Origin of the sequence: Colwellia sp. 75C3 (assembly GCF_002836255.1) — a bacterium.
In the GTDB taxonomy this organism is placed as follows: Bacteria; Pseudomonadota; Gammaproteobacteria; order Enterobacterales; family Alteromonadaceae; genus Colwellia.
In genome coordinates this window covers 1-57,671 of sequence record NZ_PJAU01000049.1, presented here as the reverse complement: position 1 = coordinate 57,671, position 57,671 = coordinate 1, and the positions used below count along the sequence as shown (strand labels likewise).

Annotated in this window: 38 protein-coding genes and 2 tRNA genes; 17 read left to right on the top strand and 23 right to left on the bottom strand. The window is 38.9% G+C overall.

All coding sequences use genetic code 11. The annotated features are described in order from the left end of the window. The first annotated feature begins 196 nt into the window (after positions 1 to 196). The 7 genes from CXF85_RS11285 to pbpC all read left to right on the top strand — a co-directional run bounded on the left by CXF85_RS11285 (position 197) and on the right by pbpC (position 22,663). Positions 197 to 1,861 (top strand): ABC transporter transmembrane domain-containing protein, encoded by a 1,665-nt coding sequence (locus CXF85_RS11285; protein ID WP_101228637.1) that lies wholly within the window; start codon positions 197 to 199, stop codon positions 1,859 to 1,861. Beyond that, entirely contained in the window at positions 1,854 to 3,911 is a 2,058-nt protein-coding gene (locus CXF85_RS11280) for a peptidase domain-containing ABC transporter (RefSeq protein WP_101228636.1), read from the top strand. The genes CXF85_RS11285 and CXF85_RS11280 overlap by 8 nt, the downstream gene beginning before the upstream one ends. Further along, a complete protein-coding gene (locus CXF85_RS11275; RefSeq protein ID WP_101228635.1) occupies positions 3,904 to 5,229 on the top strand; it encodes an HlyD family type I secretion periplasmic adaptor subunit in 1,326 nt (441 codons plus the stop codon). Before CXF85_RS11280 ends, CXF85_RS11275 begins: the two co-directional genes overlap by 8 nt. A 10-nt stretch (positions 5,230 to 5,239) precedes the next feature. Then, on the top strand, positions 5,240 to 13,990 hold the full coding sequence (locus CXF85_RS11270; protein ID WP_101228634.1) for a VCBS domain-containing protein: 8,751 nt from the start codon (positions 5,240 to 5,242) through the stop codon (positions 13,988 to 13,990). Between the two features lie 315 nt (positions 13,991 to 14,305). Beyond that, positions 14,306 to 14,779, top strand: a complete 474-nt coding sequence (locus CXF85_RS11265; RefSeq protein ID WP_101228633.1) for a tRNA-uridine aminocarboxypropyltransferase — start codon at positions 14,306 to 14,308, stop codon at positions 14,777 to 14,779. A gap of 524 nt (positions 14,780 to 15,303) precedes the next feature. Beyond that, positions 15,304 to 20,316 carry an alpha-2-macroglobulin family protein gene (locus tag CXF85_RS11260; RefSeq protein ID WP_101228632.1) on the top strand — a complete coding sequence of 1,671 codons (5,013 nt, stop codon included), beginning with the start codon at positions 15,304 to 15,306 and terminating at the stop codon, positions 20,314 to 20,316. Continuing rightward, positions 20,297 to 22,663 carry a penicillin-binding protein 1C gene (pbpC, locus tag CXF85_RS11255; protein ID WP_101228631.1) on the top strand — a complete coding sequence of 789 codons (2,367 nt, stop codon included), beginning with the start codon at positions 20,297 to 20,299 and terminating at the stop codon, positions 22,661 to 22,663. Before CXF85_RS11260 ends, pbpC begins: the two co-directional genes overlap by 20 nt. A 669-nt stretch (positions 22,664 to 23,332) precedes the next feature. Here the strand turns inward: pbpC and CXF85_RS11250 are convergent. Genes CXF85_RS11250 through CXF85_RS23100 form a run of 3 tightly spaced genes read right to left on the bottom strand, consistent with a single transcriptional unit; the run spans position 23,333 to position 25,274 of the window. Then, the gene (locus tag CXF85_RS11250; RefSeq protein WP_101228630.1) at positions 23,333 to 24,532 is read right to left on the bottom strand and encodes an IS91 family transposase; all 1,200 of its coding nucleotides are present in this window, start codon (positions 24,530 to 24,532) and stop codon (positions 23,333 to 23,335) included. A 9-nt stretch (positions 24,533 to 24,541) separates the two neighbouring features. After that, complete coding sequence (locus CXF85_RS23105; protein ID WP_232771164.1) at positions 24,542 to 24,817, bottom strand: tyrosine-type recombinase/integrase; 276 nt, start codon at positions 24,815 to 24,817, stop codon at positions 24,542 to 24,544. A 13-nt stretch (positions 24,818 to 24,830) separates the two neighbouring features. Next, positions 24,831 to 25,274, bottom strand: a complete 444-nt coding sequence (locus tag CXF85_RS23100; RefSeq protein ID WP_232771163.1) for a tyrosine-type recombinase/integrase — start codon at positions 25,272 to 25,274, stop codon at positions 24,831 to 24,833. A 631-nt stretch (positions 25,275 to 25,905) separates the two neighbouring features. Between CXF85_RS23100 and CXF85_RS11240 the strand changes: the two genes are divergently transcribed. Next, a complete protein-coding gene (locus CXF85_RS11240) occupies positions 25,906 to 27,192 on the top strand; it encodes a S8 family serine peptidase (RefSeq protein ID WP_101228629.1) in 1,287 nt (428 codons plus the stop codon). A 987-nt stretch (positions 27,193 to 28,179) separates the two neighbouring features. Here CXF85_RS11240 and CXF85_RS11235 read toward each other — a convergent pair. Continuing rightward, positions 28,180 to 29,586, bottom strand: coding sequence for a monooxygenase (locus tag CXF85_RS11235; RefSeq protein WP_101228628.1), 1,407 nt, complete (start codon positions 29,584 to 29,586; stop codon positions 28,180 to 28,182). Position 29,587: 1 nt separating this feature from the next. Then, positions 29,588 to 30,136, bottom strand: a complete 549-nt coding sequence (locus CXF85_RS11230; protein WP_101228627.1) for a TlpA family protein disulfide reductase — start codon at positions 30,134 to 30,136, stop codon at positions 29,588 to 29,590. A 390-nt stretch (positions 30,137 to 30,526) separates the two neighbouring features. Here CXF85_RS11230 and CXF85_RS11225 point away from each other — a divergent pair, with 390 nt between their 5' ends. Both CXF85_RS11225 and CXF85_RS11220 read left to right on the top strand, forming a co-directional pair. After that, entirely contained in the window at positions 30,527 to 30,916 is a 390-nt protein-coding gene (locus CXF85_RS11225) for a hypothetical protein (RefSeq protein WP_101228626.1), read from the top strand. Between the two features lie 16 nt (positions 30,917 to 30,932). Beyond that, positions 30,933 to 31,505, top strand: a complete 573-nt coding sequence (locus CXF85_RS11220) for a class I SAM-dependent methyltransferase (RefSeq protein ID WP_101228625.1) — start codon at positions 30,933 to 30,935, stop codon at positions 31,503 to 31,505. A 503-nt stretch (positions 31,506 to 32,008) separates the two neighbouring features. Here the strand turns inward: CXF85_RS11220 and CXF85_RS11215 are convergent. The 12 genes from CXF85_RS11215 to CXF85_RS11160 all read right to left on the bottom strand — a co-directional run bounded on the left by CXF85_RS11215 (position 32,009) and on the right by CXF85_RS11160 (position 43,398). After that, the gene (locus CXF85_RS11215; RefSeq protein ID WP_101228624.1) at positions 32,009 to 32,437 is read right to left on the bottom strand and encodes a diguanylate cyclase domain-containing protein; all 429 of its coding nucleotides are present in this window, start codon (positions 32,435 to 32,437) and stop codon (positions 32,009 to 32,011) included. A 284-nt stretch (positions 32,438 to 32,721) separates the two neighbouring features. Further along, entirely contained in the window at positions 32,722 to 33,207 is a 486-nt protein-coding gene (locus CXF85_RS11210) for a hypothetical protein (protein ID WP_101228623.1), read from the bottom strand. A 4-nt stretch (positions 33,208 to 33,211) separates the two neighbouring features. Then, positions 33,212 to 33,763: a hypothetical protein gene (locus CXF85_RS11205; protein WP_101228622.1), complete on the bottom strand. Its 552-nt coding sequence runs from the start codon at positions 33,761 to 33,763 to the stop codon at positions 33,212 to 33,214. After that, positions 33,756 to 34,466: an ATP-binding cassette domain-containing protein gene (locus tag CXF85_RS11200; RefSeq protein ID WP_101228621.1), complete on the bottom strand. Its 711-nt coding sequence runs from the start codon at positions 34,464 to 34,466 to the stop codon at positions 33,756 to 33,758. Before CXF85_RS11200 ends, CXF85_RS11205 begins: the two co-directional genes overlap by 8 nt. Continuing rightward, the gene (locus CXF85_RS11195; RefSeq protein ID WP_101228620.1) at positions 34,456 to 36,057 is read right to left on the bottom strand and encodes a hypothetical protein; all 1,602 of its coding nucleotides are present in this window, start codon (positions 36,055 to 36,057) and stop codon (positions 34,456 to 34,458) included. The genes CXF85_RS11200 and CXF85_RS11195 overlap by 11 nt, the downstream gene beginning before the upstream one ends. A 15-nt stretch (positions 36,058 to 36,072) precedes the next feature. Next, complete coding sequence (locus CXF85_RS11190) at positions 36,073 to 37,251, bottom strand: hypothetical protein (RefSeq protein WP_101228619.1); 1,179 nt, start codon at positions 37,249 to 37,251, stop codon at positions 36,073 to 36,075. 5 nt (positions 37,252 to 37,256) lie between these two features. Further along, entirely contained in the window at positions 37,257 to 37,973 is a 717-nt protein-coding gene (locus CXF85_RS11185; protein ID WP_101228618.1) for a hypothetical protein, read from the bottom strand. Beyond that, the gene (locus tag CXF85_RS11180; RefSeq protein ID WP_101228617.1) at positions 37,954 to 38,592 is read right to left on the bottom strand and encodes a hypothetical protein; all 639 of its coding nucleotides are present in this window, start codon (positions 38,590 to 38,592) and stop codon (positions 37,954 to 37,956) included. The genes CXF85_RS11185 and CXF85_RS11180 overlap by 20 nt, the downstream gene beginning before the upstream one ends. Positions 38,593 to 38,603: 11 nt before the next feature. Beyond that, positions 38,604 to 40,430: a hypothetical protein gene (locus CXF85_RS11175; RefSeq protein ID WP_101228616.1), complete on the bottom strand. Its 1,827-nt coding sequence runs from the start codon at positions 40,428 to 40,430 to the stop codon at positions 38,604 to 38,606. A gap of 22 nt (positions 40,431 to 40,452) precedes the next feature. Further along, positions 40,453 to 41,400, bottom strand: a complete 948-nt coding sequence (locus CXF85_RS11170) for a hypothetical protein (protein ID WP_101228615.1) — start codon at positions 41,398 to 41,400, stop codon at positions 40,453 to 40,455. Then, a complete protein-coding gene (locus CXF85_RS11165) occupies positions 41,393 to 42,013 on the bottom strand; it encodes a hypothetical protein (protein WP_101228614.1) in 621 nt (206 codons plus the stop codon). Before CXF85_RS11165 ends, CXF85_RS11170 begins: the two co-directional genes overlap by 8 nt. A 5-nt stretch (positions 42,014 to 42,018) precedes the next feature. Continuing rightward, positions 42,019 to 43,398, bottom strand: coding sequence for a hypothetical protein (locus CXF85_RS11160; protein WP_101228613.1), 1,380 nt, complete (start codon positions 43,396 to 43,398; stop codon positions 42,019 to 42,021). Between the two features lie 539 nt (positions 43,399 to 43,937). On the opposite strand from CXF85_RS11160, the gene CXF85_RS11155 reads away from it, so the two are divergent. Genes CXF85_RS11155 through CXF85_RS11145 form a run of 3 tightly spaced genes read left to right on the top strand, consistent with a single transcriptional unit; the run spans position 43,938 to position 47,217 of the window. Further along, the gene (locus CXF85_RS11155) at positions 43,938 to 44,855 is read left to right on the top strand and encodes a hypothetical protein (RefSeq protein ID WP_101228612.1); all 918 of its coding nucleotides are present in this window, start codon (positions 43,938 to 43,940) and stop codon (positions 44,853 to 44,855) included. A gap of 49 nt (positions 44,856 to 44,904) precedes the next feature. After that, positions 44,905 to 46,278 carry a S8 family peptidase gene (locus CXF85_RS11150; protein ID WP_101228611.1) on the top strand — a complete coding sequence of 458 codons (1,374 nt, stop codon included), beginning with the start codon at positions 44,905 to 44,907 and terminating at the stop codon, positions 46,276 to 46,278. A 39-nt stretch (positions 46,279 to 46,317) separates the two neighbouring features. Beyond that, positions 46,318 to 47,217 (top strand): hypothetical protein, encoded by a 900-nt coding sequence (locus tag CXF85_RS11145; RefSeq protein WP_101228610.1) that lies wholly within the window; start codon positions 46,318 to 46,320, stop codon positions 47,215 to 47,217. A 282-nt stretch (positions 47,218 to 47,499) separates the two neighbouring features. Here CXF85_RS11145 and CXF85_RS11140 read toward each other — a convergent pair whose 3' ends face one another. The 5 genes from CXF85_RS11140 to metG all read right to left on the bottom strand — a co-directional run bounded on the left by CXF85_RS11140 (position 47,500) and on the right by metG (position 53,902). Then, complete coding sequence (locus tag CXF85_RS11140; RefSeq protein WP_101228609.1) at positions 47,500 to 48,159, bottom strand: carbohydrate-binding family 9-like protein; 660 nt, start codon at positions 48,157 to 48,159, stop codon at positions 47,500 to 47,502. A gap of 42 nt (positions 48,160 to 48,201) precedes the next feature. Next, positions 48,202 to 48,948, bottom strand: coding sequence for a tRNA (N6-threonylcarbamoyladenosine(37)-N6)-methyltransferase TrmO (gene tsaA, locus CXF85_RS11135; RefSeq protein ID WP_101228608.1), 747 nt, complete (start codon positions 48,946 to 48,948; stop codon positions 48,202 to 48,204). A gap of 1 nt (position 48,949) precedes the next feature. After that, positions 48,950 to 49,393 (bottom strand): Rcs stress response system protein RcsF, encoded by a 444-nt coding sequence (rcsF, locus tag CXF85_RS11130; protein ID WP_232771162.1) that lies wholly within the window; start codon positions 49,391 to 49,393, stop codon positions 48,950 to 48,952. After that, positions 49,386 to 51,581 carry a cation:dicarboxylate symporter family transporter gene (locus CXF85_RS11125; protein WP_101228607.1) on the bottom strand — a complete coding sequence of 732 codons (2,196 nt, stop codon included), beginning with the start codon at positions 51,579 to 51,581 and terminating at the stop codon, positions 49,386 to 49,388. The genes rcsF and CXF85_RS11125 overlap by 8 nt, the downstream gene beginning before the upstream one ends. Before the next feature lie 185 nt (positions 51,582 to 51,766). After that, positions 51,767 to 53,902 carry a methionine--tRNA ligase gene (metG, locus tag CXF85_RS11120; RefSeq protein WP_101228606.1) on the bottom strand — a complete coding sequence of 712 codons (2,136 nt, stop codon included), beginning with the start codon at positions 53,900 to 53,902 and terminating at the stop codon, positions 51,767 to 51,769. Positions 53,903 to 54,030: 128 nt separating this feature from the next. On the opposite strand from metG, the gene apbC reads away from it, so the two are divergent. Both apbC and dcd read left to right on the top strand, forming a co-directional pair. Continuing rightward, positions 54,031 to 55,227 (top strand): iron-sulfur cluster carrier protein ApbC, encoded by a 1,197-nt coding sequence (apbC, locus tag CXF85_RS11115; RefSeq protein WP_101228605.1) that lies wholly within the window; start codon positions 54,031 to 54,033, stop codon positions 55,225 to 55,227. A 42-nt stretch (positions 55,228 to 55,269) separates the two neighbouring features. Beyond that, positions 55,270 to 55,860 (top strand): dCTP deaminase, encoded by a 591-nt coding sequence (gene dcd / locus CXF85_RS11110; RefSeq protein ID WP_101228604.1) that lies wholly within the window; start codon positions 55,270 to 55,272, stop codon positions 55,858 to 55,860. A 54-nt stretch (positions 55,861 to 55,914) separates the two neighbouring features. On the opposite strand, the gene CXF85_RS11105 is transcribed toward dcd, so the two are convergent. Further along, a complete protein-coding gene (locus tag CXF85_RS11105) occupies positions 55,915 to 56,829 on the bottom strand; it encodes a gluconeogenesis factor YvcK family protein (RefSeq protein WP_101228603.1) in 915 nt (304 codons plus the stop codon). Between the two features lie 421 nt (positions 56,830 to 57,250). Between CXF85_RS11105 and CXF85_RS11100 the strand changes: the two genes are divergently transcribed. Further along, positions 57,251 to 57,326: transfer RNA gene (locus tag CXF85_RS11100), tRNA-Ala, on the top strand. Positions 57,327 to 57,428: 102 nt separating this feature from the next. Next, positions 57,429 to 57,504, top strand: a tRNA-Glu gene (locus tag CXF85_RS11095). Positions 57,505 to 57,671: the final 167 nt, after the last annotated feature.

The following is a 57,671-nucleotide window of genomic DNA, read 5'->3' as shown; positions in this document are numbered from 1 at the left end:
GATAATTAATCGTAGTACATATTCTGTTTTTTAGTATCTTGATATAAAAATAGATTGATTTTTTATAAAAATGTACTAGAAGTTTTAAATTTATATAATCATTACTTATATTTTATTCCTAACACTTTGTTTTTTATCGACTACTATAAAGTGGTGACCAATAAAAATAATAAGTACGTCTAAGGAACCAAATGGCATGAAATCAACTTTTAACTTGTTGAATAATACAACAGCCTTAACTCAACTCTCGTTCTCATCAGTCTTTATCAATTTATTGTCGCTAGCGCTCCCTTTTACCATGCTACAAATCTACGATCGAATATTGCCAAACCAAAGTTATGGTACCGCAACTGTACTTGTTATTGGCGTTGCTATAGCAATATTACTCGAATTGTTTTTAAGGTATGCAAGAAGTTGGATGCTTGCTTCTTCTGCTGCTAACTTCGAATTACAAACCACGATAAATGTCGTGAACAGAATTATGGAAGCCGATCATCAGCCCCTTGATAAAATGGGTAGCGGAAGTCTATTTAATAGCTTGTCAGGTATCGCAACAATGAGGGACTTATATTCAGGGCAAGCTGCTGTTGCAATAATGGATTTCCCTTTTGTGTTAATTTTTCTAGGTTTAGTAGCTTATATTGGTGGACCTTTAGTGTTTATCCCCATCGTGGTTTGGTTTGTTGTTATTTCGTTGGTGTTACTGATAAGTAAAAACCTATCGAAAGTAACGGATGAATTATCGGTAACAGACAGCCAGCGTTCATCAATCTTACTTCATGTATTATCAGGCCTTACGACAGTAAAAGCGTTAGCACTAGAACAACGTTTATCGCGAGAATACCGCGAATTAAATTTTAAACGATTAGCAGAGCAAGAGAAAATAGATTGGTTGTCAGCCAAACTACAAGAATTAATTCAAGGTGCTTCCCAAGCAACAACGTTGATCTTAGTGTTACTAGGTTGTTTATCTGTATTAAATGGTGATTTAACAACGGGTGGTTTAGCAGCCTGTTCAATTTTAGCGGGTAGGGCTGTTGCTCCCCTAAGTGCTATTGTCAGTCTTCGTTCTCGAATCGCGATAGCCAAAGTGGCCATGGCAAATGTGGATGGATTATTGTCACTTCCCAAAGAAGCATTTACCAGTGCCAAAATTTATAACGAAAAACTACCATTAGGTCCAATACAGTTTAAGGCGGTTAATTTTGAACACATGGGCGCAAAACTAACCCAATTATCATTAACTATCCAAGCCGGTCAACTTTGTACCATTCAGTCAAACCCCCTGACGCACGCAAGCGCAGTACTGCAAACGTTAGGCTTATTTAAACATGTAAATGCTGGCAGTATTTCTATTGATGGCGTGGAGATAGTCGAACATGCAGTCAATGAATTTCGTCAATCGGTTTTGTATGTTCCTCCTTGGCCAACGTTATTTGCAGGAAGCTTATTAGAAAATATGACCATGTTTCAACCGCAATACGAAAGCTTAGCAATGCAATACGCTAACGTTTTAGGGTTAACAAATACCATCGCACAATTACCTGCAGGCTATTCAACACAGGTAACAGAAGACAACAATAAGATGATTGGGAAAGGCGCTATAAAGTTAATGGCGATAATACGCGCCATGGTGCAAAGTCCGTCTATTCTGTTGTTGGATGAACCCATGATTGCACTTGACTCTGACTCCCAGGCAAGGTTGTTAACCTTACTTCGATCACTTAAAGGTGAGATGACCATGTTAGCGGTTTCCTACTTTGATGAATTATCTGAAATTAGCGATGTCACAATGACCCTGACAAATGAGGGAGAGGAAAATACGGTATTGTCTGAAAAAAGAGGGTCAACTCATGAATAATCATAATGACCTTAACGTTGCATTAATCGCACTATTTAAACAGTTAGGCTTACATTCTCAAGCGAACAGCATTTTAGTAGATACGCGGCTAGATAAATTAGATACCACTGAACTCTTAGATGTTTTAAGAAAATACAGTCTTAATTTTCATGTGCGGCCAATGAACAAAAAGGATATAGATCATACGTTATTACCTTTTTTGGTTATTCCTCAAGAAGATGAGGCTTTTGTTTCTAGACGTAAAAACAATCAATATGAGCAGTTAACAACTGAACAGTCTTGGCAACGGGTTTCTTTTAGGAAAGGTTTTGAGCAGGCAAAAGTCATTATTATAGAAAACCTGCCAACTAAGAAATCTTCAAGTAAAACATTTTCACAACACTTATCAAAACAAAAAAAATGGTATAAACCAGTATTTTGGCTGAGTTTGTTATCAAGTTTAACGGGATTAGCGGTACCTTTATTTACTATGTCTGTTTATGACAGAGTCATTGGTGGACAAGCACCCGATGTATTACCTCAAATAGCCTTGGGCGCCTTTATCGCCTTAGCCATATTAATTGGCAGTCGTCTTATTAGAGCCAAAATAGTGGCCAGTGCGAGTAATAAATTTGCTCGTGACTTATCAGATATCACCTTCAGTAGACTATTAAGAATGCCGTTGATGGTATTGTCTCGCGTTGGTCTGTCAAATCACATCGCAAGAATGAGAAATGCGGAAAAGGTAAGAGGCATGGTTTCAGGACCCGGTGGTGCAGGGTTAATCGATTTACCCTTCACTATCATTGCTTTTTCTGCCATTGCCTTTTTAAGTGGCTGGTTAGTCTTAGTGCCTATTATCATGCTGTTTGTCTATTACTTAGTGATGAAGTTACTGAATCGCTATACCGCACGGGTAATACCCACCATAAACAGTGAATATCAAAACTCTATTAATGAGTTATCTAAAAATGTATTGCAACTTAAAGCCAGTGGACAAACTGAAGCTCGAAGAGTTGAGTTTTTTAGGCAGTGTAGAGAATCTTGTAGACAAAACTTCCTTTTCGCAAAACGTAACGGATTAAAAACTGCTACGGCTCATGCGTTGAGCATGCTTACGGCGTTAGCTACTGTATTTACGGGGATTTTCTTAGTCTTAAATCAAAGCATTACCGCTGGCGCTTTAATTGCCTGTGTGATGTTGATTTGGCGAATTACCGGACCTGCTCAATTAGCTTTTTCATCAGGGCAAAAATTCACCATGATGAGTGGAGCTATTCAACAGTTCGATCGGTTTATGGGGGCAAGCCCTGAACAAAATGAATACCGAATGGAGCAACCCGACAGAGAAACTGCGCCAACGATTAAAATAAATCAAATAACCTTGAGGTACAGTGCTAACCAAGAACCCGTGTTATCAGGTATCTCGGCTGATATTGAATCAGGTGACTGTGTCGCAGTGATTGGTCCCAACGCCTGCGGTAAAACATCATTATTACAGTCTTTACTTGGTGTGGTTGAACCTCAAGCGGGTTTTATTATGGTAAATAATAAAAACTTAAAACAATATGATCCCGAAACTTTCAGAGAATATGCAGGCTATTGTCCCGCAGAGCCAGATTTATTTCCTGGAACGTTAGCTGATAATTTACGTATTGCGAAACCTAACGCCACCGATGATGAATTAATTGCCTCGTTGAAACAGGCAGGAGCTGAATCGTTATTTGTTTCATTAAACTCCAATTTAAACGTCAAATTAGAAAATAACGCATCCAACATGCTTTCTGCAGTTGAGGGAAGTTATATAAATTTAGCGAGAGCTTTTCTTAAAAATTCTAACTTTATTATTTTAGATGAACCATTAGCGAACAGAAACCCTCAAGCGAGAGAAGTATTTAGCAACACGATCTTAGCTTTAAAAGGCAAGGCGACAATTGTCTTTAGTAGTCATGATCCAGCATTAATAAAACTCGCTGATAAAGTGATTGTTTTAGATAAAGGTAGTGTTGTTTATGCAGGGCCAATCCCTGAAAAAAATTCACAAAAAATGGAGTCATCAAATCATGAATAACCGCCAACTTGCGAACCGTCAATGGCCTGAGCATGAGTTTTCTGATGCTATTGAAGCGCCTATAGAGCGAAAAGTGATCAGAAATATCACCTATATGATTTTAGGCTCAATATTTTGTTTGTTAGTGTGGTCTATTTTTTCAAAAGTTGAGGAAATTGCTAAAGCACAGGGACAAGTTGTGCCAGTTGGTCATCGACAAGTTATTCAAAGCCAGTTAGGCGGAACAATTAACTCTATTGTTGTGGAAGAAGGCGATGTAGTAAAAAAAGGCGATATTTTGATTAACTTTATCGCCATTAATAGTCAATCAGCGAAAGAAGAATTAGCAAGTAAATATGCTAATTTAATAATGAAAAAGGAACGATTATCTGCTTTTCAAGAAAGACGAGAAGCGGACTTTAATGCTTACAACGAAACTTTTCCTCGATTAACGCTTCAGCAACGTCAAGCATTAGGAAGTATGAATAGTGAGTTAAGCGCAATAGAGTCATTATCAAAATCTGAGGTGGCTAAAACGCAAGCCGAATACCATGCGATAGAAAAAGAAATACCAGCATTAGAAGACCAGATTCTAGCTTCTGAAAAAACACTCATTATGATGAAAACGCTTGCAGAAACAGGGAGTGTTTCGCAGTTAAAGTTATTAGAAACCCAACAAAAACTGGATTCCTATAAACGTGAACTCAGCGTTTTAGAGGGAAAAGAACAAGTGCTTGCCAAAAATATTACAAATTTAGATGAACAACTTAACAGTAAAAAAGCGTCTCTTTTAAAACTCGTAGGTGAGACATTAACAGAAACTCAAGGTGAGATTCTTGCGATTGAAGCACGACAAAGATCATCAGATTCGGATGTTTCGCAAAATACCGTTGTTGCACCCGTTAATGGCATTATTCAGTCAATTCCCAGTAGTAGTGTTGGTAGTGTCATACCTCCAGGAGGAACAGTCGCGATTATTGTTCCTGTTACAGCAAAAGCCTTACTGGAAGCGAAATTATCTCCAAGGGATATTGGTTTTGTTTCTATCGGACAAAAGGCAAGAATTAAAATTGATGCTTTTGATTACAGTAGATATGGTGCTTTAGATGGCATAGTTAAGAAAATATCACCGAGTACGGATGCCGATGAAAGAGGTGGTGTTTTTTATAAGGTTCAAATTGCCATTGATAAACCCTATTTTGGTAAGAACCCTGGTGATTTAGAGTTGATACCCGGTATGACGGGGGAGGCTGATATTGTTACAGGTGATAAAACTATTTTTCAATACTTATGGAAACCGGTTTTTACTAACGTAACTAGTGCTTTTGGTGAGAGATAGAGGCTTTAATATGACAAACGATAAAGATAAATCACAGCCAAAAGATAAAGTCGCTAATGAAGAATCGAGTAAAACACGTAATTTAAGCGTATCGAAAGAAAAAGTACTTAAAGCGGATAAAGATGTAGAGCGACTCAAAGCTAAAGAATTCAAGGATATTAAAGACAATTTTGATAAATTGAATACTGACATAGTTGCAGATAAGTCAACGACTCATTTGGTTAATGAGCCTTTAGAACAGAGTAACCAGTTAGCAGTAACAAATGAAAATACAGCATTAGAAAATGATTCATTAATAGCTGAAAACGTAACAGAAAATATTTTAAATACGAGTGAAGAGAAGTTTTCTCTAAAAGGCGATTTACCAGCTGAACAAGTAGATTCAACAGAACCAGCGATTGATACAATCAACCCACCAAAGTTTCATAGAATAGGAAAAGGTGGAGCAGTCACAACACCTCAAGGTGCGACATTTAATCTTACTAATGGCGTAGAGAAAGGTTTTGTTTTGAATCATAACCCTTCCGTTTTAGGTGTTGATGGTTTAACTACAAGTAATATCTCACAAGTTCCACCAAACCCTCAAATAGGAGAATCCGTTACTACTGCTCATAGTCATCAGGTTACCCCCTCTATCGGTTCGAAATTACAGTCTGGTCAGGTACCAAACGCTATACCGAATCAAGTGCCAACACTGGCGCTAGGTCAAGTACCGACAGCGATACCCAATCAAGTGCCTACACTGGCGCCGGGTCAGATACCGACAGCGATACCCAATCAAGTGCCTACACTGGCGCCGGGTCAAGTTCTGACAGCCATACCGAATCAAGTGCCAACGCTGGCGCCGGGTCAAATACCGACAGCGATACCCAATCAAGTACCAATGCTGACACCGGGTCAAGTACCAAACGCTATACCTAATCAAGTGCCAACATTGACGCCAGGTCAGGTTCCAAGCGCGATACCCAATCAAGTACCAATGCTGACACCGGGTCAAGTACCGAACGCTATACCGAATCAAGTGCCAACATTGGCGCCAGGTCAAGTACCGAACGCTATACCCAATCAAGTGCCAACGCTGACGCCAGGTCAAGTTCCTAACGCTATACCCAATCAAGTGCCAACGTTGGCGCCGGGTCAAGTTCCGACAGCCATACCCAATCAAGTACCAATGCTGACACCGGGTCAGGTACCTACTGCTATACCTAATCAAGTGCCAACACTGGCGCCAGGTCAAGTTCCTAACGCTATACCCAATCAAGTGCCAACGCTAACGCCGGGTCAAGTACCTACGGCTATACCGAATCAAGTACCCACACTAACACCGGGTCAAGTACCGACGGCTATACCAAATCAAGTGCCAACATTAACACCGGGTCAAGTACCGACAGCCATACCGAATCAAGTGCCAACACTGGCGCCGAATCAAGTACCGAACGCTATACCGAATCAAGTGCCAACGCTGACGCCAGGTCAAGTACCGAACGCTATACCGAATCAAGTGCCAACACTGACGCCAGGTCAGGTTCCAAACGCTATACCCAATCAAGTGCCAATGCTGACACCGGGTCAGGTACCTACTGCTATATATAATCAAGTGCCAACACTGGCGCCAGGTCAAGTACCGAACCCTATACCGAATCAAGTGCCAACGCTAACACCGGGTCAAGTACCAAACGCTATACCGAATCAAATGCCAACCCTGACGCCAGGTCAAGTACCGAACGCTATACCGAATCAAGTGCCAACATTGGCGCCAGGTCAAGTTCCAAACGCTATACCGAATCAAGTACCTACACTAACACCGGGGCAGGTACCAAACGCTATACCCAATCAAGTGCCAACCCTGACGCCAGGTCAAGTACCGACAGCAATACCCAATCAAGTACCAACGCTGACGCCGGGTCAAATACCGACAGCGATACCCAATCAAGTACCCATGTCAGCAAGTATTTCTGTCAATGCGATTACTCCAGACAATATAATTAATGCGATAGAATCTAAAACTAATATTACTGTCACAGGTGATGTCTGTGGGAATGTAACTGATGGTGATTTAGTCACACTTGAAATAAATGGACATAATTTCAATGGAATGGTTTTATCAGGAAAATTCAGTATTTTAGTCCCGGGCAGTGACTTAGCGGTAGATACAAATGTTCATGCAATATTAGTAGCAACTAATTCTCTTGGGCATAATATGACTAAGACGGATGATCACAGCTATATTGTCGATACAAATGTCTCAGCTACAGATGATTCAAGTACAGCAATAGAAGGGCAGTCGAAGGCTGCAACAAGTGGTAATGTTTTAACTAATGATGATCATGATTGCACAAAAGTAATAACCACAGATGTCACTGGATCTTATGGTACTTATCACTTTAAAGTAGATGGAAGTTACACTTACCAGCTTGATAATACTAGCTCTCAAGCGCTAACAGCGGGTCAGGTTGAACATGACTATGCTACCTATGAAATCACCGATGCTGCGGGCAATAAAACCTCTGCAACCTTGACGACTACTATTACAGGCACTAATGATAACGCAGTAATAACAGGACAAGACATAAGTAGTGTAACTGAGGATGTTAACGCAACGGCTGTAAATACACTTAAAGGTCTTACACCTATCTATCAGGGAATCGCCACACATGGTCAGTTAACAATATCTGATCCTGACGCAGGTGAAGCTCATTTTGTTGGTCAACAAACAGCACAACCTCATGGAACCTTTATCTTAAGTGAAAAGGGTTATTGGAACTATACCGTTGATAATTCATCAAATGCTGTTCAATCCTTAGGTGCAGGGCAAAGTATTACCGATACTATTATTGTTACTTCAGCAGATGGAGCAACACATGATATTGTCGTAACAATTCACGGTAGCAACGATACTCCTCACTGTACCTCAGAAGTCCAATTAAGATCGGGTACAGAAGACACAACTATTAATCTTACAGCCGCTCAACTTTTAGCCAATAGCAGCGATATTGATGCGAATGATTTAGGTCAACTTCATATTGACTCAATAACTGCAAATCATGGTGTAGTTAATCAAAATTCAGATGGCTCATTTACTTTTACGCCAGATAAAGATTATAACGGTGCAGTCCATTTTAGTTATGACGTTAAAGATGCACATGGTGGGATGACGCATACAGGTGCTACAACTAATCTACAAGCCATAAATGACAATCCAGATGTAAAACCAATCACGGATAGTTTAACTGAAGACACCGATCAAAAGCACCAAGTTAACCTCCTTGGGAATGCCACCGATGTAGATGGTGATCCACTCTCAATCAGTCAAATTCAAATTACATTTGAAGGGAAAACAGGACCGTTACCAAAGGGTGTTAGTTTTGCAAGTGATGGACATACCCTCGTTGTTGATAGTCACAATCCTACTTTTCAGCACCTTAGTGCGGGACAAAAAGCCGATATAGTCGTCAACTATATGGTGGATGATAATCATGGCGGCCAAACAGCAGCTGTTGCGACAATTACGATGATAGGTAGTGATGATAAAGCACAGCTGCAATCTTCTACCATTGATATGACAGAAAGCGAAGCATTACATACCTATTATCAGATGGGCAGTAAAGTTGGTGGCACACTTAATTTAGTAGATCCAGATACTAACGACCACACTCAGTTTGCCTTCTCGGGTGATCAAGGAACTCAAGGTTATGGCGCGTTAACGATTTGGCCTGATGGGCATTATGAGTATGATCTAGATATGACGCGTAATCATCATGCAAATGACAAAGTCGCAGCGCTCAAAGCAGGTGAAACCTTAACTGATCAATATCAAATAAAAACCAGTGATGGTCAAACAAAAATTGTCACTGTTACCATTCATGGTGAAGATCATGACGCCCGAATCGAAGTCAGTATGCCACAAGCCTTGTCTGCTAATCAGAATGTCACTGAAGAACATTTTGTACCTGCGAGCCCTACGCATTTATATTCAGGTGGCATGCTAAACGTTATCGACCCAGATCATGGTGATGCGTATTTAAAACCTGAAATAGTAACGACAGCACATCATGGAGAGTTCAGAATCAGAGCCGATGGGGGCTGGAGTTATAAAATTGATAATGCGCTAGATACGGTTCAACATTTAGGCGCTGGAGAGTCTTTCACAGAATCACACACCGTCCATTCTAAAGATGGCACTGCTAGTCAAGTACTCTCTGTGACGGTTCATGGTACGAATGATGCGCCAATAGTGTCAGCTAAAGTACAGCTAGTCGCAGGCACTGAAGACACAGATATGCAACTGTCTACTGTTGAACTACTCGCTAACGCGACAGATATTGATCACAATGATATTGGGCAACTGAGCATTGCTAATTTAGTTTCTGATCATGGCGTTATTATTGACAATAAGGACGGTAGTTTTAGATTTATTCCCGAGAAAGACTACAACGGTGAGGTGCTTTTCAGTTATGACATCAAAGATGCCCATGGCGGCGTCACTCAAACAGTTGCAACGACCTTGTTAGCGGGAGTCCAAGATAACGCAGTCATTAGCGGACAAGACGATGGAAATGTAAAAGAAGATGTCAATGTCGGCCCTGTAGTAGCAGGCAATGCCAATATGATTGAAGCACATGGACAAATGCATATTAGTGATCCAGATGCCGGAGAGAATCACTTTGATTTTAAGAACTATGCTTTTATTCATGATGCAGGACACCCTGATTTTCATCCTATAGTAAGTGCTTTAGGCGGGTATCTTAGTATAGGTTCAGATGGTTTTTGGAATTATAGAATTGATACAAGAAAAGCGGTGGTACAAAACTTAGGCGCTGGTGAGACAGCGATTGATAAAGTAGTTGTCCACTCAATTGATGGCACTGCACATGAAATTCAAATAACCATCCACGGAACTAACGACGCACCTTATTGTAGCTCAGAAGTTCAATTAGCAGCGGGTAGCGAAGACACTGTTATTAACTTGTCTTCAGCGCAACTTTTAGCCAATGCCAGCGATATAGATATTAACGATTTAGGGCAACTGAGTATCGCCAATTTAGCTGCAGATCATGGCTGCATTGTTGATAACCACGATGGAACCTTTATCTTTACCCCTGCAAAAGACTATAACGGTCAAGTGCATTTCACTTATGACGTAAAAGATGCTCATGGTGGTGTTACGCATACGGGCGCAACAACTTCGTTAACAGCAGCCCAAGATAACGCAGTGATTACAGGGCAAGATTCAGGTAGTGTCACTGAAGACAGAAATGTTTCTCCTGTAGTTTCATGGTTTGGTAATATGATAGAGACTCAAGGGCAGTTGCATATCACTGATGCCGATTCAGGCGAAAACCATTTTGAATTTAGATCATTTATCAAAGATGCAATGCACCCACAATGGGCACCTTATAGCAGTGACCTTGGCGGCCATCTCAGCATTGGGCCTAATGGTTTATGGGAATACAAAATTGATACCAGCAAAACGGTTGTACAAAACTTAGGCGCTGGTGAAACAGCGATAGATAAGGTTGTAGTTCATTCAATTGATGGCACCGAACATGAAATTCAAGTAACCATCCACGGAACCAACGACGCACCTTATTGTAGTTCAGCAGTTCAATTAAGCTCTGGTATCGAAGACACGGTCATTAACCTTACATCAGCTGAGCTTTTAGCGAATGCCAGCGATATTGATGCGAATGATTTAGGTCAACTGAGTATCGCGAATTTAACCGCAGATCACGGCACTGTCGTTGATAACAAAGATGGTAGCTTTAGCTTTAGCTTTACCCCGGGAAAAGATTACAACGGTGATGTGCATTTTAGTTATGACGTAAAAGATGCTCATGGTGGTGTCACTCATACTAATGCAACGACAACACTTGCAGCAGTAAATGATAATCCAGATGTTTCACCATTAACGGATAGCGTTAAAGAGGGAGAACGTAATCATCATAGCTTAGACCTACTGTTAGGTGCGACTGATAAAGAAGGTGACTCATTAAGTATCAATCAACTCTCTTATTCTGTAGATGGTTCACCTAGTACGACACTCCTACCTGCTGGACTATCGTTGGCTGCCGATGGTCATAGTATCATTGTCGATGCGACTGACTCAGCCTATGAACATTTGCAAAATGGACAATCACTTAAAATAGTAATTTCTTATCTGGTCGAAGATGGTCATGGTGGCCAAAGCCAACAAACGGCAGATTTAACCATTCAAGGAACAGACGATAAAGCCACCCTCGTTTCTAACGTCATTCAGATGACTGAAACACAGGCGATTGATAGCCAACATAATACGTTCAGAGGAATACTTCAGCTTATCGACCCAGATAGTGGTGATAATACGCACTTTGAATCCAGCGGAACATATTTAGGTAATGGGTTCCCACCAGGCTCTCTTAGAGTTCAGCCTAATGGGTCTTATCAATTTACCTTACAGTACGCCAACAATCGCTATGCAGATGACCATATTGCTAGTTTGCGCACTGGTGAATCGACGGATATCCCTTACGAGATAAAAACCAGCGATGGGCAATCACTGACAATCATTGTGAAAGTTATTGGAGAGGATAACAAAGCAAGCATTGCTGTGGCCCCCTATTCAAGTTTCACTAATCACGCCTATGAAGATCGTACCTCGGCGAGCACACCGACTCAGATATGGAGTGGCGGAAATTTACATGTGATCGACCCCGATCATGATCAAGCAGGTTTTGTTGCACAAAATATCTCTACAGCTGAGGGAGGAAATTTCTTTATAAACTCACGCGGTGATTGGGCTTACACTATCGACAACGCAAAAGTTCAGCATTTGGGGCAAGGCGAATCTTACCAAAAAACATTCACCGTTGACTCTATTGATGGCAGTGCGCATCAAGATATTACCGTTACGGTTCATGGTACTAATGATGCCCCCATCATTACCAGTGCCATTTCGCTAGCTGCGGGTATTGAAGATACAGAAATTCACATCACCCAAGCGCAACTGCTGGCCAATGCTAGCGATGTTGATGATAACGACCTTCAGCAACTTCATGTTGATAGTATAAGTGTTGACCATGGCGCTATAACGAAAAATTCCGATGGCTCTTTTACCTTTAAACCAACGGCAAACTACACCGGCGCAGTGCACTTTAGTTATGATGTAAAAGATGCTCATAGTGGCGTGACACATACCAGCGCATCAACAACGCTTGCTGAAGTTCAAGATAAAGCAATCGTCAGCGGCGATATCACAGGTGATGTTATTGAAGAGAATGACATTATCACAGGTAATCATATTGAAGTGACGGGACACGTGTTTGTTGCCGATCCTGATGCTGGGCAACAAGGTTTTCAATATCGAAGAACGACCAGCGTGGATGATCCGTTTGGTGGTACTTTACACATAAGCTCAGGTGGCACTTGGACATATGACGTGGACAACACCAAACTTCAACACCTTGCAGCCAATGAAGAAGTGCTGGTTACCCATCGAGTTTATACTTTAGACGGGACAGCCCAAGACATTGTTATTAAAGTGACAGGCACCAATGACAAACCAGTCGTCACCGAAGTTCAGCAAGGTCCCCATAACATTACGGAAGATGGAGGTAATTCAACTTCCGGCCAAATTACGATTAGCGATGTTGATCATAGCGATCAACACTCGGTGACAGTCGAGCCTAACCATCAGCCGCAATATGGCTCAGTGAGTTATAACAGCACCACTCAAACTTGGATATATGCACTGAATAACAATGATTCCAACGTTGATACCTTAAACGATGGTGACCAATTGACCGATAAATTCTCATTACTGGTCGATGATAGTCATGGTGGAACCACAGTCCAAGAGGTCCAAATGACCATTAACGGTCACAGTGATGCTCCACCTATGCCAACACTGGTCGCGCCTGCAAGAATAACAGGTGGGGCAGGCCATCAAGACTTGCATGCTTCTATTGGTACGCCTCCAATTGTTCAGGGAACGGCAACATCATTAACAGGCTGGGGAATTTCCGATAACCATGGACACTCCCTTAGTTCACTGCACGGTCAATATGGCACCTTGCATATTAACCCCGCAACGGGTGAGCTAAATTATGATTATCAATCTTCATCGAGTGTTATTAAGAGTCATACTAGTGGCTCCTACGGAAGTGGCTCGGATCAAACTGATTCATTTTTATTAACACTAGGCGGTAATCAAAATTCACAAGTCGCAGTTCATTTACATTTACATTCACAATCAGTGCATGGAAATAGTGGTCATCATATTGACCAAACCACATTAACGGGCATGGATATATCGCCAATAACTCTAATGCCAGCACTGACTCCGAAAGTGTCAGATATGAATGATGATCCAGAAGCTGTAAGTATAATTGAAGATGTTCAAGAAATAAGTGTAACGGATATCAATAGTGTTGATGATAACGATATTTTTTCTGCTTCTCAGGACTTACTTTCAATTAAGCCGGTTGATCACTATCTTCAAATGCTAGGTATTAGTAATGAAGAAACATCAAAATTCGACATACCATCATCAGAAATTGAATCTGCTTTCATTGGTGGAAATCATTCTGAAAATTCAGATCCCCTAGTAGATAGTATGACAGTAGACGTTTTTGAAAATCCACTTGCAGATGAAGAACAGCAGGGTGTTCAAGCAGAAAATGTATTACTCGATAACGCTAATGACACTTCACATTTAGACAATTTAAACATTGATGACGACGATGACTTGAATCAAGCATTAAACGATATGCATTCACAATTCTAATATTAGATGAATATTAATAATCAACAAGGACATTCCCTGTATGGTGGCTAAACAACTTTGATTTATTTATTTATTTTTTTGTTTTGAATTTGATAATTACTATAGTTAAAAATCTACCTCACTAGCACATTCAAGGTATGTATAATATTCAGCTCTTTTATCGCTTACCCTAACCAATTATATTATAATCCACTGGATACCAATAGGGCTAACCTCCTTGTATTTTAAGCGCTTAATCTAGGTTTTAAGCTAACCATCATCAAACTTGGCGAACAAGCTTTATAACAATACTCTAAAGCGGAACAACATATAAAAATGAAAATATTTTTACTTACCCATGAGCGTGAATTACATAGAGGAACGAATACCGGCTCTCTTGCTTTAGAAAATTCTCAGAACATTGTTGAACGCATACTTTGGGAAAGGATAAATCCTAATAAAGAACTTATGAGATTAATAGAAAATAATGAAGCGGTATTATTATATTCGAAGGGCGAATCAATAGTAGAGGGCGATACATCACCTGCGGTCATTGAAGAATATGAAAACATTATAATTATTGATAGCACATGGCAAGAAGCAAAGAAAATGTTCAACCACAGCGCTTATTTAAAGAATGCGGCACTATTTACGTTGAAAACGGGAAATAATTCTTTATACAAACTTAGGGCCAATCAACCTGAAGGTGGTCTGTGCACCATCGAATGTATAATCGAAGTCTTAAAAATTAAAGGGCAAGATAAAATAGCATCGGAATTATTATTAAAATTTGACCAATTTAATGGCTAAAATTTAACAATAAGTTTCAACCGAAAATAGATAACAATACCGTAATGTTTACGTGTGTGAGATTGATTTAATGTTAAACGAACGTGCTACTTAATACTTTGAAAATTAACTATTTTGTTTTGTATTAGTGCCGCCGGATGATAATCACTAAAATACCAAAGCAGACATTTGTATAATTAGCTTTCCAGCGAAACAATGAGTTGTTATTATTCAGTCAAATATTGTTTAATTTCAGTGGTAAAATTAATGTTCAGCCACTTTAAAATAATAAAGAAGCGTGCCTATGCCTCAGGACAATATGCGTCAGGATAATATGCTCCTGCATTATCTAATAAGGTATATCCAGTACCGCCTACATTGTCTAATAAGTAGCATCCATGCTACGTTTCGATCAGAGACTTCGAACATGACGTTTACAGCAAGATCCTGAGTTAACTCATAAGCATGTAAAAAATTAAGCTTGCTCCGTCTGCATACGCCGACTACACAGCAAAAATATAGTATCTAACAAAGAGATAAAACACATGGTTAAAGGACTAACAACTTTAAAAGTAATATTGCCCTTACTCTTATTACTTAGCGCTTGCTCGGAACAACCCGAAAGTAATAGCACTCAAGCTGAAAATAAAACACAATCGACTATTGAAAAAGAGCAACAGCGGACGAAAAAACAACACAAAGATTTAGCACCTATAGCTGTAGAAGAGGCTGTTAAAAATCCAATCACTGTTGAATCCGCAGAGCTCAGTCAACGTGACAGACAAATTGAAGTATTAGATATTGCAGAGCGTAGTTTTGATGGCGGTAATGCCATAGCGGTTACTTTATCTGCGCCGTTAAATCCAGCATTGAAACATGACGACTATTTCTCACTGACAGAGAAATCTGGTGCAAAAGTAGATGACAGCATTGTATTATCTAAAAATAATAAAATCGTTTATTTTCCTTTTATTGAGCCATCTAACACCTACAAACTAACGGTGTACAAAAATTTAAGTGCGAAAAATGACTCTCAACTTAAAGAAGATGCTTTTAAAGAAATAACTACCCGTCCGATACTTGCCAGCTACAACTTTGCCAGTAAAGGTTCTTTTCTCCCGTTGAAGCAGCATAACGGCTTACCTATTGAATTAGTTAACATCAAAGAAGTTAATGTTAATTATTTTAAGGTACCTGAAGATCAAGTTGTAGAATTTCTAAGTAATAAAGATTCTTTTCAAAATAAGGTTTACCGCTATTACGCTCAACAAAGTATTAGCCGCACTGAGCTGGTTTATTCAGCACACTACCAGTTCAACGGGCAAAAAAATAAGCGCCGAACTTTTAATTTACCTATTCAAAATATTGAAGCTTTATCCACACCGGGTATTTATCTTGCGGTAATGACTCAGCCAAGTGATATTTACAATGACATTTCAATGACGCATTTTATGGTCACTGATATAGGCATGCACGTACGCGTTTATAAAGAGCAATTAGAAGTTGCTTTAAATAGCTTAACCGATCAAAAAGCACTGTCCGGAGTCGAAGTTACCTTATTAAATAATAAAGGTAAGCAAATAGATCAATTCAAAAGCTCCCCCGACGGCTTAGGTACACTCAGAACAAAAAATGATGCTAGATATATTGTTGCTCATTCAGGGGCGTCTTTTTCTGTGGTTCCACTTACCGGTCCAGCTTTAGATTTATCTGAATTTACTCCCGCTCATCGTCCCTTTTCTGCCCAGGAAGTTTTTGTTTATAGTGCACGTGATTTATATCGCCCCGGTGAAACAATTGATTTAAACGCGCTATTACGTGATCAAGATGGTCAACTAATTAAGACGACAAACCTGAAAGCGCGCATTAAAGATCCCAGTGGTCAAACGGCTAAAGAATTTACTTGGCGTAGCATCAGTGATGGTTATTTTTATCAGCAATTTACTATTCCAACAGATGCCAAAACAGGGACTTGGCTACTAGAAATCCGTAAATATAAAAAGGTTTTAACTACCTATAGATTTAAAGTGGAAGAATTTTTGCCAGAGCGTTTAAAGCTTACTTTTAACCAAGACGAAACAGCTAAACTTTATCAGCTTAAAGACAAACTAACCGTTAATGTCTTAGGTGAATACTTATATGGTGCACCAGCATCCGGCAATCGCTTTGAATCACGTATTGCCATTACACCACAGCGTCAGCCATTTAATACCTTAAGTGATACATTAAAAGGTTTTCAGTTTGGTAATAGTATTGAAAAAAATCTAAGCCAACAATATAAGTTAGCCGACGTAAAATTAGATGCTAAAGGCAAAGCAGCAATCACCATAGAAAACCGCTGGGCTAAAGTTAAATCCCCAGTACAAGTTACCTTACAAGCCAGTTTGTTTGAAACAGGTGGTAGAGCCATTTCAAGACGGCATCAAACAACGGTAATTTCGGGTAATAAACTCATTGGTATTAAACCTCACTTTAAGAATAACCCAGAGCCCAATAGCCGTGTCTCTTTTGATGTCGTGACTACCAATGCAAAAGGCGAATTAACTAAAAGCACCGCCTTAGACGTTAAATTAGTCAGAGAAGACCGTCGTTATTTTTGGGAGTTTAATAATAGTGAGGGGTGGCATTATCGTTGGTCCGACAGTGAATTTGTTGAATACAACAGCGCTGTCGATACTAACGCGGATAAAGCGAGTCAATTAGAAGTACCGGTTGAATACGGTCGATATCGCTTAGAAATTCTCGATGTAGCAAGTAAAACCATGACCAGTGTACGATTTTTTGCAGGTCATGACTGGTACAGTTCATGGCAGGATAATCAATCATCTTCGCAAGCTGCGCGCCCAGATAAAGTTTCTCTCGCCTGGGATAAAGAGTCGTATAATGCCGGTGATGTGGCGCAATTAAGTATTGTGCCACCTAAAGCTGGTGAAGCACTACTCTTAATAGAATCTAACAAGCTGCTCTATTCTCAGCGTATTACCATACCTGCAGAGGGGCTTAATGTGGCGATAAACATTGATGAAAAATGGCAGCGACATGATATTTATGCCTCAGTAGTACATTTACAATACGGCGATAATAAAAAACGTATTACACCTACCCGTGCCATTGGTTTAATTCACTTACCTCTTAACCGAGAGCCGCGTAAGCTTGAACTTGAGATAGAGTCTGCCGAGGAGATTTATCCTAACCAACGCTACCAAGTTAAAGTTAAAGTAAATGGCCTTAATACTCATCCTGAAAATCGCCCTAACAAACAACAAGCTAAATTGACCTTAGCTATGGTAGATGTTGGCGTGTTGAGCTTAACCAATTTTGAAACACCTGATGCGCACCAGTTCTTTTTTGAGCCAAGACGTTTTCAAGTAGACAGTAGAGATTTATATCAAAACTTAATTGAATTAAATGATGCCCCACTAGCGAAACAAAAATTTGGTGGCGATGCAGAATTAAGTCGCGGTGGTAAAAAAGCACAAGCTGAAGTACAAATACTGTCGCTATTTAGTGGTTTAGTCACTGTTGATAATAATGGCTATGCAACAGTGGCTTTTGATATTCCAGATTTTAACGGAAGAGTACGCTTAATGGCGGTTGCTTTTACTGATAATAAGTTTGGCTCAACTGAGAGTGAAATGACTATCGCTGCGCCTATTGTGAGTCAAATTGCTATGCCACGCTTTTTAGCGACGGATGACCAATCGACTTTTGCTCTTGATTTGCATAACTCCACCGACCAAAAGCAAACCTTAACCGTGGCGTTAACTACCTCTGATCCAGTTAGCCTTACCAACGCTGACAAAAGCAACAGCCAAGAAGTTACCTTAGCTGCTAAGGAAAAAACGACTTTGATCTACCCTGTGTCCGTGGGTAGTCTGGAAGGACGAGCGAAAGTATCACTCAGCGTACAAGGCGTTGAGGATTATCCTATCGAAAGAAACTGGCATATTGCCGTACGCTCAGCTTATCCAGCGCTCATTGAGTACAAAAATACCACGCTAACCAAAGATCAATCATTTAGTTTTAGCCCAAGTGATTACGCGCATTTGAAAGCAAATACCCTTGAAGCAGTATTATCGGTAAACAATATGGTTGAATTTAACAGCCGTGAACAAATGAAGCATTTACTGAAATATCCTTATGGCTGCTTAGAGCAATCAACCAGTTCAACCTACCCATGGTTATACGCGAATGATGATATTCTCGATTCGCTCAATTTAAAAAATGCGACAAATAAAAACCGATTGGAAAGTATCAACCATGGTTTATCACGTATTCAAGCCAAAGCATTAAAAAATGGTAGTTATGGTTTATGGAGCAATACCAGTCAAGAAGAACATTGGTTAACCGCTTATGTAGGGGATTTCTTAACAGATGCTAAAGAGCAGGGGATTGGTGTTAATCGTAAGCAATATCAAAAAACGATGGCTCGTTTAACCAGTTACTTAAAAAATCAAAATGGTAGTTATACCAATCGTTGGTCAGAATCGGTTAAACATTATGATTTTGCCTACCGTGCTTATGCGGGATATGTCTTATCTCGACACAATAAAGCCTCGTTATCTAAATTACGCGACCTAGCTAATCATAAAAGCAAAGATGCTGAAAGCCAGTTAGCCTTAGTTCACTTAGCACTCGCGCTTAAAAATCAAGGTGATGACGTTAACAGCCAAGCTATGTTTGCTAAAGCGATCACCCTTGAGCGTGGCACTAAATATTTAAGTGATTATGGCTCAGTTACTCGCGATAAAGCATTGATCATTCACTTACTCATTAAACATCAATATCAACTTGATTATGCCTTTGATACAGCACTGGTATTGTCAAAAACACTCGCGGATAAAAAATATTTAAGCACACAAGAGCGTAATGCACTGTTTCTTGCCAGTATATCTTTAGAGCAAAGCGAACAAAAAGATTGGCAAGCACAGTTGACCTTTAATCAAGCAAAATCAACGATCAAAAAAGCAGGTGCTTACGCTCAAAAACTATCGGCAACCGATTTACAGCAAGATTTAACCTTAACGAATAACGCTGATGATCGTCTTTATGTTAACTTTGCCTATCAAGGCATTAGTAAAATTAAACCTGAAGCAACAACGGGTGATTTGACTATTGAGCGAGATTATTACGACAGCAAAGGTCAGCAGATTGATGCAAGTAAATTAAAAGTAGGGGACATGGTCTTAGTCGCTATTCGTGTTTACTCAGAGCGTCGAAGCCCAGATTTATTAGTGGTTGATTTATTACCTGCAGGCTTAGAGCTAGAAAATCAAAATTTAGGCCATGCCATTAAACTCGACAGTATTATCTTTGATGGTAAGCCCGCCAGTGAATGGCAAAAGAAAACCAAGATATTACATCAAGAGTTTAGAGATGATCGTTATGTCGCGGCAATTGATGTTGGTTATCGAGGCACGAGTTACTTGTTTTATTTAGCGCGCGCGGTAACACCAGGAAAATACAAGGTACCAGCGCCGTTAGTTGAAAACATGTATCAACCCGATAAAAATGCAGTAGGCAATACGCTAGATACCATTGAAATTACTAACTTATAAAATAAAGCAGGCGGCAAGCACTAAGCGATTTTGGCTCACCGCCATTTTCGCTAGTATGCTGCTATTGTTTTACTGCTTGCACCTTGCTTATCCACTTAACATCCCCAAAGCGGAAAAAAGCTTTGCACAAGTGGTTTATGCTGATGACGGTCGTGCGTTACGTGCTTTTGCTGATAGTAATGGCATATGGCGTCAGCAAGCTGAATTGCACTCTGTTTCACCCCTTTATATTCAAGCGCTATTAACCTATGAAGACCAGTATTTTTGGTCTCATTTTGGCGTGAATCCAGTGGCATTATTACGTGCTTTATACTTAAATTGGCGTTGTGGTTGCATTGTTTCTGGTGGCTCTACGCTTAGTATGCAAGTTGCGCGAATTTTACATCCACACAGCCGGTCTATCCGCGGAAAATTGCTACAAATTCTACGTACACTACAATTAGAATTCAGCTTATCGAAAAAAGAAATTTTAACGCTCTATTTAAACTATGCACCTTTTGGCGGCACTGTTGAAGGGGTTGAAGCGGCAAGTCAGGCGTATTTAGGGAAATCAGCTAAGCAACTTAGTCATGCTGAGGCAGCGTTGCTGGCGGTATTACCCCAGAGCCCATCAAGAATACGTCCAGACCGTTATCCACAAAAAGCTGAAAAAGCACGTAACAAAGTACTAAAACGCTTAGCCAGCCAACAAGTATGGTCTGATGCACTGATAAAAAGTGCCCAGCAAGAACAAGTTTATGCTGCTAAGCCAAGTCGACCTAACTTCGCACCATTATTATCAAGAAAGTTAATTCAACAATTTCCACTGAAAAAACAGATTAACAGCACCATTGATTATGATTTACAGATAGGTCTTGAAGATCACTTAAAGAGTTTTATCAGTAGCCAGCCGGATAAAAGCTCGGCAGCAGTATTGGTGATCGATAATAAGAATGGCACGGTAAAAGCGTATATAGGCTCAGCTGATTTTAATGATAAATCTCGTTTTAGTAACGTTGATATGATCAGTGCTATTCGCTCTCCGGGATCAACCTTAAAACCGTTTATATATGCTAGCGCTATTGATAAAGGCTTAATTCATTCACATAGTTTATTAAACGATAGTCCGCGTTATTACTCTGATTACAAACCAGAGAACTTTACCGGTCAGTTCAGTGGACCTGTTACCGTACAAAGCGCATTACAACGATCCTTAAATGTACCCGCCGTTCAAGTACTTGAGCATTTAGGCGCGCAAAATTTTTATAACCAATTAGCGTCAGCGGGTATCAAATTAACGTTACCAAAATCTTCAAAACCTAATTTATCCATCGCCTTAGGTGGTACGGGTATTAGTTTATGGCAGTTAGTACAAGCGTATTCGAGTTTGAGTAATCAAGGAAAAGTATTATCACCTCGTTATATTGATGACTCAGTAACAGCGGCCCCACGTTATCTAATGAGTGAAAGTGCAGCTTGGATCACCTATAAAATGCTCATTGATAATCTTAGGCCTAATGCTCTGTTAAGTGAAAATATTCGTAGGACAACCAATGATATTGCTTGGAAAACAGGCACAAGTTATGGCTTTAGAGATGCATGGGCTATCGGCACAAGTGCAAAATATACCCTTGGTGTCTGGCTAGGACGCCCAGATGGTACGCCGCAGCCCGGTCACTATGGCGGGTTAACGGCCGCTCCATTATTATTTAATATATCTGATGTACTTCATCAAAATGATCATGTTTGGCTTAACAAACCTGAAAAGGTTAGCAAAACGGAAATCTGCTGGCCGTTAGGTAAAAATAAAAAACAGACCGCTAAAGATCTTTGTCATGTTTCACATGAGGCATATACACTGGCAGGTCTGACACCTAATTCTTTGCAAGCTATCAATCATGATAAATGGCAAATGAACCCACAACCTTATTGGCAAGAGACATCAACGGGATTATTAACTGACTTTGCATGCTCGGGTGTAAAAACCAAGCACTATATCGCATTGTGGCCAAAATCACTTGAACCTTGGTTACCCAAAAAATTTACTCGCGCTGCGATGTTACCGAAAAAAAGTCAACGCTGTCAAAAATTGACAACACCCAACTTTGGCAATATTAAAATAGTTGGCTTAGCAAAAAACACCGAAATTATAAGGCTCAACACCAATAAACCTCCACTCATTCCATTGTCAGTATTAGGTGCTATCGGTCTGCTTGATTGGTATCTTAATGGCAATTTTGTAAAAAGTTTAGCCAGTGACAAAATATTTTTTTATGCGGCTGATAGCGATGGTGAACAGCAAATAGCGGTAATAGATCAACATGGCAACAGTGACATGATTACCTTTCAAGTAAGCAACAGTAGATAAACGTATTCTTCATGACGACAATTCTAAAAGTCTTAAAAACAATGATTTAGGAGCTTATTTTTAGTTTGTTTCTATATGTTAACTTCTACTTACCGTTACCGTTGATTAAACGAGAGCCATAAATGTCAACTTTAGCGGTGAAGCAGAAGTCATGAACTTATCATCTCTAACTTCTCAAGGCGCACAAAGAAGGACATGGCCGCTGAACATCAAAAGGCTGGTTAAAGTCATAATATAAGGCTCACTAATGCCACTTAGAAGACGTTAACATTTGAGAACTTATACGAAAAAATCTTTGTACGTTTTGATCTACAGCGGACATGGTTGAACAACCACATTACGTTCACAGCTGTTTAGGTTTGTTAGATACCAGTCGCGACAAAACACCATAAGATCAACAAGCTTCACTCCTCAGGCTGGTGTCTAACAAACTCCAGAGAACGAAACCGCGTGAACCAAGTGCTTACTATGGGGAATGCTATATCGTGGTAGGATGTTTTACTGGGTAATTTTGAATTAGCGCTTGTTGTAGTTTGACTTTAGTTGGCATAAACGACTTATTAACGAGTAGAAACTCAATAAAGTATAGCGTCGTATTCGCTATTCCGGTGTTTTTGGCAAAACGATCCCTTATCAACATTCGATAATAGAGACACTTATTTCCATTTGCTAATTTACAAGCTTGATTGGTGGTGCACGAGGTTTTAACTGACAAATAAGAATACCTTTAATAATCATTGGCTCTCTACATTCTGGGCATGTAAATACAATACTTTTTGCAGCTGGAAGTGATTTATCCTTAACTAATTCCGGTGTGGTTACTTCAAGCACTTTTACATTGAGTAGACCCTTAATTTTAGTTAAATTCTTCTTACAAGTCGTATTGGCAATCAAGCCATAATGCCTGATACGTTGAAACCCTGAAGGTAAAGCATGCAATAAAAACCGTCGTATAAATTCACCATGGCTTAATGTCATCGTTCGGTACCGCTTTGACGCTTCAGCACGATAGTTTTTACAACGAAACGTGACGTCCTTTTCATCACTTTTAACCAAGCGACTATTGGATATCGCTACGCGGTGTGTATAACGAGAAAGGTAAGTGAAAACAGCTTTAGGCCCTGCAAAAGGTCTTTTAGCATAAACTACCCATTCTTTTTTTCGTAATGGCGTAAGCCATTTCCTAAACGACACCTCCTCTTCAAGCGACTTACTTTCACCAAAGAATATCAGTTGATTTTGTTGATAAGCTTCAGCTAATTTCTCAAGATATAAGCGACGAAAAAATCGAGATAACACACGAACAGGAAGGAAGAAGCCTGATTTACTCGATACCCACTTTTCCCCATCAAGTGATAAACCACCGCCTGGTACAATACCATGCACATGCGGATGATGTGTCATCGCAGAGCCCCATGTATGAAGGACAAAAGTAACCCCTAATTTAGCGCCAAGTCGCTTTTCATCAGCACCTATCGTTAGAAGCGTTTGTGCCGCCGTTTTCAGTAATAAGCCATACATTATCGACTTATTGTAATAGGCTATTTCTGCGATTTCTTTTGGTAAGGTAAAAACCAAATGATAATAATCGACAGGTAGCAGTTGCGCTTGTCTCGCTTCAAGCCATCTTTTTGCTGAGCTTGCTTGGCATTTTGGGCAATGCCTATTACGACATGAATTATAAGAAATATGAGTCTTATGACATGATTGGCAATAAAGTTGATGCCCACCTAAAACCTCTGTTCGACAATTTTCAATGGCTGACATGATTTTCAATTGACTGAGGTTAATATGTCCTTGATTGCGTTCACGCCATTGTTGACCGTGCTGTCGAAATATATCGGCGATTTCTAATTGAGGACGAGTCATGATAAATACTCACGACTTGTCCTTATTTTTAGTCTTATCCTTGTTTTCTAAAGCGTCAAGTGGACTGATAACTTCGCGTAATAAGTTTGTTGCGACCTGAGCATATAAAGCCGTGGTTCCTAATTTAGCATGCCCAAGCAATACCTGTATGACACGTATATCAAAATGCGCTTCAAGTAAATGTGTTGCAAAGCTGTGACGTAAGGTATGCATCGATACCTTTTTATTAATGCCAGCGTTCTTGGCCGTTGTTGTACAAATTCTAGCAAGCTGACGACTCGTCATATGATTAATCGGATTAAGCCCAGGAAACAACTTCGCTAACGCGAAGTCCTGCACCATAAGCAACAGAAAATGCAGCATGGTATTTAGGATGAGCAGCGGTTGTAAGGAACAGCTTTATCTCTTCTAGACTCAAAATAATGGGTAACTTACGGGCGACCGAAACAGTTATTAATTTGGTGAGTAACTGCGGTTTATCTAACGTGACATTATATAAAAACCTCAAACCAGAAAGGGTGCTATTAATCGTTGTTCCTGTTGCGCCGTCTTCAACTAAAAACAATTGGAACTCGCGCAAATTGTCACGGGTAGCGTTTTCAGGTGAATGTTTCAAATATTCACATAAACGATTTAGTGCTCGGACATAACCTATTTGTGTTTTAGCCGTAAGATTACGGATAACCATGTCTTCAGTGAAACGTTGGCTCAGCTCAGGATCAAAATAAGTAGAAAAAATCATGTTAAAACTCCTCGTTAATTGAGGAGAAATGCCTCAATACTAAGAGTAGAAAAGAATATGAAAGGATAAGGGATTTAAAGAATTAGCCAAGAGCTCCAATACCGCGGAGCGGTTTAGTTCATTTCCTGATAGCAGACGTTCCCCTATAGATTAAAATATGAGTCTTTTGATGATGACTTTTGTCAATGAGTCGTTCAGCCTGAATGTGAACTAAGCGCACTATCGAGACATGATCACTTTTACCACCAAGTGAACGCTAATGTTTTTCAGTATTGACAACTTATACATGAGCCTCAACTTGATGGTTCAAACTAATTTGAACCTTGTTGTTGGTGGTAAAAGGGGTACAAAAATCATCTTAATCACATGTTCAGCAATACCTGCACCATTATCATGTCTTAATGGGACCGAGTTATAATGATCAGTAAATCAGTTGCAGAACCACTAGTATTAACCAAGGCGACTAAGCTTCTATTATTTGTTAGTGCTATTTAAATTTTATTTTGTCGCTATTTTATTAATAATGGTCGCTTTTTTACTATATTTACCAGTCTTCCTAATTTAGTCTTATTGTAGATTTGCTATGTAGTAACTGCAAACGATTTAAACTAAACAATAATAAGGGTAAACAATGAAATTTAAATTAAAGTATGTTGCTGCAGCAACAATATTAGCATTGAGTACAACAGCTGCTCAAGCAGGTAACCCAACATCAAAGCTAGATGTAATCGTGAAGTTGAATGCTAACTTAGCAGTGTCTGGTCACGAGTCAAACAAAAGCAATGCCAAAAATATTGCCGCTGGTATGGGCGTAGGAGCAGTTAAATTTTCATATGGCTCGGCATTTTTTGGTTTTGCCGCTTCAGTGACTGAAGGTCGTTTGAACGCTTTGCGTAATAATCCTAATGTTGCCTCAGTTGAATTTGATGGTGAAAAAAGCATTAACAAAGGAAAGCCTGGTTCTGGTGGCGGTACTCCTTCCCCACAAGTGATGCCTTGGGGCATTTCGCGTACTGGCGCAGACTCCAATAGTAATAGCGGTGCTGGCGTGCATGTTTATGTACTAGATACAGGTCTTGATTCCGATCATGCAGACTTAGCTGGCAATATTGGCAACGGTATGGCTTTTGAAAACTGTAAAGGTAAAGACTGTAGTCAACCATGGGATGACGATCATGGTCACGGAACTCATGTTGGTGGAACGATAGGCGCAATTGATAACAGTCAAGATGTTGTAGGTATGGCTCCAGGTGTTACATTACATGCTGGTAAAATCTGTTCAAGCCGTGGCTCATGTCCTAATTCAAGTACAATTGCTGCGCTTGATTGGGTTACATCTGAAGTAACAGCACGTGGCGAAGCCGCTGTTGTTAATATGTCTATTGGTGGTGGCGGAAGTGTAACGGGTACCTGTACTAATAATGGTTTTACTGGTAATGATTCATATCATGAAGCGATTTGTAATGCTCGTAATGCTGGTGTTGTTGTAGTTGTTGCCGCTGGCAATGACAGTGATAATGCTAAAAATTACACTCCTGCTGGTTACGCTGATACTGTAGTAACAGTTAGTTCAGCCAAAGAAGGCGACGATTGGAATAGCTTCTCAAACTGGGGGAATCAAAGTGCAAGCTGGACTAGTAATAATTCTGCACCAGTAGCTATCGCGGCACCAGGTGGTAGCATTTTATCACTTCGTAAAGGCGGTGGAACAACAACAATGAGTGGAACGTCTATGGCATCTCCACATGTTGCAGGTGCGGCGGCTCTTTATTTAGCAAGCAACCCACAAGCAGCAAATGGCAGTGCTTTTGTAAATACGCGTGCTGCTTTATTACAATCAGCTGAAAGTACAAATGGCTTTAGCAATACTTCAGGCGACCCGCACACAGAAGATTTTCTAGATGCAAATAATCTATAATTGTTAGTTAGTTAACAAAGCTTACAGTAAAGTCCTAACGTTAACTCGTTAGGACTTTTTAATTTTTAGGGAGGCAGTCACTTAAAACGGTGACTTCAATATTGTAGCCAACTTTTTTCCTACAATCCGTGTTTTTTCATCAGTAGGAATAATTAAAGTTACATATGTTTTCCAACCTCAAGCTCAACTTCGAAAATTTAAATTATCAATAACCTTAAATAGACTGGTGACATGGTCTAATTGATACGACTAAGCACCAATCATAGAAATCGGTAGCTATACTCCTAAATTGGTACACACTACGTGAGGCGAAAAACAGGCTCATAGTTAACATTCAAAGAGATAATATTAACGGCAACTATGAGCTTGCAGCAGTTATAGAGATTTTTCTCATTATATAACTGTATTTTTCTTTTTTGATTATGAAACAAGTCTCAAAATCGATTTTTGTAACGTCCGCTTTTCTAATGATTTTCAATTCTGCTGTCGAATGTCTTAGGTCAACTAAATGGTCATGAGTTGACCTAGACAAACACTATCAATTTCAATTTTTTATTCCGCTTAGCGCACTTTTTTGACGTTAGCTTTTGGTGAGGACAAACTTACAAAAACTCATTCATCTAAGGTCATTAGCAAAAGTGACGATTAACTCAAATTCCCAAATCGGTTTAATTTTTAGCACTGATATTTATGAGTACTAATGTTCCTTTAGTGCGCTAACCGGAAGTCATGAATCAAAATCCCAGGATTTATTATAGTCTGGTGTAATACCTGATAACATACTTTAGTACACGCTGGTATCGCTGTCAGTATAGCGAAAGTATATCAGTTGGAATCAAAGCTAATGTTGTAGGTCAGGGGCGTTATCTGGTGCTGATAATTTGCCACAATGGGCTCGAAGATAGTAATCAAATTTTCCACTATCAAAGTACCCTGTAAGCGCTAAACCCAGAGTTATTTTGCGACACTCTTAACCTCCTTGATAAGTTATTCACCCGTAAGTTCCTTTGCCTTAAGTTCTAATGCAATATAGGAAAAGTTAAAGCACATTTCATCATCCGAACCATAACCTCCGTAAACTATTTCATCGCTATAATTTTTAAAGGTGCAATCGACAGACAGTTGGATTTGTTTAAATCGATTCTTCTCAAAACGCTTTGGTTCTGCCAGAGTAAAGTCTCTTTGCCAATCAATATCCCAGCGTGGGATCGATAAAAGCGTCTCTGTTTCGCCGTTTTCATACACTAGTGCCGTGCTTCCTGAAGCGCCAAAGGCGTGCATATGTACGTTAGCAGAATGAATTTCCACCGCATTAACACTTTCCATTTGTGTTTCTGTTATCCACGCAGTGTAGTTGGCAATGCGTTTCAGTGAAGCATTAACTGAGTAAGTATTCTGTTGTCCCGGATTGATTACCATGGATTGGTTTTTTTTGCTGTTAAGCCAACCGTTGTTGGTTAAAGGGTAATGAATTGCCGGTTTTTTTACGGAGTCGGCAAGGGTAAAACTCAGCTGACTTCCTGGATCTTTTTCTCCTGGAGCAAAAGCCGAATAATAGTGGACCTGCAAAATCAAAGCCGAACCTTTTTTGACTGGAACACCGGTATTCTTAGGAAAATGATAACCGTCCATTCCTGGGGCCCAGTGAGCTAGCCAATAATTATTTTGACTTAGTTTTTTTACTCCTTCAGGATGTTTTTTTTCAAACGAACGTCGTGTTTCGTCATCGCCCAGCCGATCAGGAACCGCGCCGCCGAAGCATTGATAACCAATGCCTTCTTCTTCGGCTGCTAACTCCTTAAACATGTCGGTGACTTCTGGTCTTGCAGCAAAAAGAACGATGTGATGAACTACTTTTGTATTACCGGGGATAGCTTTAAATCCAGTAACAAATTTATCTTTGGTTTCAGGCCAATCGACGATAAAACATCGATAGTCATCTTTTTGATTTTGTTTAGGCAAATAAGCTTGCTGTGCACTTTTCAGTGAAAGATCGGCATTAAAAGAGTTAGTTATCTTGTCTTGTTCAAGTTTGAACCCTGTTGTTTCCGTTGGTTTATTCCCCTTAGGATAACCCGCCTCAGCCCACTGTTCAAATTGTGTGAGTTGTCGATGGGACAAAGAGATATCATCCTTATAAATTTGATGACCATTTTCGGCTAGCCATGGGGGCATACGCCTTTGTTGCACTGCAGAATTTATTGCGGCGTGATACAGATAAGCTTGCTCGGGATCCTCGAAAGAAAATGAAATTCCTTTTGATGAATGACACCCCAAACAGTTTTGTTCAATGATTGGTCTGATATCTTGGTAATAATTTGGTGTGTTTTTTTCAGCCGCACTAATATTAGCAGTACTGATGAGTAGTAGCGTTAGCAAATAAATGGGCTTCATATCAATTCCGGTTGGTGAGCTGGTCGAGATTATTATTAGCTAACAATTGCTTGAGTTTAAACAAGTCGTCGCTATTAAGATGGCCGCTTGTGCGCCAAATGGGTTTCCCTTGGTGATCAATAATAACCACCGTTGGCACTGTAGTGATAGCGAGAGACTGTTTTAACTTACTTTGTTGATCAAACCAGAATCGATTTCTGTGTTTCTTATAGAGCGGATGTTTTGCCAAATAATTCTCTGCATCGATGAATTTGTCGTCTATGCTGATGGCGTAATAAGGAGATTGGGTCGCTGCACTGATCTTGTCTAAGTCGTACATAAAACCCGCACAGCTATGACACCAACTCGCCCAAAATTGAAGCAGCGTATATGTTTTTTCTGTCCGTTGGACTAGAGTTGGCTGAGGTGAAATTACCTGGCTAAACGTGCTAATTTTTTGATTTTTATCGAACGGCACAAGTGAGTCGTATAAGACGATACTATTAGCCGAAATGAAGTTACTTTGAGCTATTGCCAGAATGAACAAGGCTATTTTAAAAAATCTATCCATAGAAAAATTACTTGCTGATGCGCTGTAGGACCAACATATTCACCGAATTAGACTGCGATAGCAACTAAATGGTAACGGTCGACTAATTTTGGATACTTTATGAGAGATATTACTAATGCTTCAAGCGGGTCATAAATGAACTTACTCCAATTTGTACTGTTACAATGTTGAAAATAATAACTAACTTCAATCTCATTTAGTGATTGGTAATTTCAAACATGATGCGTAGCCACAACTAATTGTACTGTTGAATTTTCTCATGACGTGATTCGTTTCTCATCATTTATGAATATCCACACATCTAAAAAACACCATTCATTCTATTTCTCAACAAGTTATAATGAGTTATTGTTTGGTTTTAAATTTTTTTATTTATAGTGGGAAGTTCTTTTGTCTATTATCCCTAATTTTACCGGTAAACGCTGGTTAAAAATATCATTACGTACCGCCCACTTAGTTGGCTTTGCTGGGGTTTTTGCTTCGATCTTAACATCAAGTGAACAAGATGTTTATTGGGGCATTACTATTGTAAGTGGCTTAGGTTTATTAAGCTTAGAAGCATTATCTAACTTTGTCTGGTTTGTACAAATTAGGGCACTAGCTATGTACATTAAATTGATTCTACTCACCTGTGTTTTCTTTTTTAATGAATATGCTTGGCATTGTTTAGTTGCGATAATTATTATTTCAGGCATGATTTCTCATGCGCCAAGTTCGGTGCGTTATTATTCATTTGTTCATGGTCGAAAGATTACTTCATTAAACGACACTAAAGGTTAGAAAAGGTTAGCTTCAATTGAATCATTCCCCGTTATTAGAAAAAGCTATAGAGTTATTACGTGAGGTTAATAGTGAAGAGCCTGTGCTTGACCTTGCCTGCGGTAATGGTAGAAATGGCCTTTACCTTATAAATCAAAATATCGATGTGGTATTTTCGGATATAAAAGAGTCGGCTCTCGAACAAGTGAAAAGTACGCTAATAAGCCATCATGACGAGGACAAATCATCGGCGAAATTTTGGCAAGTTGATTTTGAGCAAGACAGTTTTGAGCAAGAGGAGTTAAAACCTTTAGCGGGTAAGTCCTTTTCAGCAATTATCGTTTTTCGTTATTTGCACCGATCTTTATTTGAACAAATCAAACAAGCTGTTACTGCTGGGGGTTATGTTGTTTATGAAACCTTTAGCGTAGATCAGCCCCAATTTGGTCGACCTAAAAACCCTGATTTTTTATTAAGACATGGTGAGTTGGCTGAACTATTCTCTGATTGGCAAATTATCCATAGTTTTGAAGGCATCATTGATGCAAAAAATGCTGATGCTGAATCTGGAAAACAAGCTATTGCCCAGATTATTGCAAGGAAACCTTAAACCTGATTGATAATAGAATTTAAGGTTTTTAGTAAGCTGGACTATTTAACTATCCAGAGTGCAGGTTAACTAGAGTTGCGGTTTACTCTTAGCCAATAAGTTAATTCTAGAAAAATAGTGCCTTCTGTAATGTCTGCAATCAAAATAACAGACACCCACTGATATGACAAAACTATGAACATTGAAGAGATTATGTAGCAGATAAACTATTATTTCTAGCTGATTTTTTTGCTATTGAAGTTTGTGCTTATGCAGTTATAAGTAATCACAATCATATAGTTGTATGCGTTAATGAAAAAGAGTTTAACTCATGGTCAATTCAATAAATATTTTAGCGTAGGCATAAACTTTTTAAAGGTACGATAATCACTCAGCGTTTTTTACGTGGTGAAACACTGATAGCACCATTACCAAAGATTGTTGAAGAGACAGCATAAGTATATAGGCAAAGGCTACCAGATTATTGTTTGCTGTTTCAGTAAAGGTTGTTAAGAAATTTTTTGTTACGCATTTTCTTTCGATTTATGAAGCTCTTTCGTTATATGGGTAATTAAATCATGCAAGTCTTCACCATTTGTTTGGGCAATTCCTGAACGGCATGAGATTTGTCTTTTTTTTGTCCATATTTTATTATTTATGTTTTTGCTAATTTTTGTTGCAAGGTTAATAGCATGTTCAAGGGGGATTATAGGGCAAACTAAGAGGAATTCTTTCATATCCCAACGTACAATTAGATCTTCAGAGCCGCATAGGCCAATACGGTTCAGCGTACCAGTTAACGTACAGAGCATTGTAGAAAACTCAATTTCGTTTGTGGGCTTCTCAGATATACCAACAAATTTTTGTGGAATTGAGTTTAAATAACTCAGGGTATTCCCCATTGTTTTATATAACCTTTTACTTCGACTTACATTATTCACTTCTGCTTCCATAGAAAAGTATCTCGCCAAGTGTTTAATAAATAGCTTAAAAGTTATGTTGACAGAGGTGGTGACTTGTTACAATTGATTAACATTTTGAGTGGTGAGTATTAGTTAATGATAAATAAAATCTTAATAAAAAAAAGCGCTAAGCAGTTTAACTGCTTAGCGCTTTTTTCCCGTCGTGCAAAACGACGTGAGAAGGCTTTTAGCCACTTTCTTTATGAGCTCATGAATAAGCTGGTAACATCAGAAAAGTAATATAATTGGTATAACTATATACGGTTGAATTTAGTCTATTTATAAACGCTCAGCACCTTACGCACTCTTTTTATTTCACCTTTTGGATCAATATAGGTGATGTCCCATACCAGCTCATTGTTGCCAGCAGCACCTGACATATCGGAAAGAATAGCAACTCCACCGGTGTAAACATCTTGGTTTCGGATATAAAAATCACCGCATACGCGCATAGGTACATATCCACGCATCAAACGCTGCTCAATCTCACCATTATGCTCAATGATCGATACAATATCGATTACTTGAGAAGGCAAAGTGATATTTACATTGAGGCGAACATCTTGCTGTTGGCTATTGATGTATAGGCTATTTTTTACTTCATTGATTTGAAAGTTTAGCTCGTAGTCTTTTGCTTGATTTGTATTACAGCTCCACTGAGTACGATAGGCATTATTACCTGAAGATCCGGTTGTTTTACAACCCGAAAGAACGACAATTGATGCCAATAATAAGGAGGTTACTAATTTATGGTTTAGCATAAGACTATTGCTCTACTTGCTGGTAAATGGGTTTTAATCCGGCACTCGGTTCGTTGAGTACTTCAAAAATAAGTTGTGTATAAACTTCAGTTAAAATAGCTAACTCTTTATAGTGAAACTTGCTCATTACCACTTTCCATTCTGTTTGCTTATCGCTATCGTAGCCATTAAGCGAGACAATCACTTGGTTTTCTAAATCATCAAATTCAAGTTGGCCAAATAAAATAAGATCTTTTGTGCCTTGTTTTGTTAACGTTGCCAAAAATACACCGCCATCAAGATCGTATTCTTGATAAAAATTTGAGCTTTTCAGCTCGCTAACCGTGGGTGCTACCGGATAATATCGAGGTAATTCATTGAGTACATTCTCAATAGCTGCGGCGAAGCTGCTGCTATTGACTTGCGCTAATTTAGCAACAGCTTTTTGTGGTGCTTCCGATTCATAGAGAAGCTCAGGCTCTAGGTAGTGAATACTTTGCCATGAATTTGCATGACTAGCTGTGGTGAATAGTAAACAAATCATCATAACATGTGATTTTTTAAGAAACTTAAACATTGGGAATAGCCCCCTTATCAATAATAATTTTTTTTGTAAAATCAGTGTCTTGAAGTAAATAGGTGTTATGTGTAATCAATAAAAATCCTATTTTGTATTCACGACAAATCTGTTTAATACTTTGCCAGGTTGTTTCTTGTAATTCAGGCTCCAAGGAATTTAAAATCTCATCGGCAAATATATATTTTGGTAAACTAATAATGGCTCGGATAATGGATATTCGTTGCATTTGACCACCTGAATACCGTGATACCTTCATATCGAGCAAAGCATCAAGTTCTTGCTGAGTCATTCCTTGACCGATAAATAAAGTATCAAGTAATTGCTTAATTAACGCCTTATTAAAGAGGTGCATACGGCCAGATAACTTAAGCGGTAATATTATATTCTCCCAACCCGATAGGTTTTTAGCGAGTCTTGGCTCTTGGAAAATAATGCTGATCCATTCAAGGCGGAGTTTATCTAATTTGTTAAAGTTGGCTTTAACATCATGGTGACCCCATTTTATCTCGCCAGCGCTTGCTGGTAATAACCCTGAAAGTAAATTTATAAAGGTTGTTTTACCGCCACCCGATGGGCCACTGATACATACTAAGTCAGTTCGCTGCATTTGAAATGGTCCTAAGTTATTTAGGATTTTTTTATCACCAATCTGATACGTTAAATTATTTACCGAGAGTGATTCCAATTTTTCAGTCTCCACGAGAGGCTCCTTGTTGCATAATACTTGAGTTAAGAGTGACAGTAAGCAAGCTCCATACAGCCATCCACGCGATAAAATTCAATGCTAATCCAGAGATTAATAGCTGGGTATCAAATACCATCAAGGGCACATTGAAATAGATAAGCACTGCGTGGTTCATATAGTGCAAGGTTAATTTACCCACTAAAATACACACTAGGCTACTGACGAAATAAATAAATAAACAGCTCAATATAAGCGCGAGGTGTGGCTTGCCCCCAAAAATTTTAATGAGGAATAATTCTTTAGATAAAACGCGTCTAAAGGGTAAGGCTAGGGCGAAAAACATAAGAGTTATCGTTAGTACAATTAACGCCAGTAGTAATCTTGCTGCCCACAATGAGGTGAGGTTAGTTTGACTTTCAACAAAACTTACTTGGTTAATACCAAGTAAAGATAATTGCTTTTCAAGGGCATTTTTCGCCGCCGTCAACTGGCCTAGATCTTTTAATAAAAACCGGTTAACGCCTCCATGGCTTAGTTTTGTATATCCTTGACTTAAAAACATCTGATTGGGGTTGTGCGTCAGATCGGTTTGATAGTCATAATGACCCCAGGCGGTAAATTCCTGATTGAAATTAAGTGTCTCGCTGCTACAGTCTATTTTAACTTTTTTATAATCGAAATTATGACCGAAAATTTTTCGAAATAAAGGATCTGATATCATGCCCTTAGCCCGTTCATTGTCACCATTAAATGACAATCCAGCTAATAATGTTGCGTTATTTACATTGCTCTGGCCGTTGGTATATTCAAAATCCGTTTCTGTCATTTGCTCAAATTGTACACCAGAAACAAATGGCATATTAGCGCGGTTAATTTCCAGAATAAGTTGGTTATGACTTAGCTTGGCTAGCGCTGAAATACCACTATCACTCTCTTCAAGTTCATCCTCGTCAACCAAATAAAAACGCGCGTCTTGTTCATCAAACACGTAAGGACCAATAAGTTGTTTTTGCATATTAATATGAGAGAAGAAGTAATGGTCGCCGTCTAAAAACTCATGTGCTGAATTTAACAAGGATACGCTTAAGGTTTCTTCTGAGATACTATTAAGCTCATAGTTACCGATGCTTTTACCCTGAAAAAAGGCAGACAATTGTATACGTGTCGCGTCGAGCAATAATTCATTGAGTTCAATATTATATTCACCACTTGGTACCCAACTGGCAACATGGCGATAACGTTTTATCACTTTGCCGTTCACAATTTTACTGACTTTTTTCCGTTCTGAAACGGAGACATAAAAGCGGCAACTTAAATCGACAGTGTTTGCAACAGGCACAACCAGTGCTTGGTACTTGCTGTTTATAGCTTGCGCTAACGCATTGGCTTTAGTTGCCGTTAAGTGACTAGACACGATCTCTAAGTACGCATCGGATACTAAGCCGCGACCAGCGAGTTCTTGTTTACTTGATTGTTGCTGTAAATATAAAATAAAGCTGAGTAACATACCCGTAGCGACAAGCAAACAGATAAACCCAGGCCACAGCTTTTTATGTGCATTTAATAGCAATCGAATTGCAGTGATCAAACTTAGCATATTATTCATTTGTTCCTAGTGGCTTTAATGTTGCGTGTCTTTCCAGCGCTGACTGAATTTTCGCGTGTAGAAATGACTAAGAATATAAACCAGTGGGAAAACCAGCGTACAGAGCAGGGTGATGATATAGGCGTACCAAGGAATACTTGCCAAAAAGCTAAATAGTTCGAAGCTATCATAGAGTGGCTTTGATATAACACTTAATACGGCATATGCACAAGCGAGTGCTGCGCTAAACATCAATAACCAAAATACAGATAACGCAATACCAGCATGACGTAGTAGGTGGGATTTGTTACTGCCATAAAAGCGCATCATGTAGAAACCTTCCTGCAAGCTTTTTTGCGTCATAAGATATAAATTAGTAATAAATGCTAACGACATAAGCGCTGTTAAGGTTAAGAAGATGAATGCACCTAACTGTAATTTTTTCAATATAAGCTTTAAGTGATAGGGTAGCTGCTCTATCCAATAAATCACCTTAGCGTGTGTATTAATCGCGTTGAAAACCTCACGTTCATTATGTGGCTTACTATAGAATACATCGACTTGTGCGAGTCGAATAGCCATGTTCAATGGCTCTACGTCTTGGTAACGAAGTACTAACCAACGCGCATTACTATGTAAAGGCAGTACCCCTAGAATAGGGTAGCTATTCATTTTAGCGTCACTTTGACAGGTTTTTAAATTGAAATAAGCACCGTTATTTTTATATAAATTGATGAGTTTTTTCGAATCTTGCAGGGCGTTATAAGGGCGACCAAAAATAACTTCGTAGAGCTCGTTGCTCAACCACACACCGGCCTGCTCACTTTGAGGATAGCGTATATTTTGCTCAGCCAGACTCTCAATTGCTAAAGAGCGTACGCCTGTTTCAATTGGTCTTACGCCAATACCTCTACTATCACCTATACAGACGGTCAGCCCTTCCATAAAGTGCTCTTCTCGACGATCAACATTTACTGGAATGAGTTGTTCATCGACTTCACCCGGGTGACTAAATATAGGCGGATAAATACCACGTAACTCATCGAAATAAGTTACTTTGTATTGAAAGGTCAGTATATTCACTAACCACAACGTGATTAATGATGTAAATATAAGTAGTAAAGAAAATACACCTAAACGGTTTTGGTAGGGTCTTAATACCCAACCAAAACCGTTTAATTGTTTAGCTTTTTGTAAAATATCACTATATTTCATTGCTGTTAATTGGCATCAAGGGTAATATGGTTAACTTTTATTTCCATTACGGCTAAACAGTCAGCAATTCTCTGGGTTGTTATATCAGTGGATGTTCTAGTACCTTGGTGCAGGTAACTGATAAGTTCATTGAGGTCTTTCATCACGGAATTTTTCGCATTATTGAAACCAAACTGACGTAATTCACGCTTGTGTTCAGCGTTAAGTGAAAATTTACCCAACTTCTTTGATTTAAAACTGAGGTCATTAATCATCAACTCATCATAGGTCTCTGTTGCTAATGCCTTCGTGCTCAAACCTATATTCATTCTGTAGTTAAGCTTATTAGCTTTAGATTGGTTGACTTGTACGTCAAGCATGTTGACGTGGGTGTCAAAGCTAACGTATTTGCGTTTTTTCAAATAATAACATTTAGAGGTATTATCCATTAAGTCATTTTCAAATTCATAAAGGTAACGGTTGCCACCCTTTTTTATTTCTCGTAACACAATGTGGCGTTTGTAAAAATTATCATCCCAGTCAGCACTTGAGGTAAGTGTATGGTCGAGGGTAAAACTGATACGAACAGGGCCTTTTTCACGTTTTTTAGCTTTGGTATAGTGCTTTGAATATTCAGCAGCTGTTGGCGTTGTCTCAGCAGACATAGCTTTAACACCTTCAACATTAAGACTCACTACCGCTAAACAGGTTAGTAAAGCTAATTTATTCAGATGCTTGATCAAAGATTTGCTCCTTAATATTTTTGATATCGTTAAAAATTTGGGTAGAAACGGTTTCTAATGCCTGTTTTCTACTTCTCATAGGTAACTCAAGTTCAATGAAAAAGGGAGTTTGCACTTCGTTATCCAAATCGTACACCGTATACATAACCTCTAAGGATCCTACTTCAAACCCTTCTTGCACATCTTCTTCCATTATCGAATCCCAAAAAATCAACATCGACATTTTATTGCCTTGCAATTCAAGTTGCTCCGATAAAAAGTCTTCACCTTCGCTATCAACATTGTCATAAAATTCAGTAACCAAATTAGGGATTTGATGGTTCTTCTTTTTTACAGGTTTGAGTGGCTTAGTTTCCCCGTCGTCGCTGCGATAACGAAAAGGCGTTGTTTCGATACAAGCATCTTTATACACTAAAGAGGCAAAGGCTTTATTTAAGCCATTCCATAATGCCATGGGTACCATACGAGTTTTACGCGTTTGCATAAAAGGTTCTTGATCTATGGTGATTTTACCTATTACTTTAACATTGAGTCCGCCGCCACAACTGGCATAGGAAAAGAAGCTAAAACAAGAGAAAATTACCACTAAGGCCAATTTTATAAGTTTATTAAACATCATGACTTACGAACCTATTTCCAAAGAGCTTGTTTAGTTAACGATGCAACACTACATTTAAGCTCAACCATAAGTGCTTGAGTTGTTGGTTTTACATCACTACATTTTTGACCAGACGCAGACAGTAATTTTTTAAATTCAACCAATGAACCAACGATCTTTTGTCGACTGTTGATGTAAAGATTCTTATCTGTTCTACTTTGTTTTAATTTATGTATTTTAATCAACTCTCTGCTGCTACTCGTGGCTTTATTAACAACCGTTTTTGCGACGATAAACTCATATTGATCATTTGTTTTATTGTATTTGAACGTATTAGCAGAGTTTCTTCCATTGCTAAGTAAGCGACTAACATTTATTTTTTTGTCTGCTTTAATCGCGTCAGCCGCTTTTGCAAGTTGCTGCTTAGATATAGGGTAAGATTGTTTAAATTTCACTTCAAAGCTATCACCGCTAAAGCTATCGTTGAGTGATAATTTAACCTGGTTTATATCTATCGAAGCAAGGCCTATATTGTTAAGTTTCATTTTTAATCGTTTACAAATAGATCCGCCATGTTTAGTTATTACGTAGCGAGTAGCTTGTGAACAGGTGAATGTTTTGGGCGCTTTTACTTTATCGTTGATTTCAAGAGAAATACGTTCTAATGATACCTGTATATCATCACTTTGAACCGTTAACTGAGAGCAACTCTTATTCAAGTTATACTTCAGGTGCTCTTTACTAGAGTCTTCAACGCGATCTTGTGCTTCTTTACAAACAAAACCCCTTGGCACTGATGCGTAGTACTGATTATTTTTATTTGATACTTTTATTTCATCATTTAATTCAGAGTATTTATCATTGAGGCTCGCTGCTATTGCCTTCTTCTTAGCTTTAGCATCAGTATTTAGTTTAAACACCTGTTTTTTCTCAAGTACTATTTTATTATTACGTTTGGTGACTATAATGTCAGCGCTTACAGTTGTTAGACTGTTGTGTTTTATTTGTTTTTCTTTAGCAAAATAAAGTTGCTCAAGCTTTGACTGTGACATTTTTTTTGCCACGTTAAAAACGTCTTTTTTAATGATACTTTCCACACCAACAAAATTTAAGCCTAACTTCCATTTACCTGATTGAGATGACAATTCAAGAGGGTAGCCCTTGCTATTAAAATAAATAGCATACATTGGTGTGGTAATATTTTTTCGTTTGTTAAACTGCGACACTTGCATTTTTTGCGCATCAATACTCGGGAAAGCATCTAATGTTGTATCATGTTTACCTTGCATTTCAACCACCATACGCTTGCTGCGTTTAGGCTCGAACCAATGTAAATTGTCAGACAAGCCCGCATTACCTGTTACAAGTTGCTTCAAAAGTAGTGACTCTACGCTGACTAATGAAATAGCTTTGTCTGATACGATACGTGCACGGGCCAGTTTTTTACCTTTGGCATTTTTAGTTTCGACGCGCGCTTTCACCTTTTTGTGCTTAAGGTCGTATGTTACTTGATGAGTACGAAGTACTAGTCCATCTTGGCTTTCAATGATCTTATTTACGGATAAATTCTTTGGATTAAAGAAGACTTCTTTTTTGATTAATTTACTTTGATCATCGCCACTTTTACCACCGCAAAAAGGGATGCTGGTAATTTTTTCCCCTTCACACCATGATGTTACGCTATTAGGCCAATTCGACATGTCTAGTGAGTAAGTCGCACTCGGCAGTCCCTGTTTACTCAAATCTACACTAAAAGAAAATACTTCATCCTGCTTGAATGTTTCAGCACTTGCTGGTGAGAAGCATATGCATGCTGCGATTGCAGCGGCGCTAAGTAGCAATTTTGTCTGGGTAAACATTTGATTATCCTTTGTAATTTGCTTATTGATGTTGAAATTCACATTGCAAAGCGGTGAATATTCGTTTCTTTCTTGGTAAGTCAGTGACTTTGACTGAACTTGTTCCTATAGTGCAAAGAGATAACTCACCTTTAAACATGCAAGGTGATTTTTGTCCTCTTTCATCAAAGGGCAAGCACAGTCTTAAATTATCCAGCGCATCGTAGCTTGGAATAGCTCCACCACATTGAGCGCATGATTTTTCAAAAAATTTAGCTGAAATAGTAGAGCCTTTTAAATTTTGACCTTGGCTCATTATTTCACTGCTGCAATTAGGTAAGCTTAATAATTGGGTAGCAGAATTTAGGCGGCATTTTTTTAATTGTTTAAATGCGCCAACAATGCGTTCCTTGGTAAATAAAGACGTACTTTCTTGGCACATGCGTTCACATTCACATTTTACTGGATTGGTGAAATATTTTACTGGCTTACCTTTAACAAGGTAATTCTCAACGAGCATGACTTTGCTGTCTTCGGTCCTAATCACTTTTAAGGTGAGTTTAGCGACTGGCTTACCTGAATCATGCAAGTAATGAGTGTTTATTTGTATGAAGATAACCAAGTCCACCAACCAGTCTTGTTCATTAAACTGAGCATCATCGGCATAAAAAGACAGCAGTTTTGCTTGCTCAAACGCTGGAAAGCGAAAGAGTGGTAATTTATTGAGTAAGCGACTGGTTAAGGCTTGCTCTAGCTCGATAGAGCCTTTTGACTGACAAGGTCGGTCGCTATCATCAGCAAGGGCAATTTTTATTGCCACTTGCGAATTTGCAGCAAGCTTTCTTTTTTTCACTAATCGTTTTACTTGCTTAACTGTGTCTGAAACCAAATTATCAAAGCTCAGCAACTCAAACGGTTGTTTCGCCTGTGAAGATGAGAGAGGTAATATCAGCAAGATAAAAAATGCAAAAACAAGGCTAAATTTAGTCATTGATACCAAAACCATGCTTTTCAGTTAATATGATCGTTATGGGTTCGATAATCGCTGTTGTTAACCGGATGTTCTTATGTGTTTTAGCATTAATATGGTCATAATTTTGTGATATTTCACGACTATTGCGATCATAGATAGTCAAATTTACATCGTCCAATTCTGTGCTGCCAGCATTTAAAATCTGGATAGACTTAGCTGATAACTTGCTCGGTAAGCTAAACGTCCGCAACCCCCATGAAGCAACTTTAGTGGTGTAACTGATCATTACCGCAGCTTTTGGTGAATGTTCACGCTTAATGTTTAATACCATCTGGTTAGGATAATAGCTCGCTGTGGCGGGACACTCCGATACTGAAATGTCGCTTATGTAGGCGGTACTGTTATCGATTAAACAAAGCTTGATATAGTCTGTTTCACCATCGTAAGGCAGTAATGCAATGGCTTGTTCTGCTTTGCTTTTTGCTTGTTGCCATTCGCCATCTTTTTGATGCTCGAGGGCTTCTTGGTAGATATTGAGGGTTTCGCAGGTATTTTCTGGAGAACTACACTCTTCGTTAGCGAAGAGTGTAGTTGAGAAAACAGCGAATACCATGATTAGGTATTTAGCCATAATATTTACCAGTTATAACGAAATGCAAATGATGTAAACGTTTCATCAAGTGATTGATTATCGCTCTCTTTATCACACCAACTGTCATTGTCACTATCAATACATACCATGGTATTTTTGAGGGTTCTCATTTCTTGGGCAAACTCGAGGGCTATGCCACCATCAAAAGCAACTTGCATACCCCATGATGTCGCATTGACATTAGGGTAAATCAAACCAGTAGGTAACTCTCTGCCTTGGTTTCTTTCTATAATTGCTGCGTTGTATATACTATCGGATTCACTTGAATAGCTACCGACGCGTAATTCAACTTGTTTTACTAGTGAGTCAATAGGTGCCCAGCGGATTGATGCACCGATTGAGCTACGTTCATAATTCATGTTGGTGACTACACTGTCAAATTGTGTTTCGCCAACCTGAAAAGATAACTCGGCTGAAAACAAACCATAGTGTACGCTTTGACCAAGTAATGTACTTGCGCTTAAGCCCATATCCCAACTGGTAGGTTTTTTGTTGAAAAAGTCATCACTATTTAAGGTAACGTCGTCCCTATTACGATCCATCATTTCTATATCAGAGCCTGAATCAAGCGATATAGCTTTTAGGCGGTATACAGCACCAAACTTAACTGTTGGTGAAAATACCTGTCTACTATCACCTTTATAAATAGTAGAAAGCACGCCTACTGAACCAGATAGTGCTTCGTTTGAGTCATCTAGATCAACGCGGTCAATGCCACCATTTGTGCTCATGCCATAAAAATCGATTTCAGATGAGCCATAGTCTGTCATTACGATTTCTAAAGTCAGACCATAATGTAAGCTTGAGAACCAGGCTTGCTCTGGAGTATTCCATACTACACTTGACCAACCCGCACCCAAGATACTGACTTCTTCTTCAATTTTACCCAGCACTTCAGATGCATCGTTAATTTTTGCAACGACAGGCATCGAGATGAAATAAGGAGAATAGTAATAGACGCTAAAGCCACTGTTTTGACCATCACCTTCATTATATGAAGCAAAAATAGATTGGTTGTCTGCGGCCATTTCACCCCAGCTAGTTGCATAAAACGTTTCTGTTGTTCCATCAGGCATGTCGATATTATTAAAGGTAACCAAGCTCTCTGCAGGATCGCTTGGGTGATCAAATGATGGAGCACCACTTACTTCAATGGTTACGTTGCTGCCATTCATTTGGTATAAACCAGCAGGGTTATGCCAAGCCGCAGATGGGTCATTGGCTATCGCTACAAAAGCATTACCCATAGCACGTGCTTTTGTACCTGGAGATACTGCCCATGGATCTGCACTTACAGAAGTTGCAACAGTTGCTAAACCTACAGAAATCAAGATTGATGAAATAATTTTATTCGTTTTAAACACTTTTTACTCCTAACTTTACACTCGGTGGTCATAGATCATGAATAGCTTGAGTGCTATTTAAATTCATTGTCTTATTGAGATGTTTTTATACTGGAACATACTACATTTGTACTATTTCAAGTGACGAGTAGAGTAGTTCTGTACTTAACGGGCGGCGAGTATAATCAACTATTTGTACAATTTCCACATAAAAATAACAAATACTTACAGTTTTCTGGTTATCAGACTTAAATTGGCTTTCATCCTTAGAGCCCCCTAAAAATAAGGGGCAGTGTAAATCTTTTCTAATGTGAAATTAGAAAAAATATTCTGTTTGTAAGTTTATGTAAGTAATAGTGATTAACCTAACTCGCTTTTTTATTGTTCAATCTAACTTTTATTAAAACTGTTTTTTCGTTATTTTTTACTATAGACTCGGCGGCCAAATTAATAATTTCGGCCAAATTACCATTTCAAAAAGGGAATATTAATTTTTTGATCTTACTGCCCATACTTGCAGTTAATGATTTTGCCAGCCCTAAATAAGAGAATAACTCGACATGAAATATCTATTAAACAGCCTTACTCTGTTTGCATTGGCAATCGGACTTTCTTTTAGTGTGCTCGCAGCAGACAATCCTAATCTACTCGTTATGGGAGAGGATGCAGATAAAGATACAATCCCCCGTGATAGCCGTGTTTTTAAACGGGTATTAGGTGCTTTAGCTAACCAGATGCATGAGCAAAATTTCAATGTGTTTGATGAAACGACGATCACGTTGGATAACTTTGCACAAGGACGTATTCGTCGTACTGATGCAGAAATCATTGATGTAGCGCGCTCGGTTAAGCGTCCACCAATTGATATAACCGTTATTTTTTCAATTTATGCCAGTGCCAAAGATAAGGGATATACCACTAAGGTTAATACTCGTATTGAAGGTAGGTTGTTAAATGTTAAAACGGGTCAGAAATTAGGTAACTTTGAGGTTGCAGCCCGTAATTACAGTGCACCTGCTAATTGTAATCGCGAATGTGTTTTGGGCGTTGTAGGCGACAAATCACGTATGCTTGGTAACGACTTAGGCGCAGTACTTGCAGAGAAACTAGCTTGGATGGTTGACGGTGGTCAGCAATTAACGGGTCAAAATCGTGCTGGCACAAATAAGATGATGACTAACTATAACTTAGTGTTTTCTGGTTTTACCGACCGTGAATTTTCAGAAATGGAAGAGTACCTCGTTATTTTCTCTGGTTACCATAGTCACCGCCCAACAGAAGCAAGTAAAACCCACACTGAAGTGTGGTATTCATCAGCTATCGGTTCGGCTAAGTTAAATCGTAATTTAAAACGCATGCTAGCAGAATTAAACCTGTCTGGTTACCCAAGTTTTGATCAAAACACGCAAACGTTTACCGTAAAAAAAGTGAGCCTTCGTGGTAAAACGCGTAAAGCTGATAACGATGGCAGTTGGTAAACAGATATAAATAAGGCCTGCTTAGTTGGCCTTATTTAGGTATAAAATTATGCGTATACAACTTATTGTTATATTTAGTTTTTTGTTTCTATCATTGCAGGTTTCGGGCAATGAATTACACCGCGCTTTTCAAGAACAAAGTTCGGTAAATGTGATACTGGCTTTGAAAACTAGGGCGGCTAGTCACTCTGAGTGGCGTAATTTAGAACAACATATTGACGTTATACAACAAAAACTAATAAATGAGATGGGATGGGTAAATATCAACCATCTTGTGCGTTATAAAAACGCACCTTTTATCGCTAAAGCAGTTGCAAGATCTGAGTATGATCGTTTAAGGCAATCTGAATTTGTTGACACCATTTATTTAGATAAATTTACCTTGTTGCGAGCACCAGAGGCATCACGGCAATTACCAAATCGTAAAACAGCTGACATTAATCCCAAAATTAAGCAGGTCAACGCTGTTGCAGTAATTGATTCTGGCATCGATTTTAATCATCCGTACCTGAAAAACAAAGTGGTTGCGGGCGCATGCTTTTCGGCGTCAGGGCATTGTCCTAATAAAGAAAAAAAGCAATTCGGTATCCAAGCAGGTAAACCTTGTTTATTTAATGGCTGTAATCATGGGACACATGTGGCGGGTATTTCTGTTGGAGAAAATGTACAGCATCGAGGGGTTGCACCTCAATCTCAATTAGTGAGCATTAACGCCATGTCCCATAATGGTTTTGGTGCTGGTTTCACTGATTCAGATATTTTACAAAGTTTGGATTGGGTGTTAACTAATCATAAAAAATATAATATTAGCGTTGTTAATATGAGCTTAGGTGGCGGCCGGTTTTATGATAACTGTGATACTGACTACCCTTATACTGCGCTGATAAACCAGTTGCGGGATAACAATATATTGACTGTGATTGCGTCTGGTAATGACTATTTAACGGACAGTATCGGAGCTCCGGCTTGTATTAGTAGTGCGGTGAGTGTTGGCTCTGTTAATTATGACGGTGAGGTATCTGATTTCTCTAATAGTTATAAGCGCATAACTATTATGGCACACGGCTCAAAAATACTGTCATCGGTTCCTGGCGGTCAATTGGAAGTGATGTCTGGTACTTCTATGGCGTCGCCTCAAGTTGCTGGTGCGGTTTCCTTATTAAAATCTGTTTACCCAAGTGCGACAGCAGAACAATTGTACCGGTCTATGTTAAGTGGAGATGATTTTTTGGATAGCCGAAATCAGGTTAAGACCAAGAAACTTAATGTTAAAAAATCATTAGCTTACTTAAAGCAGCAGTTTAAAAGAGCACCTGATAAAACTAAGCCTATAAAAGAAGATACCAATAATTGCAGTAACAAGATTGATGGTATTTTAATTGAAAAATCAAACACTGATTGTGGTAAAGCCATTAGATGGTAATACCATTTTCAAATACATTATATGAATAAAGGAAAGTAAATGCGTTTAGTTATAATCACTTTGATGTCGCTGTTGCTTACAGCTTGTAATTGTACACCTAATTATTCGGTAAATGCCGTGGTATTTATTGAAAGTAATAGTGAGTTTTCTCTAGCAAAGGATCATCGCGCTCTTAAACGACTGGAAAGAAAACTGACCAATGATCTTATTGCTCAAGGGATTAATGTTTATGACGATACAGTCATTAATCTAGATGATTTTAATTTAGACTTTAATAGCTACACTCGCCATGATTTGATTAATGCTGTGCGTAATTTGAATGGTATTGAAATTGATTATTTGTACATCATTTCTGCCGATGCGATGATTGTTGATAAAGGCCATCGTAAGCAGATAAGCACAGATGTCTATGCAACAAGTATCGATGTCAGCTCGGGTAGAATATTATTTAATGTAGAAGAAAGTGGTCGTGATATTAACGCAAGCAATGACTGCTTTAATACTTGTATAGCTGAGCATATTTCCACCTCGATGAAAGATGCCGCTAGTACATTGTCACATGCTTTATACACAAAACTACCCGTAGATCAGTGTAATGAGGTAAAACCACAACCATCGCAAGTAACGAGTCAATATTCACTTTTATTTGAAGGTTTTTCATCAGCTGAATTAAGCGAAATTGAAAGCTATTTATCACACTTTCGTGGTTACAAAGGCTTACGTTATAACCAAACAGGTCTAACTTACAGTGAAATTTGGTATAGCGCGAATACCTCGTCAGCTAAGCTGTTAAGGGATGTAAAAAAAGCATTCGTTGAGATGGATATATCTGTTTATACGCAAATGCAGGGTAATGAAGTCAGTGTTAAAAAAATAAGCTTACGTGGTAAGCCCCATAGAGATAAAGAACAGCCATTAAAAAATATAAATGATTGGTAACCTCTAAACTGATAGTCGCTGTGGTCACGATCACTGGTTTGTAATTTATGCGAATCAGGTTTTATTGCGGGTTACTACAATGATAAATCATCTACAAACTATCTCTATGTAAAAGCGCGAAGCAGTTTAACTGCTTCGCGCTTTTTTATATTTATAGAGTATTACAATATGACATGAGCGGAATAAGTACTAACTTAGTCGAAGAGCCATCGACAAAAAAACGGGTTTCTCGACCAGACACTTCGAGAATGACAAGTTCAGTTATACAAAGGCCACTAAAAACTATGCAAAGGTGAGTTCAGCAAAGTATTCAGGTCTGTGATAATCAGGTTCAACTACCTCAATATTATTCCATACTGCGTATTGTGGTTCAGTTCTACCACCACAGCGGTAGAAGTTGGCAAACCATCTCTCTTTATTGATTTTCTCGCCAGTGAGTTGCTCAATAGCGTTAAAAGGCAATGCTATTTCTATTGTCCATTGGCTATCTGTTTCACTTTCAAGTTTTTTCGGGCTGTCCATATCAAGGCTAAGACTACTGTTACACTGTATTAAGCTTGCTGCTTCTATGCTGATAAATTGACGACTTTCACGACCAGCACCATAAGCTAAGTGTAAAGTACCGCAACAATTAACCTCTAGATTGACGTAACTACTACCAAGCACGCCTGAAGGACTAAAGAAAAATTCAACACAAGAATCTTCGCAAATGAGCATATGGTTGAGCTCAGTTTGTTTGGCAAAACTGTAGTTGTCTTGCGCAATTATTTGTATGAATAAAGTATCGTTATTGGCGCTAAGTTTAACTTGTGTGTTTTGTTTTTTACCTGCTTGGTACCAAGGGAAATGATTAACATCTATGGCTTTGATTGTTTGCCAATCAGGACTAAAACTCGCATTTTTGTTAATCGAAACGGCTGGATGAATAATATATTGGTTCATGGTTATCTCTTTAACGGACGCTAAATCGCGACTTACGGCTAATTATTTATTAACTTGGGTAATATTAAGTACTAATACGGTGTCCAACGTGATTAATTGCCATTGGATATTTAAGTCATACAAACTCATCCCATAAATCTTATCATCAGTTTTACCTTGTTTATAGGCAGGCCGAGGATCTTGTGCTAATACTTGCTCTATTAGTAAGGCTAACTCACTATATTTTTGCGTATATTGCGCTAGATCAGTTTGGGCTTTTTTACTAAATTCTACCGTTAACCCTGCTTCAGGTTGCTGTTGTGCAAAACCAGCATCGGCATCGATAATTGCGTCAGAATAGGGCACATAGGGTTTAATATCGATAATTGGCGTGCCATTCAATAAATCTAACCCTGAGATATGTAAAACCGTTTGTTGTTTTTCAGTCACAACTTTATCAAGTTTCACTACAGACATGCCGATGGGATTTGGTCTAAATGTTGAGCGCGTAGCAAGCACACCTGTTTTTACATTGCCGCCAAGTCGAGGTGGTCGTACTAATGGTTTCCAACCCTGTTCTTGTGTGCCATGAAATACAAAGAGTAACCATAGATGACTAAATTGCTCAATATCACGCACCAATTCGTGATTATTGGCCTCGCCAACAAGCACTACTTTGCCTTTTGCCGCACTGACTAGGTTTGGCTGACGAGGAATAGCAAATTTTTCTTGGTAAGGTGATTCAATAATGCCTATAGCATCAAATTTAAAGCTTTGTATTTCATCAGTTGTATCACATGACTTTGACATTTTATTGCTCTATTGGCTCATGTGGAGCGCCTAATCGATAAGCTTTACCGTAACAGACTACTTGTGCGACACAATGTTTGGTTTCAATATCAACGCAACTGGTAAAAATAACAGCGTTGGCTTTTTGTGAAAATGCCATTTGTCTTGCTTGGGTTCGCGCATTAATAACATCAGGTGCTGCAAGATGCTGCTCTTGTTGGCAGTCCTCTCCTTCGACTAAACCAACATACTGAAAGCTAGACATAAACTCAGTTTCATCTTTAAAAATTTTAACCTTGCTGGCACTAAAATATTCATTAGCGTTATCAGGTTTTACGTTGCTTTCAAAGCTATAGTTACCGCTACAGCTTACTAATAAAGGTAGTGCGATGAACATGCATAGTATTTTTTTTGCTAACGGTATGGTCATTTTTTTAGTTACTTTTTGAGGTGTTTGGTTAGTCATGAAGAGTTTCCTTGCGGATAGCTTGTTTAGATATGTCTAGAAAAGTAGTCGGCTTTTTACCTGCTATCCAATAATGGAACAGTTGGTCAATGGAATTATTTTGTTTCATCATGAAAATCCAATTGCGCAGGTAAATTTCAAAGGCATTATCATCAGTATTAATAGCAAAAGCCATTGATAATTCTGGTCTTGCTGGCTTAGGGACTATAACCGTATATTCAGGATTTATTAGTGTCCAGGCGGAAGCGGTTGCAGCACCAAAAAGCATGGCATCGATATTTTCATATTCTTCTTTAAAAAATAATCGAGGAGTAGAAATTTCCCATACGGTATTTTTTTCAAAATAACGGCGGACAATATTTTCACTGTAGAAAATTTCAGGTATACCTATGATCAAATCTTCTCGGCTAAAAATACTCTGCCAATCACTAAATTCTTTTCGTCGCTCTTCTTTAACCAGAAACGCCATCGATTGACTAGAATAAGGCACTGTTAAGGTATATTGCTTCATATTATGGGGTGTTACTGGCATGCCGGTGGTCATGTCTAAGTAGCCAGAGGAGAGTAACTGTTTTGCTTGATTGTGGTAAATACGGACAAATTCGATTGATACGCCTAAGTCATCGGCTAATAGATTGATAATTTCAATATCAAAACCAACAAGTTTCCCTTCATTATTATGAAAGGTGTAGGGTAAATCGTCACGAAAATAGCCAACACGGATAAAACCACGCTGGGCAATTCTTTGTAAAACTGGCACATTAAGCATTGTTTTATCGACGTTTAGTTCTGGCTCAGGTAATACCTTGGCTTTTACATCAAGTAGTATAAAGTCTCTTTCAATAAACTTACTGTAACCTTGGTACTGGTAACTGATGGCATCAAAAGTAAAGCGTAACGAAATGAACGCTATGATAGAGATAATCGGTAAGATGGTTAAGTAGACACTAAATGAACGCCATTTAAAGGTGAATTTTTTTAACATACTAGTGGCAATAAGTAATACCAAGCTAACAGAGAAAATCACACTAAGCAGGGCGCTAAAACGTCCAACAATAATGTTTTCAGCGACTAAGAATAAATCAAATAAAGAGCCAGGTACGTTAAAAATATCTAATAAACTCGGTATAGCGAGCGTTGTTGTGCCAAATAATTGCGGGATACCAGCGACTAACAATTGTAAATAGTCACTACTACTTACTTGGGAGCCTGAAAACCAAGCCGCAAATAAGGTAAATAATAAGGCTAAAAGTTTGCCACCAACAGGTAAGCTAAAACTGATTGGTACAATAATACTGGGCATATTACTCGCGTCTGCTTTGATGAGTTTATTACCATTTTCAGCAGTCGATAGTTGCTCTATGAGTTGTTTCGTTTTTTCAACAATAATAGGAATCACAATAAAGAAGCTACCCGTAGCAAAAGCGGTGATCATCGCTTGGCGAGAACTTACTAATATTTGGCGGTAACTAAAGGGCGTAATGGTAGCGACAATGGCTGGCAGTACGATAAAGGTCAGTAAGAAGACTAAAACCGCGGCGGTAACAATATAAACTTGTAATCCGTCGAGTTGTTCACTGTTTATAGTGGCAGCAGCACGTTGAGCAATACAAAATATGCCAACCGGTGCAAAGCGCATCACCATATTGCTTACATTAACGACCGCTTTATTTAAGCCATTTAATACCGACAAGGTGCTTTTTTTAGTTTTTACCTGCATTAAACCAATGCCAATAAATATACTAAACATAACAACACTGGGTATTAAGCCATTGGCTAGAGCATAAAAAGGGTTTGTCGGAATAAACAGTGAAATGATATCAAATTCTGGCGTGGTACTGATGGTATTCAGGCTATAAAAATCTGCACTCACCCAATTTGGAAAGGCGATGGGGGCGAGGAGTATGAAACCTAAAACGACTGTCAATAATGCCATCAAAATCACCAGAGTGATCTTCAAGGTATTGGTGACTTTTGTCGGCGATAAACTACCAATACCAACAATAAGTGATAGCGCAATGTAAGGAAGCGCTGTCATTTGCAATAACATGACAAAGGCATTGGCTAATTCATTAACACCGATATAGACAGTAGAAGATTGCGCACCCAATGTTAAGCCAATCATCATTGCTAATAGAATGCGTAAGGATAAAGGTATTTTGCTAATTAAACGGCTTAATTTAGTCATCAATGTGTTTATTACCTATTGAATATACATAAAAGAGTACACTATTTTAGGTATAACTTTATTAAAAAGGAATACATAAAAAAGACTTTATTTGTTATTTTACTGCGATAGAAACAAGAAAAGGTATCATTACTAATGATACCTTTTCAAATCGTTAAACCCCAGTATGTAAATAACTGCAGGAGTTATTTAACGCGCATACCCGCTATTGCGCCATCATCTGGATTTAATATCCACAAGTCTTTATCGCCAGGGCCAGCTGCTAGTACCATACCTTCAGACATACCAAAGCGCATTTTACGTGGTGCTAAATTAGCAACCATCACCGTATGCTTACCGATTAAATCTTCTGGGTTATAAGCAGATTTGATACCGGCAAATACTTGACGAGTTTCAGTACCTTCTTCATTAAGTGCTAAGGTTAACTGTATTAATTTATCAGCTTTTTCAACGTGCTCAGCATTAATGATTTTAACAATACGTAAATCTATTTTAGCAAAATCATCAAAGCCAATTTCTTCAGAGATTGGATCGGCCGCTAAAGGGTCAGCAAGTGCAGCTGAATTATCAACTACTTTGGCAGGTTTTGATTTTTTCTTTGGTTTTTTCTCTTCTTCTGCTCCGCCTAAGCTGTCTTTTGACGCATCAGTCATCGCATTCACTTTATCCATATCAACACGCTGTAATAACGCTTTGAATTTATTTATTTTATGATCAGTTAATAACGTTTTGTGTCCTTCCCAAACGAGCTCATCATTTAAGAAAGCGGCAGTATTATCGGCAAGGGCAGGCAGTACTGGTTTTAAGTAGATCATTAAGGTACGGAACATGTTGATACCTAATGAACAGATATCGTGTACTTCTTGTTGCTTAGTTTCGTCTTTAACAAGCTGCCATGGTTCTTTAATCGCGATATATTCATTTACTTTATCAGCAAGTGCCATTATTTCGCGCATGCCACGACCAAAATCACGTGCTTCATAATGAGCAGCTATACTATCACCTGCAGCCATTACTTCATCAGCTAAGGCTTGATCATCAACATTAGTTGATAACATGCCATCAAAACGTTTAGTGATGAAACTTGCACAACGAGACGCGATGTTAACCACTTTACCGACTAAATCAGAGTTAACGCGTTGTACGAAATCTTCAAGATTTAAATCTAAATCATCAATTTTGTGCGTTAGTTTAGTCGCGTAGTAATAACGTAAGTATTCAGGATTTAAATGCGCTAAATAGGTATTGGCTTTAATAAAGGTACCTTTTGATTTAGACATTTTTTCGCCGTTCACAGTAACAAAACCATGCGCGAAAACAGCGGTAGGTTTACGGAAATCAGCACCTTCTAGCATAGCTGGCCAGAATAGGCTGTGAAAATTAATAATGTCTTTACCGATAAAGTGATAAAGCTCAGCGTCTGAATCTTTATTCCAATAGCTGTCAAAGTCGATGTTTTGTTTATCACATAAGTTTTTAAAGCTACCCATGTAACCACAAGGCGCATCTAACCATACATAGAAAAATTTACCCGGGGCATTAGGTATTTCAAAACCGAAATAAGGCGCGTCTCGGCTGATATCCCACTGTTTTAAGCCTTGGTCGAACCATTCACTGAGTTTATTTGCCACTTCTTCTTGCAAGGTACCCGAGCGAATCCAGTCTGATAACATGGTTTCAAAAGCAGGTAAGTCGAAGAAGTAATGTTCAGAGTCTTTTAATATCGGTGTAGCACCTGAAATAGCTGAACGTGGGTTAAGCACTTCTGTTGGTGAATAAGTCGCACCACAGTTGTCACAGCTATCACCGTTTTCATCTTCACTTTTACATTTTGGGCAAGTGCCTTTAACAAATCTATCGGCTAAGAACATGCCTTTTTCAGGATCAAACAACTGAGAAATAACACGCGTTTTAATATGACCTTTCGCATGTAAACGGTTGTATATTTCTTGCGAGAATGCTTTGTTTTCATCACTGTGTGTTGTGTGGTAATTATCAAAGCTTATATGAAAGTCACTAAAGTCTTTAATACGCTCTTCACGCACACCTTTGATCATTTCTTCCGGTGTTATGCCAAGCTCTTGCGCTTTAAGCATAATCGGTGTGCCGTGAGCATCATCTGCACAGACAAAATACGTTTCATGTCCACGCATTCGTTGAAAACGTACCCAAATATCGGTTTGAATGTGCTCTAGCATATGACCTAAATGGATAGAACCATTGGCATATGGAAGGGCACAAGTAACTAGAATTTTGCGCTTTTCTGCTAAAGAATGCGATGCAGTGTTTGATGTAGCTTCAGATAAAGTAGTTTCAGACATGAAAAATAGTTGTTTTTGATGGTAATAATGTCGGCAATAGTACAGAATTTAGCAATGATTTTCATTAGTTGAATGCAACTATTTCGCTATTTCTCATATATTCTTTTATACAAGGTCTCCAAATTACTATGTTTAGTAAAAAATTTGGTCAAATATTCTCGAAAAGCACGTCTAAAAAAGACGTAAAATCAAACGGTGCAATACTTAATGCCGATGAAATTGAAGAACTTATTAAAGAATCGTTAACGCATTATATTTCAGATAATTTCCCACAAGGTGTTCTGGCTGTTTGCGAGCAATTTACCGTTACTCAAAATAACAAGCGGAAGAACGTTGTTGTTATCAATCTCATCATGCCATTTGTTTGCCAAGGTGAATTAGACTTGCTAGCACAAACGTTATCTGAGCATTTAGCTTGCCCAGTTAACATTAAGGTAGAGTTAGCGATAAAGCCTGTTCGTCAGTTTTCCCTCGGAAAAGGGCAGGAAAATATCGGACAAGGCAAAGTAGCTAATATCATTGCTATCGCGTCCGGCAAGGGCGGGGTCGGAAAATCTACTACTACGGTCAACTTGGCTTATGCGCTAATGGCAGAAGGCGCAAGAGTGGGCATTTTAGACGCGGATATATACGGTCCATCAATTCCTTCTATGCTAGGTCTTAAAGATGAAAAGCCAAGCTCTAGTGATGGCAAGCTGATGACGCCACTATATGCTAAAGCAATTAAAGGCGCTAAAGGATTAAGTGCCATGTCTATTGGCTTTTTAGTTGATGAAGCCGATGCTACTGTTTGGCGAGGTCCTATGGCCAGTACCGCGTTTAACCAATTATTAAATGAAACTGATTGGCCAGAGCTCGATTATCTACTCATTGATATGCCGCCCGGCACGGGTGATATTCAATTAACCTTGGCACAAAAAGTACCCGTAGCTGCCGCCGTTATCGTTACCACACCACAAGATATTGCTTTAATTGATGCGGTTAAAGGTATTGCTATGTTCGATAAGGTTAAAGTACCGGTATTAGGTATTGTAGAGAATATGAGTTACCACTTGTGCGAAAACTGTGGTCATCAAAGTCATATATTTGGTGAGGCAGGTGGCAAGCATATGGCAGAAGATCAAGAAATATTACTATTGGGGCAATTACCTTTAGATATCGCTATTCGCCAAGATGCTGATTTTGGTGAATCTGACATAATTGAAAATAGCGCTGGTGAAATAGCTAACCATTACCGTAAAATAGCTCGAAATGTTTCGGCGCAATTATTTTTACAGTGTGACAATGCCAGCCCGCTAACGGCAACAATAACCACGCGTACTTAAACCAGCAAGGTTTAAGCGCAACTAAGGTAAAGACAAACCATTATGAGATTATGTGATAAAGATATAGAACAATACCTTGATGATGGAAAAATCATTATTGAGCCAAAACCTGACACTTCAATGATCTCAGGGGTTAGTGTTGATATTCGATTGGGCAATGAATTTAGAGTTTTTCAAGACCATACCGCGCCGTACATTGATTTAAGTGCGCCAAAGGCTGAAGTACAAGAAGCAATGAATTCCATCATGAGTGATGAGATTCATATCGCAGATGGTGATGCTTTCTTTTTACATCCAGGAGAGCTGGCATTGGCTGTGACGCTTGAATCAGTGACATTGCCTGATAATATCGTCGGTTGGCTTGATGGTCGCTCATCATTAGCTCGTTTAGGCCTAATGGTGCATGTAACCGCTCATCGGATTGATCCCGGCTGGTCTGGTCAAATAGTGTTAGAATTTTATAACAGTGGTAAATTACCGTTAGCACTTCGCCCACAAATGAAAATAGCGGCATTAAACTTTGAAACGATGTCATCAAGTGCAGCACGCCCTTATAACAAGCGAAAAGATGCTAAATATAAAGATCAAAAAGGTGCTGTTGCTAGTCGAATTAGTCAAGACGATAACGAATAAGCACTTTATTAGTTAAGTGTATTCGTTAAGCGTATGAAGTGAAATAGCGGGCAATTAGCTCGCTATTTCTATTTTAGTCGGGGTAGAAATTTGATTTACGCAAGTTTCTAATGCATGAATGAGCTTTTCATTATCATGGTGATGTGCCACTTTGTTGTGACTTAAGTCTTGGCAAATAATATTAACTTTATCCGAGCTGATATTTTCATCTTGGCAAATAACACTGTCAATCGGCAAGCAACCAATATTACTTTTAATCCAATCCAGTTTCTCATCAAGCGTTAATTTAGCGGCAGGGCTCTTCTCTGCAACGATATTATCAATAAAAACACAATGCCCTTTACGTTTATCTAATGCTTTAGCAATATCTCTTACTAAAAGTGGTGGTACCACACTTGTTAAAAAGCTACCTGGGCCTAAGATAATAAGGTCGGCATTGTTGATTGCTTCAATACAAGGTGTTACAGACTTAACTAAGGGGGCCAACATTAAATCGGTAGGCATTATTGGCATTTCATCTACAGATAGCTCACCGAGTCGACAGCGACCTTCAGGGTAGAAAGCCATTAAATCTGTTGGCGTTTCAGACATAGGCAATACCTGCGTCTTTACGCGTAATATACGACGTACTAACTTAATAGAGTCCATAGGGCTTGATTGTACTTTGCCTAGTCCGTAAAGAATCAAGTTACCTAGGTTATGGCCGCCAAGTTCATCTTCTCCTTCAAAGCGAAAATTAAATAATTGACTACCAATTGAATTTTCATCTACTAACTGAGTTAAACAATTACGCAAATCACCCCAGGCAATAGTACTACTTCTTTTTCTTAATCGACCCGTTGAGCCGCCATTGTCTGTGGTGGTAACAATACCAGTGAGCTGATGACCCATAAAGGAGAGGGTAGAGAGTACACGACCTAAACCGTGTCCGCCGCCAATCGCGACTATGTTAAGTTTTTTGAGCTGCATACGGTTTACTACTTCATTATTGTATGGCTAAGTACGGTAAACCATACCGTTAAACAGCAAAAAAATAAAGTAACTAACCGTATGGACAAGAATATTCTTTTATCAGAGGGTGCAATAGGGTGCATAACTCATGCAGAAAAAGAAGAGTACTATTTTATTTTATAAAGACTTTTATATGTGGTCAATAATTATACCGCCTTTACAGGCAGTTAGCATAAATCAGACAATAAATAGACAGCTTGCTCATTATGCGATCAGCTAAAGCATTTCTTACTAATTAAATGCTTTTTTTTACAAATAAGTGTTGACAGTTTAAAGGCTGCTGCTCATAATGCGCCTCGTTTTCAGCAAGTGTTAGGTCCACTGGTTGAGAACATGTTTGATAGCTATTAGGCCAGTTATTAAACGACTCGAATAATTCGGGGCTATAGCTCAGCTGGGAGAGCGCTTCGCTGGCAGCGAAGAGGTCTGCGGTTCGATCCCGCATAGCTCCACCATATTAGGTTTTTTGTTCAGGTTAACTCTTGAGTTGGCATTTACAAAAAATAGATAGTTTAATTGGATTGTTAATATTATTTATAATGTAAGCTCCAATTTGTGTCCCTATCGTCTAGAGGCCTAGGACACCGCCCTTTCACGGCGGTAACAGGGGTTCGAATCCCCTTAGGGATGCCACTATTTCTTTGTCACTTTCATTATATGAATGTGATGAAGTCAATTAAGTTTGCTTAAACTTATAAAAAACTAAGCATGTTCTGAAATAGCAATTAGCTAGTTCTGTGTCCCTATCGTCTAGAGGCCTAGGACACCGCCCTTTCACGGCGGTAACAGGGGTTCGAATC

Coding starts and splice junctions, on each gene's coding strand:
- CXF85_RS11270 (WP_101228634.1), top strand. CDS start 5,240: ATGACAAACGATAAAGATAAATCACAGCCAAAAGATAAAGTCGCTAAT.
- CXF85_RS11250 (WP_101228630.1), bottom strand. CDS start 24,532: ATGACTCGTCCTCAATTAGAAATCGCCGATATATTTCGACAGCACGGT.
- CXF85_RS11175 (WP_101228616.1), bottom strand. CDS start 40,430: ATGTTTACCCAGACAAAATTGCTACTTAGCGCCGCTGCAATCGCAGCA.
- CXF85_RS11235 (WP_101228628.1), bottom strand. CDS start 29,586: ATGAAGCCCATTTATTTGCTAACGCTACTACTCATCAGTACTGCTAAT.
- dcd (WP_101228604.1), top strand. CDS start 55,270: ATGAGATTATGTGATAAAGATATAGAACAATACCTTGATGATGGAAAA.
- CXF85_RS11285 (WP_101228637.1), top strand. CDS start 197: ATGAAATCAACTTTTAACTTGTTGAATAATACAACAGCCTTAACTCAA.
- CXF85_RS11195 (WP_101228620.1), bottom strand. CDS start 36,057: ATGAATAATATGCTAAGTTTGATCACTGCAATTCGATTGCTATTAAAT.
- CXF85_RS11190 (WP_101228619.1), bottom strand. CDS start 37,251: ATGAAATATAGTGATATTTTACAAAAAGCTAAACAATTAAACGGTTTT.
- CXF85_RS11180 (WP_101228617.1), bottom strand. CDS start 38,592: ATGATGTTTAATAAACTTATAAAATTGGCCTTAGTGGTAATTTTCTCT.
- CXF85_RS23100 (WP_232771163.1), bottom strand. CDS start 25,274: ATGATTTTTTCTACTTATTTTGATCCTGAGCTGAGCCAACGTTTCACT.
- CXF85_RS23105 (WP_232771164.1), bottom strand. CDS start 24,817: ATGACGAGTCGTCAGCTTGCTAGAATTTGTACAACAACGGCCAAGAAC.
- CXF85_RS11145 (WP_101228610.1), top strand. CDS start 46,318: ATGCGTTTAGTTATAATCACTTTGATGTCGCTGTTGCTTACAGCTTGT.
- CXF85_RS11150 (WP_101228611.1), top strand. CDS start 44,905: ATGCGTATACAACTTATTGTTATATTTAGTTTTTTGTTTCTATCATTG.
- CXF85_RS11155 (WP_101228612.1), top strand. CDS start 43,938: ATGAAATATCTATTAAACAGCCTTACTCTGTTTGCATTGGCAATCGGA.
- CXF85_RS11170 (WP_101228615.1), bottom strand. CDS start 41,400: ATGACTAAATTTAGCCTTGTTTTTGCATTTTTTATCTTGCTGATATTA.
- CXF85_RS11280 (WP_101228636.1), top strand. CDS start 1,854: ATGAATAATCATAATGACCTTAACGTTGCATTAATCGCACTATTTAAA.
- CXF85_RS11215 (WP_101228624.1), bottom strand. CDS start 32,437: ATGGAAGCAGAAGTGAATAATGTAAGTCGAAGTAAAAGGTTATATAAA.
- metG (WP_101228606.1), bottom strand. CDS start 53,902: ATGTCTGAAACTACTTTATCTGAAGCTACATCAAACACTGCATCGCAT.
- CXF85_RS11275 (WP_101228635.1), top strand. CDS start 3,904: ATGAATAACCGCCAACTTGCGAACCGTCAATGGCCTGAGCATGAGTTT.
- CXF85_RS11230 (WP_101228627.1), bottom strand. CDS start 30,136: ATGGATAGATTTTTTAAAATAGCCTTGTTCATTCTGGCAATAGCTCAA.
- CXF85_RS11105 (WP_101228603.1), bottom strand. CDS start 56,829: ATGCAGCTCAAAAAACTTAACATAGTCGCGATTGGCGGCGGACACGGT.
- CXF85_RS11265 (WP_101228633.1), top strand. CDS start 14,306: ATGAAAATATTTTTACTTACCCATGAGCGTGAATTACATAGAGGAACG.
- apbC (WP_101228605.1), top strand. CDS start 54,031: ATGTTTAGTAAAAAATTTGGTCAAATATTCTCGAAAAGCACGTCTAAA.
- CXF85_RS11240 (WP_101228629.1), top strand. CDS start 25,906: ATGAAATTTAAATTAAAGTATGTTGCTGCAGCAACAATATTAGCATTG.
- rcsF (WP_232771162.1), bottom strand. CDS start 49,393: ATGACTAACCAAACACCTCAAAAAGTAACTAAAAAAATGACCATACCG.
- CXF85_RS11210 (WP_101228623.1), bottom strand. CDS start 33,207: ATGCTAAACCATAAATTAGTAACCTCCTTATTATTGGCATCAATTGTC.
- CXF85_RS11260 (WP_101228632.1), top strand. CDS start 15,304: ATGGTTAAAGGACTAACAACTTTAAAAGTAATATTGCCCTTACTCTTA.
- CXF85_RS11205 (WP_101228622.1), bottom strand. CDS start 33,763: ATGTTTAAGTTTCTTAAAAAATCACATGTTATGATGATTTGTTTACTA.
- CXF85_RS11140 (WP_101228609.1), bottom strand. CDS start 48,159: ATGAACCAATATATTATTCATCCAGCCGTTTCGATTAACAAAAATGCG.
- tsaA (WP_101228608.1), bottom strand. CDS start 48,948: ATGTCAAAGTCATGTGATACAACTGATGAAATACAAAGCTTTAAATTT.
- CXF85_RS11165 (WP_101228614.1), bottom strand. CDS start 42,013: ATGGCTAAATACCTAATCATGGTATTCGCTGTTTTCTCAACTACACTC.
- CXF85_RS11125 (WP_101228607.1), bottom strand. CDS start 51,581: ATGACTAAATTAAGCCGTTTAATTAGCAAAATACCTTTATCCTTACGC.